The 45053-nt window shown below is 26.0% G+C and carries 37 protein-coding genes and 1 pseudogene; 7 read left to right on the forward strand and 31 right to left on the reverse strand.

The features are described 5' to 3' along the window. Positions 1 to 35: 35 nt before the first annotated feature. From HMPREF0216_RS10445 to HMPREF0216_RS10475, 7 genes are all read right to left on the reverse strand, one after another. Entirely contained in the window at positions 36 to 1199 is a 1164-nt protein-coding gene (locus HMPREF0216_RS10445; RefSeq protein WP_005214037.1) for a class I SAM-dependent methyltransferase, read from the reverse strand. A 416-nt stretch (positions 1200 to 1615) separates the two neighbouring features. After that, entirely contained in the window at positions 1616 to 2659 is a 1044-nt protein-coding gene (gene cax, locus HMPREF0216_RS10450; protein WP_040419678.1) for a calcium/proton exchanger, read from the reverse strand. Between the two features lie 165 nt (positions 2660 to 2824). Further along, entirely contained in the window at positions 2825 to 4318 is a 1494-nt protein-coding gene (glpK, locus tag HMPREF0216_RS10455; protein WP_005214040.1) for a glycerol kinase GlpK, read from the reverse strand. A gap of 344 nt (positions 4319 to 4662) precedes the next feature. Next, positions 4663 to 5130, reverse strand: a complete 468-nt coding sequence (locus HMPREF0216_RS10460; RefSeq protein ID WP_005214041.1) for a hypothetical protein — start codon at positions 5128 to 5130, stop codon at positions 4663 to 4665. A 136-nt stretch (positions 5131 to 5266) separates the two neighbouring features. After that, complete coding sequence (locus HMPREF0216_RS10465) at positions 5267 to 5899, reverse strand: HAD family hydrolase (RefSeq protein WP_005214042.1); 633 nt, start codon at positions 5897 to 5899, stop codon at positions 5267 to 5269. Between the two features lie 96 nt (positions 5900 to 5995). Then, on the reverse strand, positions 5996 to 6733 hold the full coding sequence (gene yqeC / locus HMPREF0216_RS10470; RefSeq protein WP_005214043.1) for a selenium cofactor biosynthesis protein YqeC: 738 nt from the start codon (positions 6731 to 6733) through the stop codon (positions 5996 to 5998). 188 nt (positions 6734 to 6921) lie between these two features. Next, on the reverse strand, positions 6922 to 8265 hold the full coding sequence (locus tag HMPREF0216_RS10475; protein ID WP_005214044.1) for an alpha-amylase family glycosyl hydrolase: 1344 nt from the start codon (positions 8263 to 8265) through the stop codon (positions 6922 to 6924). A gap of 230 nt (positions 8266 to 8495) precedes the next feature. Here HMPREF0216_RS10475 and selD point away from each other — a divergent pair, with 230 nt between their 5' ends. After that, a complete protein-coding gene (gene selD, locus HMPREF0216_RS10480) occupies positions 8496 to 9533 on the forward strand; it encodes a selenide, water dikinase SelD (RefSeq protein ID WP_005214045.1) in 1038 nt (345 codons plus the stop codon). 75 nt (positions 9534 to 9608) lie between these two features. On the opposite strand, the gene HMPREF0216_RS10485 is transcribed toward selD, so the two are convergent. From HMPREF0216_RS10485 to HMPREF0216_RS10535, 11 genes and pseudogenes are all read right to left on the reverse strand, one after another. Then, positions 9609 to 11069: a glycogen synthase gene (locus HMPREF0216_RS10485; protein WP_005214046.1), complete on the reverse strand. Its 1461-nt coding sequence runs from the start codon at positions 11067 to 11069 to the stop codon at positions 9609 to 9611. Positions 11070 to 11449: 380 nt separating this feature from the next. Further along, positions 11450 to 12022 carry a nucleotidyltransferase family protein gene (locus HMPREF0216_RS10490; protein ID WP_005214047.1) on the reverse strand — a complete coding sequence of 191 codons (573 nt, stop codon included), beginning with the start codon at positions 12020 to 12022 and terminating at the stop codon, positions 11450 to 11452. Positions 12023 to 12077: 55 nt separating this feature from the next. Further along, positions 12078 to 12668, reverse strand: a complete 591-nt coding sequence (gene yedF, locus HMPREF0216_RS10495) for a sulfurtransferase-like selenium metabolism protein YedF (RefSeq protein WP_005214048.1) — start codon at positions 12666 to 12668, stop codon at positions 12078 to 12080. Positions 12669 to 12706: 38 nt separating this feature from the next. Continuing rightward, positions 12707 to 13738, reverse strand: a complete 1032-nt coding sequence (locus tag HMPREF0216_RS10500) for an XdhC family protein (RefSeq protein ID WP_005214049.1) — start codon at positions 13736 to 13738, stop codon at positions 12707 to 12709. Positions 13739 to 13754: 16 nt separating this feature from the next. Continuing rightward, positions 13755 to 14552, reverse strand: coding sequence for a selenium-dependent molybdenum cofactor biosynthesis protein YqeB (gene yqeB, locus HMPREF0216_RS10505; RefSeq protein ID WP_040419679.1), 798 nt, complete (start codon positions 14550 to 14552; stop codon positions 13755 to 13757). Positions 14553 to 14647: 95 nt separating this feature from the next. Beyond that, positions 14648 to 15655 carry a hydrogenase expression/formation protein HypE gene (gene hypE, locus HMPREF0216_RS10510; protein WP_005214051.1) on the reverse strand — a complete coding sequence of 336 codons (1008 nt, stop codon included), beginning with the start codon at positions 15653 to 15655 and terminating at the stop codon, positions 14648 to 14650. Between the two features lie 90 nt (positions 15656 to 15745). Next, positions 15746 to 16821, reverse strand: a pseudogene (gene hypD / locus HMPREF0216_RS18265) (hydrogenase formation protein HypD). After that, entirely contained in the window at positions 16805 to 17053 is a 249-nt protein-coding gene (locus HMPREF0216_RS10520) for a HypC/HybG/HupF family hydrogenase formation chaperone (protein ID WP_040419682.1), read from the reverse strand. Before HMPREF0216_RS10520 ends, hypD begins: the two are co-directional and overlap by 17 nt. A gap of 34 nt (positions 17054 to 17087) precedes the next feature. Next, a complete protein-coding gene (hypF, locus tag HMPREF0216_RS10525; RefSeq protein ID WP_005214055.1) occupies positions 17088 to 19379 on the reverse strand; it encodes a carbamoyltransferase HypF in 2292 nt (763 codons plus the stop codon). Positions 19380 to 19533: 154 nt separating this feature from the next. Continuing rightward, the gene (locus HMPREF0216_RS10530) at positions 19534 to 20481 is read right to left on the reverse strand and encodes a carbohydrate kinase family protein (protein ID WP_005214056.1); all 948 of its coding nucleotides are present in this window, start codon (positions 20479 to 20481) and stop codon (positions 19534 to 19536) included. Between the two features lie 168 nt (positions 20482 to 20649). Continuing rightward, positions 20650 to 24939: a 2-hydroxyacyl-CoA dehydratase gene (locus HMPREF0216_RS10535; RefSeq protein ID WP_005214057.1), complete on the reverse strand. Its 4290-nt coding sequence runs from the start codon at positions 24937 to 24939 to the stop codon at positions 20650 to 20652. Between the two features lie 159 nt (positions 24940 to 25098). Here HMPREF0216_RS10535 and HMPREF0216_RS10540 point away from each other — a divergent pair, with 159 nt between their 5' ends. Further along, positions 25099 to 25455: a tetratricopeptide repeat protein gene (locus HMPREF0216_RS10540; protein WP_005214058.1), complete on the forward strand. Its 357-nt coding sequence runs from the start codon at positions 25099 to 25101 to the stop codon at positions 25453 to 25455. A gap of 9 nt (positions 25456 to 25464) precedes the next feature. Here the strand turns inward: HMPREF0216_RS10540 and HMPREF0216_RS10545 are convergent, their stop codons facing one another. From HMPREF0216_RS10545 to HMPREF0216_RS10555, 3 genes are read right to left on the reverse strand one after another with little or no spacing between them, the layout of a single operon-like run. Then, the gene (locus HMPREF0216_RS10545) at positions 25465 to 26520 is read right to left on the reverse strand and encodes a transglutaminase-like domain-containing protein (RefSeq protein ID WP_005214059.1); all 1056 of its coding nucleotides are present in this window, start codon (positions 26518 to 26520) and stop codon (positions 25465 to 25467) included. A 17-nt stretch (positions 26521 to 26537) separates the two neighbouring features. Next, positions 26538 to 27173: a recombination regulator RecX gene (gene recX / locus HMPREF0216_RS10550; protein WP_040419680.1), complete on the reverse strand. Its 636-nt coding sequence runs from the start codon at positions 27171 to 27173 to the stop codon at positions 26538 to 26540. A gap of 18 nt (positions 27174 to 27191) precedes the next feature. After that, positions 27192 to 28430, reverse strand: a complete 1239-nt coding sequence (locus tag HMPREF0216_RS10555) for a M16 family metallopeptidase (protein WP_005214061.1) — start codon at positions 28428 to 28430, stop codon at positions 27192 to 27194. A 187-nt stretch (positions 28431 to 28617) separates the two neighbouring features. On the opposite strand from HMPREF0216_RS10555, the gene HMPREF0216_RS10560 reads away from it, so the two are divergent. Next, on the forward strand, positions 28618 to 29301 hold the full coding sequence (locus HMPREF0216_RS10560) for a response regulator transcription factor (protein WP_005214062.1): 684 nt from the start codon (positions 28618 to 28620) through the stop codon (positions 29299 to 29301). Beyond that, a complete protein-coding gene (locus HMPREF0216_RS10565; RefSeq protein WP_005214063.1) occupies positions 29291 to 30784 on the forward strand; it encodes a sensor histidine kinase in 1494 nt (497 codons plus the stop codon). Before HMPREF0216_RS10560 ends, HMPREF0216_RS10565 begins: the two co-directional genes overlap by 11 nt. A 72-nt stretch (positions 30785 to 30856) precedes the next feature. Here the strand turns inward: HMPREF0216_RS10565 and HMPREF0216_RS10570 are convergent, their stop codons facing one another. From HMPREF0216_RS10570 to HMPREF0216_RS10580, 3 genes are all read right to left on the reverse strand, one after another. Next, on the reverse strand, positions 30857 to 31264 hold the full coding sequence (locus HMPREF0216_RS10570) for a hypothetical protein (RefSeq protein WP_005214064.1): 408 nt from the start codon (positions 31262 to 31264) through the stop codon (positions 30857 to 30859). 235 nt (positions 31265 to 31499) lie between these two features. Continuing rightward, positions 31500 to 32243, reverse strand: coding sequence for an elongation factor P 5-aminopentanone reductase (gene ymfI / locus HMPREF0216_RS10575; RefSeq protein WP_005214065.1), 744 nt, complete (start codon positions 32241 to 32243; stop codon positions 31500 to 31502). A gap of 128 nt (positions 32244 to 32371) precedes the next feature. After that, positions 32372 to 33307 carry a metallophosphoesterase gene (locus HMPREF0216_RS10580; protein WP_005214066.1) on the reverse strand — a complete coding sequence of 312 codons (936 nt, stop codon included), beginning with the start codon at positions 33305 to 33307 and terminating at the stop codon, positions 32372 to 32374. Positions 33308 to 33510: 203 nt separating this feature from the next. On the opposite strand from HMPREF0216_RS10580, the gene HMPREF0216_RS10585 reads away from it, so the two are divergent. Beyond that, positions 33511 to 34623, forward strand: coding sequence for an amidase domain-containing protein (locus HMPREF0216_RS10585; protein WP_040419685.1), 1113 nt, complete (start codon positions 33511 to 33513; stop codon positions 34621 to 34623). 119 nt (positions 34624 to 34742) lie between these two features. Here HMPREF0216_RS10585 and HMPREF0216_RS10590 read toward each other — a convergent pair whose 3' ends face one another. The 5 genes from HMPREF0216_RS10590 to HMPREF0216_RS10600 all read right to left on the reverse strand — a co-directional run bounded on the left by HMPREF0216_RS10590 (position 34743) and on the right by HMPREF0216_RS10600 (position 39285). Further along, positions 34743 to 36842, reverse strand: coding sequence for a sodium-translocating pyrophosphatase (locus tag HMPREF0216_RS10590; protein WP_005214068.1), 2100 nt, complete (start codon positions 36840 to 36842; stop codon positions 34743 to 34745). A 226-nt stretch (positions 36843 to 37068) separates the two neighbouring features. Further along, positions 37069 to 37224: a hypothetical protein gene (locus HMPREF0216_RS17340; RefSeq protein WP_005214069.1), complete on the reverse strand. Its 156-nt coding sequence runs from the start codon at positions 37222 to 37224 to the stop codon at positions 37069 to 37071. Between the two features lie 36 nt (positions 37225 to 37260). Continuing rightward, on the reverse strand, positions 37261 to 37410 hold the full coding sequence (locus HMPREF0216_RS17345) for a hypothetical protein (protein WP_005214070.1): 150 nt from the start codon (positions 37408 to 37410) through the stop codon (positions 37261 to 37263). Positions 37411 to 37565: 155 nt separating this feature from the next. Next, positions 37566 to 38426, reverse strand: a complete 861-nt coding sequence (locus tag HMPREF0216_RS10595; RefSeq protein WP_005214071.1) for an SDR family oxidoreductase — start codon at positions 38424 to 38426, stop codon at positions 37566 to 37568. 136 nt (positions 38427 to 38562) lie between these two features. Next, positions 38563 to 39285, reverse strand: coding sequence for a thioester domain-containing protein (locus HMPREF0216_RS10600; protein ID WP_005214072.1), 723 nt, complete (start codon positions 39283 to 39285; stop codon positions 38563 to 38565). A 205-nt stretch (positions 39286 to 39490) separates the two neighbouring features. On the opposite strand from HMPREF0216_RS10600, the gene HMPREF0216_RS10605 reads away from it, so the two are divergent. Together HMPREF0216_RS10605 and HMPREF0216_RS10610 are read left to right on the forward strand one after the other, a co-directional pair. Beyond that, positions 39491 to 39685 carry a hypothetical protein gene (locus HMPREF0216_RS10605; protein WP_005214073.1) on the forward strand — a complete coding sequence of 65 codons (195 nt, stop codon included), beginning with the start codon at positions 39491 to 39493 and terminating at the stop codon, positions 39683 to 39685. A 148-nt stretch (positions 39686 to 39833) separates the two neighbouring features. After that, positions 39834 to 40562: a phosphatase gene (locus HMPREF0216_RS10610; protein ID WP_005214074.1), complete on the forward strand. Its 729-nt coding sequence runs from the start codon at positions 39834 to 39836 to the stop codon at positions 40560 to 40562. A 70-nt stretch (positions 40563 to 40632) separates the two neighbouring features. Here the strand turns inward: HMPREF0216_RS10610 and HMPREF0216_RS10615 are convergent, their stop codons facing one another. After that, positions 40633 to 41673, reverse strand: coding sequence for a M42 family metallopeptidase (locus tag HMPREF0216_RS10615; RefSeq protein ID WP_005214075.1), 1041 nt, complete (start codon positions 41671 to 41673; stop codon positions 40633 to 40635). A 108-nt stretch (positions 41674 to 41781) separates the two neighbouring features. Further along, positions 41782 to 44955 (reverse strand): DEAD/DEAH box helicase, encoded by a 3174-nt coding sequence (locus HMPREF0216_RS10620; RefSeq protein ID WP_040419681.1) that lies wholly within the window; start codon positions 44953 to 44955, stop codon positions 41782 to 41784. Positions 44956 to 45053: the final 98 nt, after the last annotated feature.

Consider the following 45053-nt stretch of genomic DNA (forward strand, 5'->3'; position numbering starts at 1 on the left):
AAGCAGTAAGATTTTAATAATCTTACTGCTTTTCATTAAATTAGATTATCATTTTTCAATAAGTTAAAAAGTGTTGGTTTAAAATTGAAAGTGTTTATTAAATTATGAACTTCAGTTAATGACTTTTCCTTCTTATCTTTATTAATATTTGATTTTGAAGCTCTAATTAAGATATTTTTAGGAGAATGAGCGATATCAATAAATTCAAGAAGTTGGGTTTTATAGCCAGCACATTCAAGTAAATTAGCTCTAATACTATCTGTCATAAGGGCTGCAACTCTTTCTTGTACTATTCCGTACTTAGTTAATATAGATAAAGAATCTGATTTCATTTGACTATTAAGTTCATGTTGACAACAAGGAACTGAAAAAATCATTTTACTATTCCATTTTACTGCATTATATAAAGCATAATCAGTTGCGGTATCACAAGCATGAAGAGTAATAACCATATCTACTTTATTTGTGTATTTAAAGCCATTTATATCACCTAATTCAAAGTGAAGATTTTCGTAGTTATATCTTTTAGCAATTTCATTACATTTTTTTATTACATCTTCTTTTAAATCTAAGCCAATCATTTTTACATTAATATTTTTAATTTTTACAAAATAGTAGTATAAAACAAATGTTAAATATGATTTACCACAACCAAAATCTAAAATAGTAAGATCTTTATAGTCATTCTTTTTAATTTCATCATCTATAATTTCAATAAATCTATTAATTTGTTTATATTTATCATACTTTGAATTAATAACTTTTCCTTCTTTAGTAAATACACCAAGATCTATTAACGGCTCGATGATCATACCTTCTTTTAAAATATAATTTTTTTCTTTATTATGGCCTTTTTTTATTAAATTTGAATTATCACTTTTTCTTTTATTTAAAAATACCTTACCTTTTTTAGAGATTTTTAAGTCATATGTATTATTTAGTGACCATGCTGCTACTTGTTTATAATTTTCATATATAATCTCTATTAGTTTATCACTTAAAAAATCAACTTCTATATTTTCATGAAATACTTGTTTATCTGTGAATTTTTCAATTTGATAATATGTATTTTTAGGTGAACTTTTTAGTGATATTACTATTTTATTATACTTAAGATCTTTATTGGCTTTATTACTTATAACAATTTTAAATAATTCCTCATTTAACATTTCGTCTATTGATTTTTTTAAATTTTCCATGTATTACTCACCTTATAATTATTATTTTAAACTATATTAAATTAAACTTAAAATTTTATTTTTCCTAACATTAATTATATATAGCAAATAAGATAATTCAAACTATTTTTTATAATTTACCTACTTTATTTTATAGTTATTAATATTAAACAGCTATCACATAAAATATGATAGCTGTTTAATATTAATAATTTTCCTTTATATTTTGAGCTTTTTTCTCTTTTTTATGGTGACATCCGCAACTATTGGCTTTCTTTTCTTTTTCTTGTTGACTAGAACAACAACAATCATGCTTTTCACTCATAGTATTTCCTCCTAAAGTTTAAGTAAATAAAATACTAATGTATGTTTCAACATTACCTTATTATTTTATAAACAACAAAAGCATTGATGTTATGAAATTGAAGTCAATATTTCTATAATATGAAAAATCCAGCTGCTATTATTAAATATACAGCTACTAACTGCGCACCTTCTAACCAATTTGACTCTCCATCATTTGCTACTTTATTTGCAATTAATACAGAAACTATAAGAGCTACAAGTTCAAATTGATTAAAAATTATAGTCATTGGTGTAAATAATAAACTTAAAAATATAAGTATTGGTGCTACAAATAATATAATTTGAAGACTAGATCCTATTGCAATTTCAATTGCAACATCCATTTTATTTTTTATTGCCATTGTTATAGCAGTACTATGCTCTGCTGCATTTCCTATAATAGGTATTAAAATTATACCTACAAAAAATTCACTTAATCCTAATTTAGCAGTTATATCTTCAACACCACTTACTAAAAATTCACTTTCTATAGCTATTAATACTGTAGAAACAATTAGAATTATAATTGCTTTTTTTAAAGACCATTTAGCTTTCCCATCTTCTTCATAATTAACAGCGTATAATTCTTTGTGAGTAAAAAAGGAAAAAACTAGGCTTAATATATATAATACAAACATTACTATAGCTACTACTAAACTAAACCCTTCATATTTAGTATTTAATAAATTACTAGACAAGGTATGAGTAAATATAGCTGGAATAGAAAGACCAATTACAGCAAATAAAAGCATGCTAGATGTAACTTCTACAATATTTCTATTAAATTTTTGGTTTTTATGTTTTAAACCACCTATTAACATACTACCGCCTAAAACAAGCAATATATTTCCTATTATTGAGCCAGCTATAGACGATTTCACAACTTCAAATAATCCTTCTTTAAGAGCAAAGAATGATATTATCAATTCTGTGGCATTTCCAAAAGTCGCATTTAAAAATCCACCAATTTTAGGACCGGTATAAAAGGAGATTTCTTCAGTTCCCTCTCCCATTAATCCAGCTAAAGGTATTATAGATAAAGCTGCTAAGATAAACATTATAGATGGAGAAAAATTTAAGAATTTCCCAACTATGCTAATAGGAATAAAAATCAACATAAACTTCAATATTTTCACATATATCACATCCATTTCACACAATAATATTTAATAGTTTTTCCTTAACTACAAATAAATATTATTATAAAAAAAACTTCACTAAATTTCTTTTAAAATTTAGTGAAGTTTTTTAGATTATGTTTGTAAATTATATTAAATTTTATGCTTATATAAAAGCTTTAATTATTTTTCCCAACCTTTTGAACGTTCAATTGCCTTTTTCCAACCATTATATAAATCATTTCTTTTATTTTCATCTAATTTAGATGTATATGTTTCGCTAGAATACCAGTTTTTTGATATTTCATCAGTACTATCAAAATATCCAACAGCAAGTCCTGCTAAATAAGCTGCTCCTAAGGCAGTAGTTTCTGTAATAATAGGTTTACATACTTTTATATCAGTTATATCTGATTGAAATTGCATTAATAATTTATTTTTACTAGCGCCTCCATCAACTTTTAAGGTTGTTATTTTGAATCCGGCATCTTCTTCCATGGCATTTAATAAATCTTTTACTTGATAAGCAATTGATTCCAGTGAGGCACGAATAATATGATTTTTATTTGTACCTCTAGTTAATCCAAAGATAGAACCTCTTGCATACATATCCCAATAAGGCGCTCCTAGGCCTACAAATGCAGGAACAACATATACCCCTCCATTATCTTTAACACTTTTTGCAAAGTATTCCGAATCCTTTGCATCAGTGATTAATCCTAATTCATCTCTTAACCATTGGATTATAGCTCCTCCCATAAACACAGAACCTTCTAAAGCATATTGTACTTTATTGTTTAATCCAATAGCTATAGTGGTTAATAAGCCATGTTTACTTTCAACTAATTCATCACCTGTATTCATAAGTAAAAAACATCCTGTACCATATGTGTTTTTCGCATCACCTTTATTAAAGGCAGCTTGACCAAAAAGTGCAGCTTGTTGGTCTCCTGCAATTCCTGCAATTGGAACTTTAGTGTTGCTTTTTCCACCAAGATTTACATAACCATATATTTCTGAAGAATTTCTTACTTCAGGTAGCATAGATAATGGTATATCTAGTATAGCTGCTATTTCTTCATCCCATTTTAATTCTTTAATATTAAAAAGCATGGTTCTAGAAGCATTTGTATAATCAGTTACATGAACTTCACCATTTGTAAGTTTCCAAAGCAACCATGTATCAACAGTTCCAAAAAGTAATTGTCCATTTTTAGCTTTATCTCTAGCACCTTCAACGTTATCTAAAATCCATTTAATTTTAGTTGCTGAAAAATATGCATCTATTACTAAACCAGTAGTCTTTTTAATATATTTTTCAAATCCTTCTTCTTTAAGTTTCTCACAAATGCTAGCAGTTCTTCTACATTGCCAAACTATTGCATTATAAATTGGTTCACCTGTTTCTTTATCCCAAACAATAGTGGTTTCTCTTTGATTAGTTATTCCTATTGCGGCTATTTGCTCTTGAGATATATTACTTTTTGCCATTACTTCTTGTAATACTCCATATTGTGAAGCCCATATCTCCATTGGATTATGCTCTACCCAGCCTTCTTTAGGATATATTTGAGTAAATTCCTTTTGTGCTATTCCATATATATTTTGATCTTTATCAAATATTATTGCTCTTGAACTAGTAGTTCCTTGATCTAAAGCCATAATATATTTATTCATTGTAACGTACCTCCTAAGTTTACTAAGATAGTTGTTAGATTATTACTTAAACTTTCTCATATTTAGTATATTTCACACTATATAAATAATAATATTATGTTAACAATACATTTATATATAACTTAATAGTTATACTGAAAATAATCATAATTAAAAGATTTCAATAGAAAATGAAAATGTATACAAGTTGACTTGTAATTTTATTTATAGACATTAATCAGTATATTGACAATAATATCATATAATAAATTTATTTTGAATATAAAATTAGTGTTTTTAAGGGGTCGTATTAAAATACAATATTAGTAGTATAGCTATTTTAATATAACCCCAATATATAATACCTATTTAAAAGCTAAGCTTACTTCATTAATATTAAGCTCTATACAATTATTTTTACTTGTTAAATTATCAATTATTAATTTATTTAATACTATACCATATTTTTCAGTACAATATACTTCTACTACCTTTTCTATATCAATTGATAATATTTTGTTTGCAAGAGTTACACCATCTATATCATTTATTGATTTTTCAAATAAAGCAACACTTCTTTTTATAATTGGATTCATTCCACCTTTATTAGATAATTTAAAGTCATTGATATCTATTTGCAGTATATTATTTTTGAAGTTATTAACGGTTAGCATGGTATAAAAATCGATATTCAATCCAATTACTTTATAAACACCTCGTATTTTTATGTTGTTTTCTAGAGAAAGCTCGTTTATAAAAACTTTATCTTGTAATTTTAATAAATTTAATATATCTTCTTTTGTAAGTGTTAATAGTAGATTTTTAAGTTTCATTTTAACCTTCCTTTAAATACCTTATTAATAAAAAATACTTTAATACATATTTAAATATATTCTTACTAATACAATACATTACAAGTATATTTAAAGATAAGCTGTATAATAAAAAAAGAGCTTTAATATTAAGCTCTTATTTGCTAAACTTTATACCTATTAGTTCATCAAATGAATTAATAGAATAATCATAATTTAATACACTTCCAAATCCATATTTAGCATAAACAAAAGGAATATCTGCTATTTTTGCAGCTTTCATATCACCTTCTGTATCTCCAATATATATTGGATTTTTCAAATTATTTCTTTCTATTATTAACTTTATATTTTCTCCTTTTGTAAGGCCTGTTCTACCTGGACATTCATAATCTAAAAAATACTTATCAAGCTTATGAGCTTTAAAAAAACATTCAATATATCCATCTTGACAATTACTTACTATAAATAATTTATAGGTTTTATTTAATATTTTAAGGGTATTTTCTAAATTGTCATATAACTTAGCTCCGTATTCACCTATATATTCATTTTCATAGTTAGCACATTCATGGATTACTTTAATTTGAGTTTCTTTATCTAAGTTTGGAAATAACATTTCTGCAATTTCATCTAATAATTTTCCCATGCAAGGTTTTAGTTCTTCTACTGTAATTTCTTTTTTATCAAAGTTATAGTTTGATAAAATCTTACTCCAACTTTCTGCAACTTCTTTAGTAGAGTCCCATAAGGTACCATCTAAATCAAATATTAATCCATCGACTTTCATTTTTCCTCCTGAATATTATGTATATGCTCTTCTAAATAGATTTATCTCGTTAGAAGAGGATGTACAGATATTTTTAGTAAATATTTTATTTTCAGATTAAACATATGAAGTTATAACACAATTTATATTTTTAGGTTGTAAATATGATGCTACTTCAAATGCATAATTTAAGCGTATTTCATTATCTACTTTATTAATAATAGTTTTATAGAGTGTTGAATTATTATTTATATCTTTCATTTGTCCACTTTTACTACTTAGAAGATATGCAATATCATAAGGAGTTATTAAATGATCTAAATTAACATTTAAAACTGCTGATACAATTTCAGGTCTATGACAAACTACATTTAATGGATTATAAACTGAATCAATACCAGCTATCCCTATAGCTATTGTAGTGTTTTTTAATAATACAGGCTCATATTTAGCTGGTGCTTTTAGTGGTAACATTTTAGAACCATCAGCTTCAACTAATAAGAAATCACAAAGTTCAATTAATTTATCAGCAATTTCTTCATCTATAGAGCCAATTTTATTATTATTGGATTTTTTTCCTACTGTAACTAATAAATTTTTATCTAAAGAATCTTTAATTAAATCTTTATTATCATTAAATATAATACAGTCCTTTGGCATATGCATATGTGTAGTAGTTGTTACTATTACTTTTTTACCTAAGTTACTAAGCTCATTTGCTAAAGTATATAATGATGTAGTTTTTCCTCCAGCACCAACAAAAGAAATTACTTCTTTCTTATTGGGGTTTATATCTAGTGCTTTATACAAATGAGTTTCTTCTATAGTGATATCAGTACACTTTATTATTTTCATAGTATATCCTATTATTATTAAATTTCTATATATTTAATAATAAACTATTTTATAACAAATTCAAAGATATAAATATTACTTAATAATAATTTATTTGATTAATATTTAAAGGCAAATATAAAAGTGTATTAAATATAAAATAGATTTATATTTAATACACTAAGATTAACTTTATATAGCAAATCTAATTAATTATATAAAATTAAGCTAGAAAAAGCATTAATATTTAATTTTATTTTTCCAGAATAGTTTATAATTGTATCATCATTGTAAATTTTAAATTTAACGCCATTTGATATAGGTAATGAAAACTCTATATCACAAGGGCAGTCATCTAAATTTAAAATAATAATTGCCCATTTATTATCAAAAGTACGAGCATATACAAATTGTTTATTTCTAACTAAAATTTCTTTATATTTACCATTGGTTAACACGGGAATTTCATTTCGCATTTTTGATAAATTACATATTGTTTTTAACATTTGTTGAGCTTCAGCATTATCTTTAAAATCATCTAATGATAATTCAGGTCTTAAGTTCAAATCAGTTATTTTTCTATCACCTTCAATTGCCCATTCACTTCCATAGTATATAGATGGAATACCAGGAATAGTAAATAGCAAAGTATATATATTATTTAAATACCTTTTATCATTTACCATTGTTGCAATTCTATTAACATCATGATTATCTACAAAATTATATAGATTTAAATCTTTATATATACCGTAATCACCAAATTGCCTATTCAATGAATATGCTATTTCAAAGTAGTTTTTATCATTATGACTTGAATATAGTCCCTTATAAATTTCATAATTTGTTGCAGAATCTAATAAATCACTGCCAACAATACTATTATAATCTCCATGAATAATTTCTCCCATTAACCATAAATCTGGTTTTATATTATTGCAAAAGCTTTTCAATTCTTTAATAAAGTCTTTTGGTAGGCAATATGCAACATCTAGTCTAATTCCATCAATCCCAAAATCATTGACCCAGGTTTTTATAGCATCAAATAAGTGAGTTTTTACTTCATTATTAGATAAATTTAATTTTACTAATTCATAATGCCCTTCCCATCCATCATAGTAAAATCCATCATTATAATTATTATTTCTATTAAAATCTATATTAAACCATGATGAATAATCAGAGTTATATTTATTTTTCAATACATCTTTAAACGCCCAAAATTCCCGGCCTACATGATTAAAAACTCCATCTACTACAACCTTTATATTATTTTCATGAAGAATTTTTACCAATTTTTTAAAATCATCATTGCTTCCTAAACGTTCATCAATTTTATAGTAATCTTTAGTATCATAACCATGATAGGTTGATTCAAAAATAGGACCCAAATAAATAGCAGTTATGCCCATATCAACTAAATGTTTAATCCAGTTATCATCAAATTTGCTTAGTTTATTAATAGCTATACTGCAATTATCTTTCTTTAAAACACCGCAAAATCCTAGTGTATATACGTGATAAAATATTGTATCTTGTATTGAATTTAACATTTAAAATCCTCCTAAATATTTTATTAAGGTATATAATATTGTAGATAAACATATGGTTTAGTATAACTTTATATAATTATTATAATTTATAATGGAATATTTTGTACGTATTATTCAATTGAAATTTATAATAATTTTAAATAATATAGTATATTATTTATTAATATGAAAATTTAAAGCTTATTATATTCATGTAGTTAATAAAATTTATTCAAAAGAAAGGAAATAAAATGATTAATGATATTAAATTAACCAACTTAACTAAATCATCAGGATGTGCAGCAAAAATAGGACCAGCTACTTTAGAATCTGTATTGAAAAATTTACCTAAGTTTAATGATAATAATCTTATTGTAGGTTTTGATAAAAAAGATGATGCATGTGTATATAAAATAGGTGACGAGAATGTTTTAATACAGACAGTAGATTTTTTTCCACCTATGGTTGATGATCCCTATATATTTGGACAAATTGCGGCTACCAATGCATTAAGTGATATATATGCAATGGGAGGTGACCCTGCTATTGCGATGAATTTATTGTGTTTCCCATCATGTTTGGACAAATCAATTATGAGTGAAATTTTATCAGGAGGATATAATAAAGTACAAGAAGCTGGAGCTATTGTGGTAGGGGGACACACTATTGCTGATCCTATACCTAAGTATGGTCTTTGTGTTAGTGGATTTGCTAATAAAAATAAAATACTTACCAATAGTAATTCTAAAACTGGAGATGTTATTGTTTTAACTAAACCCATAGGATTAGGAGTATTGAATACTGCATCTAAAGCTGAACTTTTAAATAGTAGTGAAAGTAAAGAGATTACCGATGTAATGACAATGTTAAATAAATATGCAAAGGAATGCTTAAATGGATTAAGAGTTAATGCCTGTACTGATATTACAGGTTTTGGTTTAATTGGACATGCATATGAAATGGCTGATGGAAGTAATAAAACTATAGAAATTTCAAGTGAAGATATACCTATTTTACCTAAAGCTTTAGAATATGCAAAGATTGGAGTTATTCCTGAAGGAATGTACAATAATTTAGAGTATTTAAAAGATAAATTTAAATGCTTAGAAAATATCTCAGATGAAATGAGAGATGTATTGCTTGATCCACAAACATCTGGAGGATTACTTTTATCTATGCCAGAAGAGGATGCAAAAAAATATTTATCTAGGATGGAGTATTATACTAATTGGACTAAAATTATTGGACAGGTATATGAAAAGTCGCAATATGATATAGTAATAAAATAAAGTAACCATTGTGAAAGAAATTCACAATGGTTACTTTATTATCATTATACTTTATACTTTAAATGAGATATCTATTTAAACCCATTCGCCCATAAGTTTTCTGTATAATTTTGTATATTCTTCAGCTGAATTATTCCAAGAGAAGTCTTTACACATACCTCTATAAGCTATTCCATTCCATTTATCTCTTTGATTAAAATATACATGTTTTGCATAGTTTATTATATTTAGCATTTCATAGGCATTATAGTTAGCAAATGAAAAACCTGTACCACAGTCATAATGCTCATTATATGGTTCAACTGTATCTCTTAAACCACCAGTTTCTCTTACTATTGGAACTGATCCATATCTTAAGGCGATTAATTGAGTTAAACCACATGGCTCAAATCTTGAAGGAACAAGCATAGCATCAGCAGCTGCATATATTTTATGAGCTCTATTATTTGAGAAGCAAATGTTACCAGAGACTCTATCTTTTAGCTTCCACTCATAATACCTGAATAAATTTTCATAACCTTCATCACCAGTTCCAAGAATAACTAATTGAGTATGATCATCTGCAATTTGTTCTATTACATTTTTAATTAAATCTATACCTTTTTGGTCTGTTAATCTAGATATTAAACCTATCATAAACTTATTTTCATCTACTGTTAATCCTAATTCTTTTTGTAATTCTGTTTTATTATAAGCTTTATTTGGAATAAAACTATACTTTCCATACGTTCTAAAAATTTCATTATCTGTTTCAGGATTGTATTCATTATAATCTATTCCATTTAAAATTCCATAAAGGCCACCACTTTTTTCACGTATAACTCCATCAAGGCCTTCTCCGTAATAATCACATTGGATTTCATTTTTATAACTATTACTTACAGTGGTAATATAATTTGCATATATTAATCCACCTTTTAGCATATTTGCATCTTTTTTATATTCCATATCTGTTGGTCTAAAAACATAATCTGGGAAGTTAGTAATGCTCTTAAGAGTTTTTATATCCCAAATTCCTTGGAATTTTAAATTGTGTATAGTCATAATAGTTTTTATATTATGATAAAAGCTATTATCATTGAATATAGTGTGTAAGTAAACCGGTAAAACTCCAGTTTGCCAATCATGACAATGAATAATATCAGGTTTGAAATTTATTGATGGTAAAATTGATAAGGCTGCTTTGCTAAAAAAGCAGAACTTTTCAATATCAAACTTTGTATCTCCACTATAAGGAGCATTTCCACCAAAATAATGTTCATTGTCTATAAAATAAAAAGTTATTCCATCATATTCACAAGTCATTATACCTACATAGGTATTTTTAGATACTTGTCCAAGATCCATATAAAAATGAGTAACATATTTAAAATTATTTTTATACTGCCAAGGGATACACTTATAATTAGGTATTACTACTCTAACATCAAATTCATCCTTTGGAAATGACTTTGGAAGTGAACCTACAACGTCAGCTAAACCACCAGTTTTAATAAAAGGAACACTTTCAGAAGCCACAAATAATATATTTTTCATATCTCAATTCCCCCTGATTTAACTATATAGTAAATTTTAATGTGTATACTAAATAAAAAAATTAAAACTAAATACAAATACTATTTTACCATATTTACATTAATTGTAAACAAATAGAAGTTATTATTATTAATTTATTTCTTATAAACATTTACAAATAAATTTTACATAAAATTTCCAAGTGAAAAATGATAATTTTAATAGCTGTTCTTTAAATTTTTGCTAGATAATATATTAACGTAATATTATAGAGTAAAAATTATTTATATATTTATAAGAATAAATTTAATAAGTTATGGCTATAATAACTTTAGGAAAAAGTTATATAATACTTTTTCTTGATATAGAAAGCTATCCCATTGCTCTTATGAGGATAGCTTTTAATATTTAATTATTTTTAAATCATCTTTAGTATCAATATCACAAATCTCTATTTTTTCGCTAACTTCAACTAAAATTAAATCATGTAAGTTGTTTTTTAGAATACTACTTCCACCAATATCTCCATTTAAACTTAAAAGTGAATTTAAATATTTCCTTGAAAATATAACCGGATTTCTAGGTTTTTTATTATAAGAAACTGCAACTATTCCCGTATTAGATACATTAAAAGCATGTATTAAGTTACGTATAGTTTGAATTTTTATAAATGGTTGGTCACATACCATAAACATATATCCATCTGCAGACTTATCATAATTGATTCCAAGTTGTATAGAAGAAGAGATACCCTTATAACTTTCAGTATTTATAACAATATTAAAATTATATTTCTTTAATTCTTTTTGTATTTCTTCATACTGTGTAACAAAAATAACTTTATTGAAATTTATATTTTTAATTGTATCTAATATATACATGTACATATCTTTTCCATTAATTTTATAAAGAAGTTTATTTTCTAAAAATCTTTTACTATTACCTGCAGCTAATAAAATTAAATTAATTTTCATTTTATATTTCCTAATTTTTTAATTCCATTAAATTTTATTACTATTTATATAAACTTTATAAAGAGATAACTTTTTCAACTTCTTTCATTGCAGAAATTATTTCATACATATTACTTACAGCTCCTACCGAAAGTTTATTATCTAACCCATAAAAACTTAAACAAGTTCCACACACTAATATGTTAACACCTAACTTTTGAAGCTCTTTTAGATGTTCAATAGCTTGCTCATTTAATGTAGGAACCTTAACGCCATCATTCATAAATAAGATATATTTAGGAATATCATCACTTTCTGCTAATGTATAAAAGAACATTTTTATTAAACTTTTACCAAGTTCCTTATCGCCATAACCAATAATATCTTTCCCTATAAAAGTTGCCCAATTACCTAAATTTTTTCTTTGAATTTTAGAAATGATAGATTCACACTCTTCACAAGAATTATTAAAAGTAATATTATAAATATTATTTTCTTCTTTTACAGTAATTTTAAAACCTTGACTATTAGCAAGTTTTTTTAAGTTTTCAACTACTATTTTATTATCAACAACAATTATAAAAAAGTCTTCTCCATTATCAATTTCTTTTTTTGCCATAATTACAGGCATTGGACAATTTTGCCCTACTGCATTAATTATTTTCATAGTTAAAATCTCCTCTAAAATTATATATTTTTATAAGATTAAGGTATATATTCAAATAGAACTTTTATTTGCCCACCACAAACCATACCTAAGTTAGCAGCTTTTGAATTAGATAGATCATAATTTTCAATTGATGATTTTTCTAATTTAATTAATTCTAAAGCTTTATTATAAACAACATTTTCTAGGATACCCCCACCAATAGTTCCTATAAAATTACCATTTTCAATTACAAGCATTTTAGTTCCAACTGCCCTTGGAGATGATCCGTTTTTATTTAAAATAGTAATAAGCATAATTTTATCTTTATTTTTAGTGATATTATCTAGAATTGCATCATCTATATTTGATATTTTAATGGAATTTTTATAATTAATGATTTCACCCATTATACTTATGGAAATTTCGGCTGGTGTTTGAGCTTTTATTTTTAATCCTATTGGAGCATGAATTTTTTCAATATCCTCAGTAGTAAAACCACAGTTATATAATTCCCTTCTTACTGATTCAACTTTAGCTTTACTTCCTATCATTCCAATGTATTTAAAATTAGAGTTTAATATACATTTTAATGCTAATATATCGTCTTTATGACCTCTAGTAACAATAACAAAATATGAATTATTATAATTTATATCTTTTAGAGCTTTTTCAAAATCATTACAAATAATAGTATTAGCTAAAGGAAATCTATTTTTATTTGCAAATTCTTTCCTGTTATCAATTATAGTAATATCAAAATCTAACATTTTTCCAATATTACACAAAGGTAAAGCTATATGTCCTCCACCACAAATAACTAAATGGGGTTTTGATGAAATAAGCTCAATAAATACTTTAATATTTTCATTAATTTTAAATACTTTTCCTAATTCTATAGATTCTAGATTTTGAATAATTTCTTTATAAATATTGCTACTATCTGTATCTTCAAATATTACTTCATTCTCAAATTTTAATATTTTGTTTATTAATATAGTATTTTCTTTTGAGTATATAATTGTAATAATATAAATATTTTTATCTTCATTTAGTTTATTTTTTAAAATATTATAAACTTGTCTACTCATTTCTTTGCTCCATAACCTATTTATTAATATGTTCTTTATTTAAATATAAAATAGCTTCTAAAACTCCACCGCTTATTGACCTTGCTTTATCGGAAATAGTAAAGCAATGGGATTTCTCACATCTTGGATCAATATCACCACACTTCATTCCACTATAAACTTGTAATCCTTCTTTCAACATTCCGCGAATAATTCCATTTACATTTGCTTTAATTTTAGTAGTATTAATATAAGCAACAATATCACCTTTATAAACATAATCTCCTATTTGTTTTATTGGAGTTATTATCCCATCAGTTGTTGCTCTTATTATTCTTTCTTCAGTAAATCCAGCAATATCTCCGGGGATCCCTGTATTAGGAAGAGCCTCTCCATCATAAATACATTTACCTAAATAATGCCCTCTTTGTGTTTCAATAACACAATGACAATCTACATTTGCATTAAAACCTGGTCCTAGAGCTATAACAATAGGAGCATCATGTATACTTGTCCCTAAATTTTTTTTTGCAATTATTGCATCAATTACAACATCAGGTTTTAATTGTTTTACAATATCTGCAGTCTTATCAATAATAACTGGAATATTGCCATTATGAATTATATTTTTTATATCTTTTATATTATTTACTAAAATTGCTTTAATACCCTCAACTTCTACACTACCATCATATACAGCTTGAGAAAATGAAATAGTTCGTCGTACTGTAGTAGGTTTACTTATTTCTGTCATAACTATATCAAAGCCACATCTTTTTAATCTATGGGCTACGCCAGTAGCTAAATCACCAGCGCCCTTTATTAAAATTAGCATAGTATAACCCTCCATTTTAATAATATATAAGATATTTAAATTTCATTTTAAAATATTTTATATTAAAGTTTCTTTAATTAAGAACTCTAGGATTATCAACAAATTCTAACTAAAAGTTCACCTTCAGGCATATTAACAATCCTTTTTCCACCAATTAAGGTTTTTAAATATACTTTGTTTTTACCATCATTAATTGCTTCACCAATTATAGCTGAATTTTTTGCTACAGGGTTTTCTTTCATTATATTCAAAACCTTATTAGCTTCTTCTTTATCAACTATTACAACTACTTTTCCTTCATTTGCTACATATAGAGGATCTAATCCTAATATATCGCATACAGATTTAACCTCATTTTTTATAGGAAGGTCAATTTCGTTAATTTCCATACTTATTTTACTATGTTCTGAAATTTCATTTAATGTAGTAGCAATCCCCCCTCTTGTTGGATCTCTTAATACTTTAATATTATTACTTACAGATAAAATATCACTTATAAGTTCATTTAAAAGGCAACAATCACTTTTTATGTTTGAACTAAAGTTTAGATTTTCTCTTTCATTCATAATAGATATACCATGATCACCTAAGGTACCACTTATAATTATTTTATCTCCATCTTTTACAGTATCTCCACCTAGGTAAGGCGTAGTATCTTTTTTTATACCAATACCTGTTGTATTAATATAAAGTTTATCGCAACTTCCCCTTTCAACAACTTTTGTATCTCCTGTAACAATTTTAACGTTAGCTTTTTTAGCTGTTTCTGCCATAGATTTAACGACTCTTTCAAGTTCATTAAAACTTAATCCCTCTTCAATTATAAATCCTACAGAAATATAAAGAGGAATAGCTCCACTCATTGAAATGTCATTTATTGTCCCACAGACTGAAAGCTTTCCAATATCACCACCTTTAAAAAAAATAGGATTTATAACAAAAGAATCAGTTGATATTGCTATTTTGTCATTAAGTTTAGGTAATATAGTTGAGTCATTTTTTTGATTAAGATATTCATTTTCAAAGTACTTAAAAAATATATCATTTATTAGTTTATTTGTAGCTTTTCCACCACTACCATGAGATAAGGTTATTATATCCATAATTTATTTCCTCGCTTAATTTTATATATTTTACTTACATAAACTTAATAATTAAAATTTTAAGAATGATTATATTAAAACGTAATTCATTTATCTATATTTATAAAAAGATGCACAAGCTCCTTCTTCTGAAACCATACATGGGCCAATAGGATTTAATGGCGTACAAGTACTTCCAAAAAGTTTACACTGAATGGGTTCTTTAATACCCATTAAAATTTCCCCACAAGAGCAGCCTTTATTATCTTTAGTTTCAATAATATTCATATTAAGGTTAGTTAAAATATCAAAATTAATATATTTATCCTTTAATTTAAGTCCGGCATTATCTATTTTACCAATACCTCTCCAAATACTTTCAGTCGGTTCAAAAACTTCATATAACATTTTTAAAGCTTCTATATTTCCTTCTTTTTTAACTAACCTTCCATAAAAATTTTCTAAAGTTGAACAAGAGTTTTCCTTCATTTCAATTAGTTTTAATATTGATGCTAAAATATCATTTGCTTCAAAGCCACAAATAACTAGGGGGGTATTATATTCTTTTGACAAATTTATAAATGGCTCTTCACCAATAATTGTTGCAACATGACCTGGACATAAAAATGCATCAATTTTAACCTGAGGATTTAAAACTAAGCTTTTCATGGCTTCAGGCATTGTTTTTAATGAATTTAAAATAAAGAATTATTTATCGATTGCTTTTTAGCCAAAGTAATAGTAAGAGCTATTATTGGAGCTGTAGTTTCAAATCCTATAGATAAAAATACAATTTTCTTTTTAGGATTTTCTTTTGCAATTTTTATACTATCTACTGGAGAATATACAACTCTTATATCATGTCCAAGTGCTTTTTCGGTATTTAAAGTGCTTTTAGTACCTGGAACTCTCATTAAATCACCAAATGTTGTAATTATTACATCATTCATTTTTGAAAGAGTTATAGCTGTATCTATATATCCTTGAGGTGTAACACAGACAGGACAACCAGGACCATTAATTAGCTTAATATTTTTAGGTAATAGGTCTTTTATACCTAATTTTAAAATAGCATTAGTATGTGTACCGCAAACCTCCATAATTGTAATATCTGTAGTGTTTTTTTGTATTTTATTCAAAAGTTTAGTTGTAATTTTAGGATCTTTTATTTTATTTATGACTTCCATTTAGCTTCCACTCCTCAATTGCATCACTAAGTTCTTCAAAAATATCCAAAGTTTCCTTAGCATAATCTTCATCAATCTTTTGAATCGCACAACCTGCATGAACTAAAACATATTCTCCGATTTTTGGATTTTCTATAAACGATATATTTACATTAATATTAACGCCACCATAATTAACAACAGCTTCTCCATCATTTATTTTCTCAATTTTAGCTGGTACTGCTATACACATTTCATTCTCACACCTTTCAAATATTACAAATAAATTATAAATTTTCATTAGCAATAATGAGTTGCCCAAAACTTATTCCACTATCATTACAAGGAATATTTCTATGAGTATAAATATTGAAATTATTTTTTTCCAATACATCAATTATTCCTGTAAATAATATTTCGTTTTGAAAAACACCGCCACTTAAAGCAACAGAATTTATATTATAGTCTTTTCTTAATATTAAAATAATTTCAATTGTGGCATTAATTATTGTGTTATGAAACTTTTTCGATATTATTGATACAGCTAAATTATTATTTATGTCTTTAATAATGCCTTTTATAATGTTATCAAAATCTAAAATATAAAGAGAATTAATAGTTTTAATAGAATAGGTATATGATTCCGTTATTGAATCATTACTTATATTTTGAAGATAAATTGCAGCTTCACCTTCAAAGCTTATATTACTATTAAAGCCAATTAATGAGCTAATTCCATCAAATAATCTTCCAATACTAGAAGTTTCAGGAGAATTTATATTTTTATCAATCATTTTTTTTATAGTTTTATAGTCATTTTGTCTTAAATGAGTAGGTATATATTTCTCATAATCTTCATTAAAAACTTTATATAATAAAGAAATTGCAATTTTCCAAGGTTCCTTTATTGCACTTTCGCCACCAGGCAAATTAAAATAGCCTAAATGTGCAACTCGCTGGAAGGATTTTTTATTGCATATTAAAAACTCGCCCCCCCATATTTTTTTATCTAATCCATATCCTGTACCATCAAATGCAACACCTATAACTTTCTCATTAGCATTATTTTCAGCTAAACAACTTACAATATGGCTATGATGATGTTGGACTTCTATCTTTTTAAAGGTATTATCCAAAGAATCACTAATATATATTTTTTTTTCAATTTCTATATTCTTATAATTAAAATCAGGATGTATATCATAAACAATGGTCTTAGGAGCAATTTCATAAATTTTAGTAAAGTGTTCTATTATATTTTCTAATAAGTTAATTGTACTTACATTCTGCAAATCACCAATATATTCACTTATAAATATATCTTTTTTATTGCTTAATGAAATTGTATTTTTTAATTCAGCACCTAATGCTAAAATTTCATTTTTAGTTTTAATATTTATTGCAGTAGGAGAATATCCCCTACCGGATCTGATAACTCTTTCTTTATTTTCTAAAAAAATACTTACACTATCATCAATAGGCATATATATTTCTCTATTATGCATTAAATAATAATCAACAATATGATTAAGTTTGTTTAATGCATCTTCATTTTTGTAAATCATAGGTTCACCGCTAATATTGGCACTTGTTACAACTAGTACATTTATTCCATTTTCAAATAATAAATAATGCAAGGGAGTATAGGGTAGCATTACTCCTACTCTTTTATTATTAGGTGCTAAATTTTCAGGTAGCTTAAAATCAGGTAATTTTTTTAACAACAAAATAGGTCGTTTGTTACTAGTGAGAATTTCCTCTTCTTTATTTGTTAATATACAATATTTTTTTACGGTTTCTACATCTTTCATCATAATAGCTAAAGGTTTTCTAGGTCTTCCTTTTTTTTCTCTTAATAGTTTTATTGTATTTTCATTTGTACCATCACAAACTAAATTAAATCCACCTAACCCTTTTACAGCTAGTATTTTTCCTTTTTTTAAAAAATCTATAGCTTCACTCATTACATAATTAGAATTTAAAGTTAACTCTTCTCCAGTTTTATTAGAAAGCCAAACACGAGGCCCGCATTCTTTACAACCATTAGGTTGGGCGTGAAATCTCCTGTTTAATGGATTTTCGTATTCTTTTTTACAGTTATCACACATTATAAATTCATTCATAGTAGTAGAGTCTCTATCATATGGAAGTGATTTTGTTATAGTAAATCGTGGTCCACAATTTGTACAATTTGTAAAGGCATATCTATATCGTATATTCTTCTTATCAAATATATCTTCTTTACACTTATCACATATAGAATAATCAGGAGAAATATACGTAGTTGGTTTTGTACTATTATTACTCTCTTTTATAGTAAATTCTTTATAATTAATAACTTTTTTTTCTTTTACAATAATTTTATTAATTTTAGAGAGTGGAGGTGGATTATTTTTTATGTTATTTATAAATACATCTAAACTTCTATTGTCACCTTCAGCATCAATTAATACTCCCATAGCAGTATTGTTTACCCATCCATTAAGATTACTTTTTATAGCTAAATTATATATAAATGGCCTAAAGCCTACTCCTTGAACAATTCCATTAATTTCAATAAATTTTCTTTTTATAGACATATTACACACCACCTTTCTGTAAAAAATTTACATATAAGTATAAGTTAATTATATCATTTATTTTATAATTTCAATAATTATAAAATAAAAAAATAGAGATAAATATAATTAATTTTAATTATATTTATCTCTATTTTAAGTCTTTATTTTAAGATTACTCTTTCCAAGTTGAATTTTTAATAAACTCTTCAACAATATTATGATTCATATCTGGATTAATAGTTTCCTCATGAGTAATAGTTATTATAGACATAGCTACTGAATATTTTAAAGTATCTTTAATGCTTAAATTATTCATATAACCATATCCAATACCTGCAACAAAGGAATCACCTGCTCCAGTTACATTTTTAACTTCTATTTTTTCGCCACAAGCAAGCTTACCTTCTTCTCCAGTACTTGTTACATAATATATACCATCAGCATCTAAACTTATGAATACATTCTTAACACCTTGGTCTATAAAGAATTTACCTGCTTTTCTTAAATCATCATCATTTTCTATTTTAAATCCACAAAGGGCTTCAACCTCAAATCTGTTAGGTTTTATAGTGTGGAAATATTTAACTAAATGACGTATTTTTCTAGCTTTCTTAGCCGAAACTGGATCTAATATGAATTTACTTTTACCTCCATATTTTTTTAATATGTACTCTAGTAGCTCAGGATTATCTGAATCAACAATTGTATATTCAGCATTTCTAAAAATTTCATCCTTAGCATCAATGAATGATTGATCCATTTTATTTAAACTTTCCATATCAACTACGGCTGATTCCATTTCACCTTGATGATTTAAAATGGCCATATAAGTAGGTGTGCTTTCTCCCTTTAATATAAGTGAGTTTTCCATGTTATATCCCATTTTTTTAGAATGTTCAAAAATGCTCTTTCCATTTTCATCATCACCTAGTGTAGAAATAAATTCAGTTTTTACCCCAACTCTTGCTAAATTTTCAGCTATATTTCTACATACTCCCCCAAAAGATATTTTTATATGTCCTGGAATTGAATCATTTTGAACATAGCTTCTTCCACAGAAACCAAAAATATCAACTATCGATGCCCCTAATACTAATATATATGGATTATTATCATTCATACTATCTCTCCTGCCATAAAATTAACGTAATAAAATATAAATACATTATAGTAAAGAGAAAGGAAAAAATAAAGAGGGAATTACAAAAAAAATGTCGAAAAATTAAATTTATAAGAAAAAATTACCCCAAGTTAATTAAAAATACGAACTTGGGGCAAATAAATATAATTAAATATTCGTAGGAACAGTTTTCATATTTATATTAATTTCTTTAGGATTATAATTTATATTACATTCTGTTAAATTTAAATTTTTAAATGCTACTGACATCATAAGCCTAATTCTATTTATTTGATTTACTTCAGAAGCACCAGGATCATAATCTACTGCAATAATATTGGCAAGAGGATATTTTGTTTTTAAAGCTTTAATCATACCCTTACCAGTAACATGGTTTGGAAGACATGCAAAAGGTTGTACACAAACAATATTATTAACGCCATTTTCTATAAGTTCTATCATTTCACCAGTTAAAAGCCATCCTTCACCAGTTTGGTTTCCTAAAGAGACAACTTTATTGGCTTTTTCGGCTAGGGCATTTATTTTAACAGGTGATCCAAATCTTTCACTCTTTTCAAGTTCTTCCATTAAAACCTTTCTAGATGATTCAATATAAGATATTGCAATATTACAACCATCTTTAACTAATTTACTTCCTGATAAATACTTGTATTTAAAAACATTATTAAAGCAACAATATAAAAAGAAATCTAATAAGTCAGGTACTACTACTTCGGCACCTTCTTTTTCTAAAACATCAATTATATTATTATTAGCAGTTGGATGGTATTTTACTAAGATTTCTCCAACTATTCCAACCTTAGGCTTAACAATATCATTTATCTCTAGTTTATCAAAAGAGCTAACTATTTCTTTTATATTTTCATTCATTTCATTTTTATTGCCATTTTCTATATTAATGAATGCCTTTTCTCTAAATTGATTATATAATGCATTTGCAGAACCTTTTACTTTTTCATATGGTCTAACTCTATATAACACTCGCATAAATAAATCACCATATATAATGCCCATAATTAATTTTTTTATAAGCTCATATGTTATAGTGAATCCAGGTTGTTTTTCTAATCCTATAGTATTTAAAGAAATAATTGGTACATCTTTAAATCCAGCTTCTTTTAAAGCTTTCTTTAAAAATCCAACATAATTAGTTGCTCTACATCCTCCGCCTGTTTGTGTAATAATAACTGCTGTTTTATTTACGTCATATTTTCCAGATTTCAATGCATTTATAATTTGTCCGATAACAAGAATCGAAGGATAGCATGCATCATTATTAACATATTTTAATCCCTCTTCAACAGCTTGCTTATCATCACCTGGCAGTACATCTAAGTTATATCCACTAGATCGTGCAGCTCTTTCTATAAATTGAAAATGTATTGGTGACATTTGAGGTGCAAGTATTGTCCAATCTTTCTTCATTTTCTTAGTAAATATATTTTTTTTATAATTTGTATCAACATTTTTTAGTTCTATATTAAATTTTTCTCTCTCTTCCATGGCTGCTTTTAGTGATCTTAACCTAATTCTTACAGCACCTAAGTTAGTACCTTCATCTATTTTTATTAATGTATACATTTTGTTTCTAGAAGCAAGTATTTCAGAAACCTGATCAGAAGTAACAGCATCTAATCCACAACCAAATGATGTTAATTGAACTAATTCTAAATCGGTTCTATCTTTAACAAAAGAAGCAGCTTTATATAATCGTGTATGATACATCCATTGATCAACGACTCTTAATGGCCTATTAACTTTGCCTAAATGAGATATGCTATCTTCAGTTAAAACTGCCATGTTATACGAAGTTATGATATCTGGTAGTCCATGGTTTATTTCAGTATCAATATGATAAGGACGTCCACATAAAACTATACCTTTTATTTTTTTATCATTTATATATTTTAGAGCTTCTTCTCCTTTATTTCTTATATCATTTTTTACATTTTCGCGCTCTTCAAAAGCTAAATTTACAGCAGTAATAGCTTCTTTTAATGTAACATTATAGTCCTTAAATATATCTACTATTCTTTTATATAGTTTTTCTTTATTATGAAGTGATAAAAATGGTGATATATACTTTACACCTTTAAGGTTTAATTGGTCTATGTTATGCTTAATAACCTCAGGATAAGATGTAACTATTGGACAATTATAATGATTATTTGCATTTTTATCTTCTATATATTCGTATGGAACACATGGATAAAATATAGTTTTTATGTTTTTATTTATAAGTGAAAGTATATGTCCATGAGTGAGCTTTGCTGGATAACATACAGACTCAGAAGGTATTGTTTCTATTCCTAGATTAAATATCTTTTTACTAGAGTTTTCAGATAAAATTACTCTAAATTTTAAGCTTGTAAGTAAAGTAAACCAAAATGGATAATTTTCATAAATATTTAGTGCTCTAGGAATTCCTATTTCACCTCTTATAGCTTCTTCTTTTGATAAGGGTTCATAATTAAATATTCTCTCTAATTTGTATTTATATAAATTAGGGATCTCTGAATTTTTATTTATATGACCTAATGGTTTTTCACATCTGTTACCTGTAATAAATTTTTCATTGTTATTAAATTTAATAATTGTTAATAGACAATTATTTCCACAACCGCCACATCTTCTACAACTGGTATCCATAGAAAAGCTTTTTAAGTTATCTTTATTAACTAATGATGTTTTCATTCCTAATTCATATTTTTCTTTACTTATTAATGCTGCTCCAAATGCACCCATCAATCCAGCTATATTAGGTCTTATAACATTAATACCAGTTATTTTTTCAAAGCTTCTCAATACGCCATCATTATAAAAAGTACCACCTTGAACTAGAATATTTTTCCCAAGCTCATTAAAATTTCGTATTTTTATTACTTTATATAGAGCATTTTTTATTGCAGAATAACATAACCCTGCAGAAATATCTGAAATATCAGCACCCTCTTTTTGAACTTGTTTAACTTTAGAGTTCATAAATACAGTACATCTTGAGCCTAAATCAACTGGAGATTTAGATTTAATGCTTAGCTTTGAAAATTCTTCTATAGATAAATTTAAAGATTTGCTAAAACTTTCAATAAATGATCCACATCCAGAAGAACAAGCTTCATTTAACAATATGCTATCTATAACTCCATTTTTTATTTTTAAGGCCTTCATGTCTTGACCACCAATATCTAATATGAAATCAACATTATCTTTAAAATATTTAGCTCCTTTGAAGTGACATATAGTTTCAATTTCACCATTATCTACTTTTAATGCTGTTTTAATTAAAGCTTCACCATATCCTGTTACAGTTGAGTTTGCTATGTTTATATCATCATTAATTTTTTCATAAAATTCTTCTAACATGGTAATAGTTTTTATTAAGGGGCTACCTTCATTGCTATTATACTTAGAAAATAATAATTGCCCCTGATCTCCTATTACTACCATCTTAGTGGTTGTTGAGCCTGCATCTATTCCAATAAAAACATTTCCCTTATAAGTACTTAAGTCTTCCCTTTTTACATCATTTAAGGCATGTCTTTTTTTAAAATCCATATACTCCTGTTCATTTAAGAATAGAGGCTCTAAAGAATTATCTTTATTTATTTCTATAGTTGTATTATTCAATCTATTTATTAATTCTTTTATAGTTAACGTATCTCTATCTTCACTTAAAAGAGCTGCACCTAATGCTACATATAACTCACCATTATCAGGTACATTATAATTTTTATCGCTTAAATTCAGAGTTTTGATAAATCGCTCTCTTAGACCATCTAAAAAATGAAGAGGTCCTCCTAAAAATGTTACATTTCCTCTAATAGGTTTACCACAAGCAAGTCCACTTATAGTTTGATTTACAACGGCTTGAAATATAGATGCTGCAATATCCTCTGATTTAGCTCCTTCATTAATTAAAGGTTGTACATCAGTTTTAGCAAAAACACCACATCTAGATGCTATAGGATAAATTATTGTAGAGTCTTTTGATAAATTATTTAAGCCTTCCGCATCTGTATTTAAAAGAATAGCCATTTGATCAATAAATGCACCTGTTCCACCAGCACATGTACCATTCATTCGTTGGTCTATTCCATTTTTCAAATAGGTTATTTTAGCATCTTCACCACCAAGTTCTATAACAACATCTGTTTGTGGTAAGTATTCTTGAACTGCTTTTGTACAGGCTATAACTTCTTGCTCGAAAGTACAATTAAGCCATTCTGAAACAGCAATTCCACCAGAGCCTGTAATTGTAACTTTTACGTTAGAATCATTAATAACATTAAATAAATCAATAAGAACTTCTTTTAAAGTTGTTTTAATATCTGAATAATGTCTTTTATAGTCACTATAAGTGATTCTTCCTAAATTATCTAGTGCTATAATTTTTATTGTTGTTGAACCTACATCAATTCCTAATTTTAAATAACTCATATTATCACACTCACAAAAATATATTATCATTTTATATTTACTATATTTTTCTTATATATATGTCTATATTTAATTCTAAACATATTACAATTTTATGAATAATAATATTGAATATAGACAATAATTAGAATATTAGTAAGAATTACTTAGGAGGTGTTTATGAGTTACTTTAGCGAAGGAAATAGATGTTATAATAATAAGGATTATAAGAAAGCGATAGATTATTATATAGAATCTATAGAATCTAATGAAAATGAAGGATGTTCTTATTATAATGCAGGAGTTTGTCATATTAAGCTTAAAGAATATAGCAAAGCTATAGAAATGTTAAAAAAGGCATTATCAATACAAAAAGAAAGTAAATATTATTTTAATTTGGCATATTGCTATGCAATGCTCGAAGAAAAAACAAAGGCATTATTATACTTTAATAGAGCTTGGGCTCTAGACAGCACAGATAAGGATTGTGAAAAGGCTATAAATCTTTTAATAAGTAAAAATAAAAAAGCGCTATAATTAGCGCTTTTACCATTCTCCCGCAATGCTTTCTTTAATATGATCATTATAAAAGTCATAATTATCAAAATAATCACCGGCTAAATAAAAAGTTGTATCAAGTGGAATCCACTTTTCTTCATCATCTAAATAGACTTCATTCCATGCATGAGGACCATATTGTACTCCATCGAATCCGTCACCTGTGACTAGTCTTACCTTAAGTCCAGTAGCTTTAGCCATAGCCACATAAAGACAAGAATAATCAAAGCAAATACCTTTCCGCGTAGTCCAAGCTGAAATTGCTCCACTATCTTCTAACTCTTCATTGTTTAATGCCATTTTAGCTTTATCATAATCATATTCTAAATTACTACCAATCCATGAATATAATATTCGGGCTTTTTCTCTATCAGAATTGCAACCTTTTGTTAATTCTAAAGCTTTACTATCTATTTCTTCTGAAGACATAATACCGTCTTCTATTCTAACACCATTATAATAAATTATTATGTTATTAGCAGGTAAAATTTTTTCAACAAGTTCCTCACTAAAGTAAACTCTTTTATTTTCAACTAGTTTTGAAACTTTATTATATGTGTTTAAATTGTTAAAAATATTAATTTGGGAGTTATATCCAACAGTATTATTATAAGTTATAACGCTTAGAAATATAATTCCAAGTATAATAATTCCGTTAAAACACCCAATTATAGATGAAAAGAAAATCAATACTATATCTTTATTAATTTTTTTCTTAGATCCTAATAAAAAAAATATACCTTTACATATGAAATAAATTGAAAGCTGTATAATAAAAAACAAGCACATAAGCAATAATATTTTTAAGATATCAGTTACAATAATATTACTTGTAAAATAATTATTAATAAAATCTGTTATCATTAATAAAATTACATCTATTTTAAAATATAATGTTATAAATGCAACAAATATAGAAAAATAATAAAGCATTTTTTCTAGTACAAATTTTATTGTTCTTGTATTAAGTGATTTTTTTATACTATCACCTAATACAAGAAACAATATAATAGTACATATACCATAAGAGAGAATTTCACTCATTAAGATTGCTCCTTTTATTATATTAATTCATCATTAACTACAATCTTTATAACTTCGGAAATTAAGCTATATTCGTATCCCTTCCCCATTAAAAATCTATAAAGTTTTTGCTTAAGTTTATACTTATCATTTTCTCTTTTGCATAGTGTTTTATATTTTCTTAAAGCTAAATCTATTGCTACATCTTTAAGCTCGTTATTATCTATCATTGATAATTCTTTTTCTATAAGACTTTCATCTATGCCTTTTTGTTTTAATGTATATTTTATTTTCATTTGTCCTTGAGTTTTACTTTTATCTCTTACGTACATTTTTGCATAATTACTATCATTTAAAAAATTATATTCTTTTAAGAAATTAATTGTCTTATCAATTATATGATTTTCATAATCCTTTAATACTAGTTTATCTCTAATTTCTTTTTCACTCTTATGTGTTCGTTCAATAATTTTAAGCGCAGAATTTTTACACTTTATATAATTATCTTCATTTACTATTTTTTTTAAGGAATCTATATCTATTTCTTGTTTAACCTTTAAATTTTCCTTATATACAATTTCTGCACTTACTGAAAATGCGAATTCATCATTTATAAATATATTTACACGTTCTTTATTTCTTTTTCCAACTTCTATTTTTGTTATTATATTCATAACTACTTCCACCTACATTTAGGATTTTAATATATGCACTGTAGGGTTATTTAAAACTTTATGTGCTGTTTTATAAATTTCATCTTTAGTAATTTTATTTAAATTATCCATATCAGTTAAAAACTCAAATATATCTTCACCTTCAAGTGCCTGGTTTAAGATATAATTGCATAATTCAACTGAATCTTCTAGGGTTGATATTACAGCTGTTTTATGGACTTTTTTCATTATTTCTAAATCTTTTACACCAATTTCAATATGCCCACTTTTTATATTGCTTAATATTTCTTCTATTGCATCGGACGCTTTATCAATATCTTCTTCATCTACAGCAGTATAAATATATAGTGTTTTTACATTTTGAGTCATATCTAAATGTGAATATATATCATAAGCTAAGCCTTTATTTTCACGTACTTCCCTAAATAATAAAGAGTTAGAACTTTCACCTAATCTATGATTTAATATTCTTAGTGGAAGCTCGTATTTTTTTTCTAGGTCATAAAAGGTAAATAAATATATTATGGTACTTAACTCTATATTTTCTTTTTTTGATATTTCTTTAGTACATTTATTTTTTTCATCTTTTACCTTACATTGTATCCTTTTTCCAGGTTTCCATTCACCAAAAGCTTTGATAATTTTTTTAATTGCTTCTTCATGTGATAAAGAACTTACCATAGTTATTAGTGAGTTATTAGGTAAGTAGTATTTATTATAGTACTCTACTAATTCTTTTCTATTAAAGCTTTTAACATTTTTATCAAATCCAGCAACATCATATCTTAGGGCACTTTCTGTAAATGCAACTTCATTTGTTCGTCTAAAGCTGTAATCTTCAACACTATCTTTACTTGCTCTAAGTTCTGCTAGTATAACTCCCCTTTCTTTTTCAATTTCCTCTAATGGAAAATCTGAATGAATTATCATGTCTGAAAGTAAGTCTATAGCATTTACTAACTCCTCTTCTAAGCAACTTATTGAATATACAGTTTGTGAATAGTCTGTATAGGCATTGTATTCTCCACCTAATGATTCTAAATCATCATTTAAAGCTTCAAAGTTTCTATTTATTGTACCTTTAAAAAGCATATGTTCTATAAAATGTGAAATTCCTTTCTCATTTAAGCTTTCATTTAGTGCACCTACTTTTATTCCGACATTTATTGAAGATATTTGAGTATCCTTTTTTATTGTTAATACTTCTAGGCCATTAGGCAAAATATGTTTTTTTACATCAAAATTCAATTTAACCATCTATTTAGTAATTCCCCCCATTTGTTCATTTAAATTTCTATTTAAATACTGTTAAAATTCTATTTTTCCTTCTAGTATAATACTATAATTTACTGCTTAATTACAACATAATAATACTTCTATAGTTTATATTTAAAAACTTTTAGTCTATAATTATTATATAAAATACGTTATTAAAGGAGCATTTATGAATAAGACTATTTTAATTATTGAGGATGAATTAAAAATTAGATTTCTTTTAAGGGATTATTTAAAAGCTGAAGGGTTTTCAGTTTTAGAGGCATGTGATGGGGATGAAGGATTATTCACTTTTAAAAATAATAAGGTAGATTTAATTCTTTTAGACATCATGATGCCAAAGGTTGATGGAATAACAGTATTAGAAACTATTAGAGAAGTATCAGATCTTCCAGTTATTTTATTAACTGCAAAAGGCCAAGAAGAGGATAAACTTTTTGGTTATGAAGTTGGTGCTGATGATTATATAACTAAACCATTTTCACCTAAAATATTAATTGCTAAAATAAAAGCATTATTAAAAAGGACTAATGATTATAATGATAATAATGTAGAACAAAATTATAATGGATTGATTATAAACAAGCTTGCTCATGAAGTTAAAGTTAATGATGAACATTTAACTTTATCACCAAAGGAATTCGAGTTACTAGTTTATTTATCAGAACATAGTGGAGTTGCATTAACTAGAGATATAATACTAGATAATGTTTGGGGGTTAGATTATTATGGAGATTTAAGAACTGTTGACACAAATATTAAAAGGCTTAGAGAAAAGTTAGGAGTTAAATCCAATTATATAGTTACAGTTAGAGGAAGTGGTTATAAGTTTGAGGTACAAAATGAAAAATAGTATATCAAAAAGAATCTCTGTAATAACATTTGGGTTAATTTCAGTTGTATTTTTACTTACATTTTTATTTCAAACACTATTTTTTCAAGATTTCTATTTAACTAAAAAAACTAAAGCACTACTTATAAATGTTAAGCGCCTTCAAACTATGTATTCTTATCAAATTCATAATAAAGGCGTATTAGTTGATGCTTTAAAATCTTATGAGGAAACTAACAACTCTCGTATTGCTATTTTTTCATTAGACGGAAATCTAAGATATTTAACTGATTACGATGGTAATTTTGAAGATTTGCAATTTCTCACAAATTTTTGTTCAGAGTTATTATCAGATAAAGAATTGCTCAATGAGGTTATATCTACAGGTAAAATAAAAAGTACACTTTTTACTAATAAAGATAGCGATATAAAAAAAATAGGAATTATTGCACCAATGTCACTTCAAAGTGAACATGATTCTATAATTATTTCAGTATCATCTATACAACCTATAAAGGAGGCATATACCGTTATTCAAAGTTTTTATCTTTATCTTTTAATAGGTTTTATAATAGTTGCTATATTTTTATCTAAGATTTATTCAAAACTTATTAGTAATCCTCTTATTAAGCTTAACAATATAGCTAAAAAGATGTCATTATTAGATTTTAATGTTAAATGTGATGTTTCATCTGATGATGAGATCGGTAATCTTGCAAGTACACTTAACTTCTTATCATCTAATCTTGAAAAATCACTTCAAGATTTACGAGAGAAAAATGAGCAATTGGAAAATGACATAGAAAAAGAAAGAAATCTTGAAAAAATGAGAAAAGATTTTGTAGCAACTGTTAGCCATGATTTAAAAACGCCTATTGGTATTATTAGTGGATATGCAGAAGGACTAAAGGATGGCATTGTTTCAGGTGAAAATGCTAAAATATATCTTGAGACCATTATTGATGAAGCTGCAAAGATGAACTCTTTATTAACTAACATGTTACATTTATCAAAGCTTGAATCGGGAGACATAATATTAAATTTAGAAGAGTTTAATATTATAAGAATGCTACAAGGGATTGTTAAAAAATTCTCCTTAGAACTTAAGAATAAAGAGCTTAACGTTATTTTTAGTAATTTGCCTGATTATGCTTATGTTAGAGCCGATATACTTCAAATGGAGCAAGTTATTAAAAACTTAATTTCAAATTGTATTAAATATACTCCATCTAATAATGATATATTTATTAAAGTTAATGAAGAAGAGGAAGACTTTATTATTTCAATAGAAAATAAAGGGGTAACTATTCCAGAATCTGAAATTGAGAATTTATTTACTACATTTTATAAACTTGATAAATCAGGTGATAGAAGTCAAAATAGCTTTGGACTTGGTCTAGCTAGTGTTAAAATAATATTAGAACTACACAATAGTACTTTTTCAATAAAAAATAGCGATAATGGAGTAATTTTTACATTTAGCTTAAAAAAGGTAATAGAATAAAATAAAAATAGCCTATCTTTTCAATATTCCATGTTTACTACATAGGGATGCTCTAAAGATAGGCTATTTTTATTATATATATTGTCTATTTATTTTTTTAAATATAATTTCCTTGGAAACTTGTAAAGTATCTTTGTTAATTTCAATTTTAAAAATATCAGGACACTCTTCTTCTCGCCATTTTTTCATATATTTAGGGGTTGCTTGAAAAGTATAAAAATATTTTTCATCATATATATCGGAAAATTCCAAATAAGATAGTTTACTATGTCTATCTAACTTTAAATTTTCTTTATCTAAATTATTTAATATAGGAATAAAATATCTTAAAGGTATTTCATATTTAAAGTTTCCTGAAATCTCTTTTGCTTCCATTAAAGCTCTTTTTAAAAATTTATATTCTTTATCAGTTAATTCCTTAAATCCAATTTTAAATATTGGTTCACCAAGTCTATTTTTATCTATTTTAATTCTTATCATGAGTTCACCATCTTACTATATCTTTTTAAGTAATTAAAATGCATACAATTTTTAACTTTAATTTATTAAATTACATATGCACACTTTAGATGAAATTTAGAACTTAATTCAAGCTAAACTTCATAAAATAAAAATTCTAAGTTACACTTATGAATATTATATCATAACTTTTTACAATTTAAATTGTCTCTATATAATAAAAGAAAATTTTTATTATATAGAATATACTTTTTGATTAAATAAAAGCACCATCAATTTTAATAATTTGTCCTGTTAAGTACTTAGAATCATCGCTACATAGAAAAGCTACAGCTTTAGCTATTTCTGAAACATCCCCAAATCTATTCATTGGAATTTCATCTATTAAATTTTGCTTTTCTTCTTCTGATAAAAAGCTATTCATTTCAGTATTAATTACCCCTGGAGCTATAGAATTAACTCTTATATTAAAAGGAGCAACTTCTTTTGCTAAGGATTTTGTGAATAAATTAAGCCCACCCTTTGTTGTACTATATACAACTTCACAAGAAGCTCCTACTTCCCCCCATATAGAAGAGATATTTATTATATTTCCATAATTTTTACTTATCATGTATGGAAGTGCATATTTAGATAAATACATAGCACTTAAAAGATTAGTGTTTATTAAACCTTCAATATCCTCTTCTGTAAAATCCATAAATAGTCCTACTTGTGATTTTGCTGCATTATTAATTAATATATCTATTTTTCCAAATATAGATATAACTTCTTCTATAAGCTCTTTACAATTAACAGAATTTGAAATATCTTTTTTTATTATTTTAGCATATCCACCATTAAGTTGAATTTCTTCTAATGTTTTTTCAGCACCTAAATTATCTTGTGAAAAATTTATAATAACACTTGCACCTTTATGAGCAAGTTCTTTAGCTATTGCACTTCCTATTCCTCTAGATGAACCAGTAATTAAAACAACTTTACCAATTAAATCACTCATTTATTTATCCTCACTTATTTATATTGTATATTAATTTATATTATCATTAATTTTAAAAATATATAAGCTATAATATAACAAGTGAATATAAAAATATAGAGAATTTTATATATTTTATTTTTATTGCTTTAATTCTTCCTTTTTTTTATTCTTTCTTCTTTTGCGTATTGCAAATAAGATGATATAGGTGTTGGGCCACCTATTATTTTTCTAACAACCCAAAGAGATCCTGTTTCTTGAGCATTAATTTCCCATTTTACTAATTTTATCTTTCCCTTTTCTATTTCAATTGCTGTCATAGCATAAGGAAGTACACAACAACCATCATTAAAATATGGAGGCTCATAAACAGTAGGAAACCTACTGTTATGAGTATGACCACAAAGTATCATTTTTCCATTATCTATAGCCCAAGATTGTAGTTTTATGTCTTCCCTGCTTCTTTTTGTTTTGCTTTTAGCAGAGGTAGTTGGATCACGAAAACCTGCTATACCATTTAAAAATTTCCAAAAATATCTTACTAGGAATCTATTAATAACCCAAAGCTCATTATTAGGTATATCAACTTGATTTCCATGGGTTACTAGAAATTTTTCTTCTAAAGGTGTGTACATAAAATTTATACCTTCATAAAATTCAATATCACTTATAAATTCAATAAAAGCTTGGCCATAATCAGCTCCTATTTTTCTTAATGCTTTTTCTTGATTTCTTTTAAAGTTCTTATTTTTCTTTATAAAATCATGATTACCATAAATACAATATATGTTCTCTTTTTTCTTAAATTTATTAAGAATTTTAAAAATATCCTCATAACAATATGCTATTTCATTATAATTTTTATTTTTCCAAAGTTCATCACCATCACCAACCTCTATATAAGTATAATCATTTTTTAAATAATATCTTAAAGCGGTAATATAAATATTTCTATTTGGTAAAAGTGAATCAGAGTATGTTCCATCACCTCTATGAACATCAGAAATAAAAACCAGCTTTGAATCATCGTTAAAATTTACAGTAAAGCCTTCATTATATAAAGTATCTAATTGCTTTTCAGACATTTTTTCACCACTTAATAGTATTTTTAATATTTTATGATTTTAAATTTAAATTTGATATTTTTTTATAAAAGTTAGATACTTAGCACAAACTATTAGAAACATAAGAAAAAGGGGTAATAATAATGATTAAAAAATCTATTTTTAATATTCATCCTCATTATATTTCTTTAAAAAATAATTTATGTAAAATTTTTATTATAACCATGTTAAGTATTAATAATATCATCTTTATTTCTTTTGCAGAGGAATTACCTAAAAATGAAGTAGAAACTATGAAAAGTGATATATTATATCTTAATAGTTTAGATGAGAATGAAGAATTAAAATCTAAATTTCAACCAATTATAGAGAATATATTTTTAAATAGAAATACTGCAATACTTGCAAAAGATAGTGAAGGACTTAAGGAATTCTATGACTTAAATAAAAAGGTAGGTTTATGGGCATATGAAAATGAAGCAAAAAAAATACAATATTTTTCTAATTGGTGTGATAAACAAGGCGCTAATTTTACTAAAATCAATTCAATTATTAAAGTTAGCAAAGTAAATGAAAAAGAAAAGGATGTATATACTGTAATTTGTTATGCATGTACTAAGTTTACTTATGCTTATGAAGATGAACCAACAGTTGAAAATACTTTTAAACTTGGAACATGTCATTATATAAATTTGAAAAAAGATAGTGATAAATATGTAATAAGTAAAGAATGGTATACAGATCCATTAGCTGATTCTTTAGAATTAGAAAATATAAAATGTGATGAAATTAAAGAGACTATTTTAGCACATAAATGCCCAGAGTATAATATTGATGAAAGAACACAAAAAGCAATTGATTATGCTCATACCTATTGTGGTATAAGTGAGGAAGAAGGTCATTTATTTAAATATAATAAGGATTATAAAAACTTTAATCCAGATGGTGGTGATTGTGCTAATTTTGCATCTCAAATTCTTTATGAAGGTGGCGGATTTAAAAAGAATGATATTTGGAATTATCGTGGAAAAAGTGCTACAAAAGCATGGGTCAACGCTCAAGGATTTAAGAATTATTTGGTAAACAGTGGTAGAGCTTCGTATATTTCAAAAGGATCTTACTGTAATACATATAAAGACTCTTTTCAATTACGTCCTGGTGATATAGTAGCTTATGAAAAAAAAGGTAGAATAACTCATGTGTCAACTGTTACAGGCTTAGATTCAAAGGGATATCCTTTAGTAACTTGTCATAATACAGATAGAATGTTAGTACCATATGATTTAGGATGGAGTAATAGCAATATAAAATTTCATTTTATAGATGTTCATTATTAATAAGTACAATTTAAAATATTTTTAATTAAGAAGTATAGTTAAAATATAACAAAAAAATGCAGAGTAATTTAAATAAAAATTAAATTACTCTGCTTTACATATACAAATTTAAATTTCTGTTAGAAAATATGGAATGTTAAAATCACCATGCCAAATACTATTGATACAATTGACATAAGTTTAATTAATATATTTATAGCTGGACCAGATGTGTCTTTAAACGGATCCCCTACAGTATCTCCAACAACAGCTCCTTTATGACATTCGGATCCTTTTCCACCAAAATTGCCTGCCTCAATATGCTTTTTAGCATTATCCCATGCTCCACCTGAATTTGACATCATAACTGCTAGAACAAATCCAGAAATAGTTGCTCCAGCAAGCAATCCTGCAACACCATTAGGTCCTAATATTAATCCAACAGCTAATGGGGTAATAATTGCTATTGCAGCAATTACTAAAAGCTCCTTTTGAGAAGATTTAGTACAAATATCAACACAAGATTCATAATCAGGCTCAGCTTTTCCATCCATTAATCCTTTTATTTCTTTAAATTGTCTTCTAACTTCAATAACTATCTTACTAGCAGCTCTACCAACAGCACTCATGGTACAAGAAGAAAATGCAAAAGTCACCATAGCACCTATAAAAGCACCTATCAAAACTTGTGGATTTAAAATTGATAAATCAAAAGTAAATGATAAATTATTTTCTATAGCCATTTGTTCTATTGAATTCTTATATGCAGCTATAAAAGCTAAGGCAGTTAATGCTGCAGAACCTATAGCAAACCCTTTACCTGTTGCTGCTGTTGTATTACCTAAAGAATCTAAAGCATCAGTTTTATCTCTTACCTCTGAAGGTAATCCAGCCATTTCAGCAATACCACCAGCATTATCTGCTACTGGACCATAAGCATCAGTTGCTAAAGTTATTCCTAGAGTTGATAGCATACCGACAGAAGATATTGCTATACCAAAAAGCCCCATATTAAAGTTAGTTAAACCACCTGATGAAACATAGCTAATTAAAATTGAACATCCTATAATAATTACTGGAGCAGCTGTAGATTTCATTCCAACAGATAATCCTGTAATTATTACAGTTGCAGGGCCTGTTTCAGAGGATTCTGCTATACTTTTTGTTGGTTTATAATTATCACTAGTATAATATTCAGTAAAGAATCCTATTAATAAACCAGCAATTAAACCACATAATATTGAAAAATATACTCCTAGATGACCTTTTCCTAAAATATTATTTACAACAAAGAAAGATGCTATAGCTATAACGATTGCAGAAAAATATGTTCCTCTTCTTAATGCACCTAATAATGCTTTTTGAGATACATCTTCTTTTGATCTAACAAAAAAGCTTCCAACTATAGATGCCATTACACCAATAGAGGCAATTACTAAAGGAATAGCAGCACCTTTAACAGAAAGACCAGCTGATACTGCTAAAGCACAAGATGATAAAATTGAACCTACATAAGACTCATAAAGATCAGCTCCCATTCCAGCAACGTCACCAACATTATCACCAACATTGTCAGCTATAACAGCTGGATTTCTTGGGTCATCTTCTGGAATACCAATTTCAACTTTACCTACTAAATCAGCACCTACATCTGCAGCTTTTGTAAATATCCCTCCACCAACTCTTGCAAAAAGAGCCATTGATGAAGCGCCCATACTAAAAGTTAACATTGTTGTAGTAATAATAGAGATTCTTTGGTCAATAGGTAGATAACTATAATAGCAATTTAAAATAAGATACCAAATACTTAAATCAGCTAATGCTAAACCTACAACAACAAGTCCCATAACTAATCCACTGGAAAAAGCTACTCGTAAACCACTATTTAAACTCTTTGTACAAGCATTTGCTGTCCTGCTGTTAGAATTAGTTGCAATTTTCATACCTAAATATCCACTTAAACCTGAAAAAATTCCTCCAGTTAAGAATGCAAAAGGCATAAAAATACTAACAAATTTAAATTGAGCTAATATAAATAGTACAATAAACATAAATATAAAGAAAATTCCAACACCTTTATATTGGCGTTTTAAAAATGCATTGGCTCCTTTTCTTATGCTTGATGCGATATACTTCATCCTATCCGTACCTTCGTCAACTTTAAAAATTGTGTAAGCAAAATATGCAGCAAAAATTAAGGCTAAACTTGCTCCCACTGGAGCAAAAACTATTAAATTCATGCTTACTATCTGTCCTCCTTAAATTAAAATTTATCTCTACAATACATTGTATTTCTTATTTTTACTTATTATCATTTTAATAAAACAAGAAGTTTTTTGTTATTTCGACTATTAATATATTAAAAGTAGCAATTAATATTAAAATTTTTATATTTTGTATGCTAATAAAAAGAGTACTTGTTATAAAATAAATTTTATAATAAGTACTCTTTTTATTTAGTTAATATTAAAATCCTCTTTTTTTAGCCTCTATTCCGCTTTCATTTAAAGCGGGCTCTTCTAAAGTTGTATTATATTTATTTTTAGGATTGTGATTTTGGGTTTTAGAACCATTTTTTAAATAATTTTCTTTAGTATATTCTCTTTTATTGCTATTATTCATACTAAATCTCCTATTTTTATAATTTTAAATTTTACCTTAAAACTTAGGGTCTATTTCATCTCTTTGTATGCGCTTTAAATCTTTTAATCTTAAATGAGTAGTATCCATAATCTCTTCCCAAGGCTTTCCATCAATTATCATTCTTTTAGCTACATCTCTACTTAAAAGTGCATCTAATTTTTTCATATTTAAATCCCTCCTTATGTTTTGATGTTATTATTTTATGGTTTTTTATGATTCTTATTCTAAGCATTAATTAACATAAGTTAGCGATGAAAAGGTAAATATGTTTTTTTTGCTAAATAAAACACACTTAATTTAAATTAAGTGTGTTTTTCAGACTAAAACTTAAATTCTTTAATACATTTTTCTATTGCTTCAAAAGTATTAGAAAAATGTATATTGTTTTCTTTTAATTTTTTATTACTAATTCTAAGATCTCTCTTACTATTTTTAAATCTTTCTGTATCTTCTATTATTATATCTTCTAACCTATGGTATAAACCTAAATCCTGCAATACTTTTTTACCAATTTCATAAGTGTTCATATGATTCTCAGAACCAAAATTGTAATCTCCAAAAGGAGAATTTAATAGCTTTTCAATATTTTTTATAACTTCATAAACATAGCTTATACCTCTAAATTCATTAGTTGCTAAAGCAATTTTTTCAGATTTTAATGCTGCATTTAATATATTGGTGATTATATTAGTATTAACTCTTTTATTTCTCTCAGGAAATGAAAACATCCAAGTTAACCTTAAATTATAGTAATTATTTAGTATATTTTTTATTTCATTTTCTGCATTTAATTTAGTAAATCCATATACATTATTAGGAACTTTAATTATATCTTCACTATAGGGACCAGATTCTTTATTTCCAGCATAAACTTGATCACTACTAGCAAAAATTAAAGTACTATTATTAAGTGCACAACCTTTTGCAATATTTATACTTCCATTTAAATTTATTTCGTTTGCTAATTCAGGATTATTTTGACATTTACCTGTATCAGATATTGCTGCACTGTGAAATACTAAATCAAATTTATTATCTTTAAAAAGCTTATATACTTTATATTCATCTGTAATATCTAATTCTTTTCTATTAACTTTTACTATTTCATATTTATTATTATAGTATTCAATAAATCTAGATGCTAAAAAACCATCGCATCCAGTAACTAATATTTTTTTCATAATATTCTCCTAATCGCTTTTAATCATAGTATATTTTTATTATTTAATTTTATATTAAAAGCAATTATTTTTCTACATATTAATTAATAATGAACAAATAAAGCTAAAAATATATTTTTAGCTTTATTATAAAATATTAACCATTGCCTTTGCACTTATTATCTAATATTTCATTAGTATCCTTTAATATATTAGAATTATCTATTTTGGGTGAGTTAATTGAATTATCAGGAGATGGATTTACTTCCACTGAATTTTCTATATATAACACTATTCTTTGAACTGAATTAGCTGATGTTTCATATTCTAAAAGAGTATGACGAACATCCTGTGATGTATAATTTTCAGCGTTTGCATAAATGTTTTTTATTGCATCTAAAATTTTAATATTAGAGCTTTGAAATTTATTAATATCATATCCTTCTATTTTACTCCATAATGCAATTTGGGTTGCAAAATAAGCATCATTTTCAGTATCAACACCAAGCTCCTTAATAGATTTATTAGGATATCCAGCAGCTAATATACCAATAATATCATTGCGTACATTTCCAATGCTTATAAAGTTTTCTCCACTTGGATAATTCTTCTCTATTTCTAAACAATAAGGTATTCCTATTTCACAATTGATTCTTTTAGCTTGTAAATAATAATCATCATAATAAATATTTCCTATAATAGTATTGCCAGTGTTTATAACAATTGATTCTGGTATTGAATTTGTAAATTTTTCACTTTCTTTAATAATATCATTATTAATAATTATTTTAGCATTTGTACTATTAATATCAAAAGCTATAATTATTAACACTAATATTAAAAATAGTGTAGTAAAGGTATTAATTAGTTTCTTCTTCATTTTTTATAGCTCCTAACAAATTATTCTGTTAGTAGTATTATCTTCTATATGAAATATATACTTATATTTTTATAAAATAGCATAATTTTTATTTTTGAATATATTTATTATAACCTACAGTTTTTTTATTTTTTAAGTAAAATATGCTATAATTTGTATGTAAAATTAAGATTCAACTTTAATTTTGAAAGGAAGTGATTATTAAATGAAAAATAACGCTTACGAAGTGATGAAAGAAATGTGGAATATCGATGAACAAATTCAAAATTTAAGTGATAAATTAAAAAAGACATCTCAATATAGAGAAAGAGAAATTATTGAAAAACAAATAGACAATCTCTATAGTGACTTTTTAAGGTATAAGCATTTATTAGAAAGTATAAAAGTAACTGGAGTTTGATAAAATTTATAGCCATACTATTTTATAGTATGGTTTTTAAATTTAAAGTTTTAATTATCAATAAATTGAGAATTTGCATTTAAATAATAATAGTATATACTAATAACTGAAATTATAAAATTTAGACATAGCTTAGAAGGAGATTATTATGAACTATTTATCTGATTTACATACTCATACAATAGTAAGTGGACATGCTTATACTACATTAATGGAAAACATAGATTATTGCTCTAAAAATGGTATTAAAATTCTTGGTACATCTGAGCATGCACCAACAATGCCCGGAGCACCTCATTATTGGTATTTTGCTAATTTAAAAGTATTACCTAGAGTAATAAAGGATGTCATTATTTTAAGGGGATGTGAAGCTAATATTACAGACATAGATGGTAATATAGATTTACCTTTTGATGGAATGAAAAACTTAGACTATATGATTGCATCATTTCATGAACCAATTTTTACACCTAAAACATTAAAGGAAAATACACAAGCTATACTAAATGTAATGGATAAGTATGAAAAGGTTGAAATATTAGGACACTTGGGAAATCCTAACTATGAACTTGATTATGATGCTATTATAAAAAAGGCTCATGATAAAAATATTATGATTGAAATTAATAATAGTTCACTTGCAGGTGCATCAAGAGTTGGTAGTGATGTGAATTGTGAAAAAGTTGCTATACTTTGTAAAAAATATAAAACTAAAGTAATTCTTACATCTGATGCCCATTTTAGCAATCGTATAGGAGAATTTAGTAAAGGAATTGAACTATTTAAAAAGATAGAAATGCCAGAAGAACTTATAATGAATGAGCCAGATAAACTAATCGCTCATTTAAAATCTAAAGGAAGACTTGAAGATTTATAATTTATTATTAATATAAAAGGTAACTAGAAAGTTTGAATAAAAGTTATTATCTAGTTACCTTTTTAATTTATTATATTAAGTATAATGCTAAAAGTTTGATAGTATTTATAAGAGCATTTACGTGTGTTCTTTCCATACCATGGCTTGCATGTACACCAGGACCTATAAGCGCTCCCCTTATATCATTTCCAGATCTAAGTGCAGCACTTACATCAGAACCGTACATAGGATAAATATCTACAGCATAGTTTAAATTATTTTCTTTAGCTAGGTTAATAAGCTTAGTAGTCATATTATAGTCATATGGGCCACTAGAATCTTTAGCACAAATTGATACATCATATTCACTACACGATAAATCATCTCCAATACATCCCATATCAACAGCAATCATTTCACTAATATCACTTGGAATATAAGATGAGCCATGCCCAACTTCTTCATAAGTTGAAATAACAATTTTTAAAGTATTCTTTGGCTTTAAATTTTCTCTATGCATCATTTCTAATAATGTAATTATTGCGGCTACACTACCTTTATCATCTATAAACCTTGATTTAATAAATCCACTTTCAGTTATAGTTGTTTTAGGATCTATAAATATAAAATCACCTGGAGCTATTCCAAGTTTTTCTACATCACTTTTAGACTTTACAATTTCATCAATTCTAACTTCCATGTTTTTTTCATCACGAGTTTTAGATTTACTATCTTCAAAAACATGTGCGGCAGGACTAGTACTTAGGAAGGTACCTGTATACTCTTTACCATTTCTTGTTCTTATAATACAATATTCACTATCGAGTGTTGGAAGTATTGGACCTCCTAGTATAGTGAATTTTAATGTACCAGAGGCTGTTATGGACCTAACCATGGCACCTAACGTATCAACATGAGCACAAAGGCCTGTTGTTAAATCACAATTCTCTCCTTCTACTGTTATTATTCCACAACCTTTATTAGTTCTTTCAAACTTATATCCTAATGGTAAAACCATAGCTTCAATTTTGTCCATTATTTCAAAGCAAAAGCCTGTAGGACTATGGAATTTTAATATTTCATTTGCTGTACTTAATAAAAATTCTCTGTTAATATTAAACTCTTTACTCAATTAAATAGCCTCCTCAAAATTACCCTCTTTAGTTTGTGTGGTAAAATTTTCTTGTAACATTTTTATAATACCACATTAAATATTAGCACTCAAATATATAAATAACAGTTATTCAAATAATTCTAATATTTCATCATTTGTAAGTTTAGAAATTAATTTAGTGTTGGTAACATCATCATTTAAAACATCATTTATAATTTCCCTTTTTTCTTCTTGAAGTTGTATAATTTTTTCCTCTATTGTATCTTTAGAAATAAGCTTAATTACCTCTACAATATTCTTTTGACCAATTCTATGGGCTCTATCTGTAGCTTGGTCTTCAATGGCAGGATTCCACCAAGGATCCATATGAATTACAATTTTAGCTGATGTTAAATTTAATCCAGTACCTCCTGCTTTTAAAGAAATTAAAAATACTAAACTTTCATCACTATTATTAAAATTTTCTACAAGATTAATTCTCTCTTTTGCATTAGTAGCTCCATCTAAATACATGGTATTAATATTATCAAGTTCTAACTTATTTCTTAATCTTTTTAAAACAGAAGTAAATTGAGAAAATACTAATATTTTATTATTATTTTTAATTGCGTCATTTATTATTTCACAAGCTATAGGTAGTTTACCATTATCCCCTAAATAATTATTATCAATTAAATAAGGATCTTGACACAATTGTCTAAGTCTTGTTAAATAAGATAAAATAGTAAACTTATCAGTATTTTTATTTTTAATATTATTTTTTATTTCCTTCATATAATTTTTATAAGCTACTTTTTGAGCTAATGTCATAGGGACAAAGTATTTCTTTTCAATTTTATCTGGTATTTCTAATAAAACATCTTTTTTTAATCTTCTTAAAATAAATGGTTTAATTAATTCCTTTAATTCATCAATATTTTCATCGTTATTTATATATTTTTCTTTGAATTTCTTTTCATTAAATAAATAGCCTGGCATTATAAAATCAAATATTGACCAAAGTTCAAGTAAGTTATTTTCAATAGGTGTTCCTGTCAGTGCAATTTTAGTTTTTGCATTTATACTTTTTATTGTCTTAGTATTTTGTGATTTTGGATTTTTAATATTTTGAGCTTCATCTATAATACAATAATCAAAAATATTACTTTTATAAAAATCAATATCATTTTTTATAGTTCCATATGTAGTTATAAGTACATCATATAAATCTTTATTTGCAAGCACCTTTTGTCTAGCTGATTTACTTCCGTGAACTATACCAATTTTCATATTTGGTGCAAACCTAATAAACTCTTCCTTCCAATTATAAATAAGAGAAGTTGGTGTTATTATCAGTGATTTTTTATTAGTTTCAGATAATAAGAATGATATAACTTGAATGGTTTTACCAAGACCCATCTCATCCGCTAATATCCCACCAAATTCCATATAACTTAAAGATTTTAGAAAATTGAATCCAACTAATTGATAATTTCTTAATGTACCATTTAAACCTTCAGGTTGATTTAATTGATCATTTATTCTATTAGAAATTTTATTAGTAACTTTTTTTAATATCTCACTTCCTCTAATGAAGGTCAAATTGCTATTAGTTATATTATTTTCTAAGAATAAAGCTTTATTTTTGTCTACTTCTAACAAACCATTTAATAGTTCAGAATCAGCATTTAAATTATCTATCATATTAAAGAAATTTTTAATACCTAAGTCTCTTAAATTTAAAAGTTTTCCTTTTTTAGTCTTATAATAGTTCTTACCTTCATTCATAGCATTTAATATATTTTTATACTCATAAAATTCTAAGCCTTCTATAGCATATTTGAAATAAAATTTATCATCCTCTTCTTCAAGTGATGATGATATACATTCTTCTCCAATAAGCGACACTTCATTAAAATTATTTGAAAATACTACTTTAGCAAATTTACTCAATGAAGGAATTCCTACTGATAATAATTCAAAAAGTTCATCATCGTTACCTATGAATATGAATTTATCATTTTTCTTAATAAAGCGTAATCTTTCTAATCTTCTTTCAATATAATCTTCTAGTTCAAAATTTCTTAAAAAGATTTCATTATTTTTATCTAAAATATTTATAGTATCACCTAAGTAATCTATGGAGGCCTTACAAGTTATTTGTGAGTTTTCAAAGCCAAAGTAAAGCTTTATATTAAAAAGCTCAATACAAAACCTCTTAACACCTTCCCCTAAAGATATATCATTACTTATATTTTTTAATACTTTAAGCAAGTTTAATATTTCTCTAGAATCTTTTTTATATAGTATCTTCCCATTTTTCTTTAGTTCTTCCCATAATTTTTTATAGTGTTTTGATTGAGTATCACTTGGCAAATATATATTTCTTTCGTTTAGGAATATATCGAAGTTTTTACTTAATGGGACCGGTAATTTCTTTTTTGTAGTTAATACAACTGTATCTTTTTCTAATTTTAAAGTAAATGTAAGATTAAGATCTTCATTAAATACATAAGATTCATAATTAATATAATCATAATTTAACTTAATCTTTTTATCTCTATTAATTAGCATTAATATGGATCGTAATACATCATCTTTCACAACTAAGAATCTATCTTCATATATTTCAATAGAATTTCTTAAGTTAACTTTATTATAATTATTAACAGAATTATTAATAGCTAAATTTTGATAAATAAAGTATAAAAGCTCTTCATCATTACTATTAAAACTCATGGCATATGGATTAAATAGAAATTCACCATTGATTCTAAGGGATTTATTTTCATTTTTATGTTTAAAGAATTCCTTTAATTTACTAATTAAATATGTAGAAGTCTCTCCTATCCTCAATTGAATATAATATTTTCTTTCATTAGGGCTTATTTTATGTAAGTCTGTTGCTTCCTTTATGTCTATATCTAATTTTAATTTAATTTTTTCTTTTAATGGAACATTTTTTCTCTCTTTTACATTAATATTATTTTTATTTATTTTCTTTTTTACAGCTGAATAAAAAGTAAAAGTACTAGCAACTATATGTTTGCATATATAGTCACTTTTATACTTAGAAAAATCCTCATACTGTTTGCAGGTGCATGTACATCCAATAACCTTTTCTTTATTTAAATCAATTTTAATATGACAACTATAATACTCTTTTTTACTATTTACCTTAGAATATATGTGGTATATTCCAGAAATATTTTTACTACTTAAATTTGATACTAACTTTTCTTTATAAATCTCTTTGCCTTCTTTAATAGTAACATTAGATCCTAAGGCTAATACTTTATCTAAAATATCTTTCAAATTCAATATTTACTCACCTCTTTTCATTGATTATAAATACTATTTAATCATTATTATAGCATATAAGCCTTCCTAATAATCGAGTAGGAGGAAAATAATTATTT

Source organism: Clostridium celatum DSM 1785 (assembly GCF_000320405.1).
GTDB classification, from domain to species: domain Bacteria; phylum Bacillota; class Clostridia; order Clostridiales; family Clostridiaceae; genus Clostridium; species Clostridium celatum.

Coding starts and splice junctions, on each gene's coding strand:
- HMPREF0216_RS10445 (WP_005214037.1), bottom strand. CDS start 1,199: ATGGAAAATTTAAAAAAATCAATAGACGAAATGTTAAATGAGGAATTA.
- glpK (WP_005214040.1), bottom strand. CDS start 4,318: ATGAATAAATATATTATGGCTTTAGATCAAGGAACTACTAGTTCAAGA.
- HMPREF0216_RS10460 (WP_005214041.1), bottom strand. CDS start 5,130: ATGAAACTTAAAAATCTACTATTAACACTTACAAAAGAAGATATATTA.
- HMPREF0216_RS10465 (WP_005214042.1), bottom strand. CDS start 5,899: ATGAAAGTCGATGGATTAATATTTGATTTAGATGGTACCTTATGGGAC.
- yqeC (WP_005214043.1), bottom strand. CDS start 6,733: ATGAAAATAATAAAGTGTACTGATATCACTATAGAAGAAACTCATTTG.
- HMPREF0216_RS10475 (WP_005214044.1), bottom strand. CDS start 8,265: ATGTTAAATTCAATACAAGATACAATATTTTATCACGTATATACACTA.
- selD (WP_005214045.1), top strand. CDS start 8,496: ATGATTAATGATATTAAATTAACCAACTTAACTAAATCATCAGGATGT.
- HMPREF0216_RS10485 (WP_005214046.1), bottom strand. CDS start 11,069: ATGAAAAATATATTATTTGTGGCTTCTGAAAGTGTTCCTTTTATTAAA.
- HMPREF0216_RS10490 (WP_005214047.1), bottom strand. CDS start 12,022: ATGAAAATTAATTTAATTTTATTAGCTGCAGGTAATAGTAAAAGATTT.
- yedF (WP_005214048.1), bottom strand. CDS start 12,668: ATGAAAATAATTAATGCAGTAGGGCAAAATTGTCCAATGCCTGTAATT.
- HMPREF0216_RS10500 (WP_005214049.1), bottom strand. CDS start 13,738: ATGAGTAGACAAGTTTATAATATTTTAAAAAATAAACTAAATGAAGAT.
- yqeB (WP_040419679.1), bottom strand. CDS start 14,552: ATGCTAATTTTAATAAAGGGCGCTGGTGATTTAGCTACTGGCGTAGCC.
- hypE (WP_005214051.1), bottom strand. CDS start 15,655: ATGGATATAATAACCTTATCTCATGGTAGTGGTGGAAAAGCTACAAAT.
- HMPREF0216_RS10520 (WP_040419682.1), bottom strand. CDS start 17,053: ATGTGTATAGCAGTACCAGCTAAAATTGAGAAAATAAATGATGGAGAA.
- hypF (WP_005214055.1), bottom strand. CDS start 19,379: ATGTCTATAAAAAGAAAATTTATTGAAATTAATGGAATTGTTCAAGGA.
- HMPREF0216_RS10530 (WP_005214056.1), bottom strand. CDS start 20,481: ATGAATGATAATAATCCATATATATTAGTATTAGGGGCATCGATAGTT.
- HMPREF0216_RS10535 (WP_005214057.1), bottom strand. CDS start 24,939: ATGAGTTATTTAAAATTAGGAATTGATGTAGGTTCAACAACAATAAAA.
- HMPREF0216_RS10540 (WP_005214058.1), top strand. CDS start 25,099: ATGAGTTACTTTAGCGAAGGAAATAGATGTTATAATAATAAGGATTAT.
- HMPREF0216_RS10545 (WP_005214059.1), bottom strand. CDS start 26,520: ATGAGTGAAATTCTCTCTTATGGTATATGTACTATTATATTGTTTCTT.
- recX (WP_040419680.1), bottom strand. CDS start 27,173: ATGAATATAATAACAAAAATAGAAGTTGGAAAAAGAAATAAAGAACGT.
- HMPREF0216_RS10555 (WP_005214061.1), bottom strand. CDS start 28,430: ATGGTTAAATTGAATTTTGATGTAAAAAAACATATTTTGCCTAATGGC.
- HMPREF0216_RS10560 (WP_005214062.1), top strand. CDS start 28,618: ATGAATAAGACTATTTTAATTATTGAGGATGAATTAAAAATTAGATTT.
- HMPREF0216_RS10565 (WP_005214063.1), top strand. CDS start 29,291: ATGAAAAATAGTATATCAAAAAGAATCTCTGTAATAACATTTGGGTTA.
- HMPREF0216_RS10570 (WP_005214064.1), bottom strand. CDS start 31,264: ATGATAAGAATTAAAATAGATAAAAATAGACTTGGTGAACCAATATTT.
- ymfI (WP_005214065.1), bottom strand. CDS start 32,243: ATGAGTGATTTAATTGGTAAAGTTGTTTTAATTACTGGTTCATCTAGA.
- HMPREF0216_RS10580 (WP_005214066.1), bottom strand. CDS start 33,307: ATGTCTGAAAAGCAATTAGATACTTTATATAATGAAGGCTTTACTGTA.
- HMPREF0216_RS10585 (WP_040419685.1), top strand. CDS start 33,511: ATGTTAAGTATTAATAATATCATCTTTATTTCTTTTGCAGAGGAATTA.
- HMPREF0216_RS10590 (WP_005214068.1), bottom strand. CDS start 36,842: ATGAATTTAATAGTTTTTGCTCCAGTGGGAGCAAGTTTAGCCTTAATT.
- HMPREF0216_RS17340 (WP_005214069.1), bottom strand. CDS start 37,224: ATGAATAATAGCAATAAAAGAGAATATACTAAAGAAAATTATTTAAAA.
- HMPREF0216_RS17345 (WP_005214070.1), bottom strand. CDS start 37,410: ATGAAAAAATTAGATGCACTTTTAAGTAGAGATGTAGCTAAAAGAATG.
- HMPREF0216_RS10595 (WP_005214071.1), bottom strand. CDS start 38,426: ATGAAAAAAATATTAGTTACTGGATGCGATGGTTTTTTAGCATCTAGA.
- HMPREF0216_RS10600 (WP_005214072.1), bottom strand. CDS start 39,285: ATGAAGAAGAAACTAATTAATACCTTTACTACACTATTTTTAATATTA.
- HMPREF0216_RS10605 (WP_005214073.1), top strand. CDS start 39,491: ATGAAAAATAACGCTTACGAAGTGATGAAAGAAATGTGGAATATCGAT.
- HMPREF0216_RS10610 (WP_005214074.1), top strand. CDS start 39,834: ATGAACTATTTATCTGATTTACATACTCATACAATAGTAAGTGGACAT.